43 protein-coding genes and 2 CRISPR repeat arrays are annotated in these 47,435 nt (G+C 30.3%); of the genes, 36 read left to right on the forward strand and 7 right to left on the reverse strand.

Translation table 11 applies throughout. The features are described 5' to 3' along the window. The first annotated feature begins 124 nt into the window (after positions 1 to 124). Entirely contained in the window at positions 125 to 457 is a 333-nt protein-coding gene (locus AC5LAX_RS02590; protein ID WP_206083230.1) for an EamA family transporter, read from the forward strand. Between the two features lie 37 nt (positions 458 to 494). Next, positions 495 to 1,253, forward strand: a complete 759-nt coding sequence (locus AC5LAX_RS02595) for a hypothetical protein (RefSeq protein ID WP_033405420.1) — start codon at positions 495 to 497, stop codon at positions 1,251 to 1,253. Between the two features lie 60 nt (positions 1,254 to 1,313). Here AC5LAX_RS02595 and AC5LAX_RS02600 read toward each other — a convergent pair whose 3' ends face one another. The 3 genes from AC5LAX_RS02600 to AC5LAX_RS02610 form a co-directional block, all read right to left on the reverse strand. Next, on the reverse strand, positions 1,314 to 2,999 hold the full coding sequence (locus tag AC5LAX_RS02600; RefSeq protein ID WP_288909482.1) for a phospholipid carrier-dependent glycosyltransferase: 1,686 nt from the start codon (positions 2,997 to 2,999) through the stop codon (positions 1,314 to 1,316). Positions 3,000 to 3,084: 85 nt separating this feature from the next. Beyond that, complete coding sequence (locus AC5LAX_RS02605) at positions 3,085 to 4,374, reverse strand: sensor histidine kinase (RefSeq protein WP_224169342.1); 1,290 nt, start codon at positions 4,372 to 4,374, stop codon at positions 3,085 to 3,087. A 1-nt stretch (position 4,375) separates the two neighbouring features. Continuing rightward, positions 4,376 to 5,053 carry a response regulator transcription factor gene (locus AC5LAX_RS02610; RefSeq protein WP_288909481.1) on the reverse strand — a complete coding sequence of 226 codons (678 nt, stop codon included), beginning with the start codon at positions 5,051 to 5,053 and terminating at the stop codon, positions 4,376 to 4,378. 307 nt (positions 5,054 to 5,360) lie between these two features. Between AC5LAX_RS02610 and AC5LAX_RS02615 the strand changes: the two genes are divergently transcribed. The 4 genes from AC5LAX_RS02615 to AC5LAX_RS02630 all read left to right on the forward strand — a co-directional run bounded on the left by AC5LAX_RS02615 (position 5,361) and on the right by AC5LAX_RS02630 (position 11,221). Beyond that, complete coding sequence (locus tag AC5LAX_RS02615; protein ID WP_288909480.1) at positions 5,361 to 6,623, forward strand: S-layer homology domain-containing protein; 1,263 nt, start codon at positions 5,361 to 5,363, stop codon at positions 6,621 to 6,623. Positions 6,624 to 6,673: 50 nt separating this feature from the next. Further along, complete coding sequence (locus AC5LAX_RS02620; protein ID WP_115152262.1) at positions 6,674 to 8,236, forward strand: purple acid phosphatase family protein; 1,563 nt, start codon at positions 6,674 to 6,676, stop codon at positions 8,234 to 8,236. Between the two features lie 219 nt (positions 8,237 to 8,455). After that, positions 8,456 to 9,985 (forward strand): purple acid phosphatase family protein, encoded by a 1,530-nt coding sequence (locus AC5LAX_RS02625; protein ID WP_015561829.1) that lies wholly within the window; start codon positions 8,456 to 8,458, stop codon positions 9,983 to 9,985. A 102-nt stretch (positions 9,986 to 10,087) separates the two neighbouring features. Then, a complete protein-coding gene (locus tag AC5LAX_RS02630) occupies positions 10,088 to 11,221 on the forward strand; it encodes a YibE/F family protein (RefSeq protein ID WP_008539486.1) in 1,134 nt (377 codons plus the stop codon). Between the two features lie 81 nt (positions 11,222 to 11,302). On the opposite strand, the gene AC5LAX_RS02635 is transcribed toward AC5LAX_RS02630, so the two are convergent. Next, positions 11,303 to 12,163: an NAD(P)-dependent oxidoreductase gene (locus AC5LAX_RS02635; RefSeq protein WP_288795334.1), complete on the reverse strand. Its 861-nt coding sequence runs from the start codon at positions 12,161 to 12,163 to the stop codon at positions 11,303 to 11,305. A gap of 124 nt (positions 12,164 to 12,287) precedes the next feature. Here AC5LAX_RS02635 and AC5LAX_RS02640 point away from each other — a divergent pair, with 124 nt between their 5' ends. Beyond that, positions 12,288 to 12,992 (forward strand): tetratricopeptide repeat protein, encoded by a 705-nt coding sequence (locus AC5LAX_RS02640; RefSeq protein WP_008539481.1) that lies wholly within the window; start codon positions 12,288 to 12,290, stop codon positions 12,990 to 12,992. 105 nt (positions 12,993 to 13,097) lie between these two features. Beyond that, positions 13,098 to 14,384, forward strand: a complete 1,287-nt coding sequence (locus AC5LAX_RS02645) for an MFS transporter (RefSeq protein WP_115152259.1) — start codon at positions 13,098 to 13,100, stop codon at positions 14,382 to 14,384. Positions 14,385 to 14,419: 35 nt separating this feature from the next. On the opposite strand, the gene AC5LAX_RS02650 is transcribed toward AC5LAX_RS02645, so the two are convergent. Further along, positions 14,420 to 15,136 carry an HAD family hydrolase gene (locus AC5LAX_RS02650; RefSeq protein WP_288909479.1) on the reverse strand — a complete coding sequence of 239 codons (717 nt, stop codon included), beginning with the start codon at positions 15,134 to 15,136 and terminating at the stop codon, positions 14,420 to 14,422. A 230-nt stretch (positions 15,137 to 15,366) separates the two neighbouring features. On the opposite strand from AC5LAX_RS02650, the gene rpsO reads away from it, so the two are divergent. The 5 genes from rpsO (at position 15,367) to AC5LAX_RS02675 (ending at position 19,948) form a co-directional block, all read left to right on the forward strand. Beyond that, on the forward strand, positions 15,367 to 15,633 hold the full coding sequence (rpsO, locus tag AC5LAX_RS02655; RefSeq protein ID WP_008539476.1) for a 30S ribosomal protein S15: 267 nt from the start codon (positions 15,367 to 15,369) through the stop codon (positions 15,631 to 15,633). Positions 15,634 to 15,751: 118 nt separating this feature from the next. Continuing rightward, entirely contained in the window at positions 15,752 to 17,821 is a 2,070-nt protein-coding gene (locus AC5LAX_RS02660) for a polyribonucleotide nucleotidyltransferase (RefSeq protein WP_204922383.1), read from the forward strand. Positions 17,822 to 17,839: 18 nt separating this feature from the next. Then, positions 17,840 to 18,322, forward strand: a complete 483-nt coding sequence (trmL, locus tag AC5LAX_RS02665; RefSeq protein WP_008539473.1) for a tRNA (uridine(34)/cytosine(34)/5-carboxymethylaminomethyluridine(34)-2'-O)-methyltransferase TrmL — start codon at positions 17,840 to 17,842, stop codon at positions 18,320 to 18,322. Positions 18,323 to 18,336: 14 nt separating this feature from the next. Further along, positions 18,337 to 19,254, forward strand: a complete 918-nt coding sequence (murB, locus tag AC5LAX_RS02670) for a UDP-N-acetylmuramate dehydrogenase (RefSeq protein WP_008539472.1) — start codon at positions 18,337 to 18,339, stop codon at positions 19,252 to 19,254. A gap of 91 nt (positions 19,255 to 19,345) precedes the next feature. Continuing rightward, complete coding sequence (locus AC5LAX_RS02675; RefSeq protein ID WP_288909478.1) at positions 19,346 to 19,948, forward strand: DUF1847 domain-containing protein; 603 nt, start codon at positions 19,346 to 19,348, stop codon at positions 19,946 to 19,948. Between the two features lie 389 nt (positions 19,949 to 20,337). Here AC5LAX_RS02675 and AC5LAX_RS02680 read toward each other — a convergent pair whose 3' ends face one another. Both AC5LAX_RS02680 and AC5LAX_RS02685 read right to left on the reverse strand, forming a co-directional pair. Next, positions 20,338 to 21,552: a dicarboxylate/amino acid:cation symporter gene (locus AC5LAX_RS02680; RefSeq protein WP_008539469.1), complete on the reverse strand. Its 1,215-nt coding sequence runs from the start codon at positions 21,550 to 21,552 to the stop codon at positions 20,338 to 20,340. A gap of 162 nt (positions 21,553 to 21,714) precedes the next feature. Further along, the gene (locus tag AC5LAX_RS02685) at positions 21,715 to 22,314 is read right to left on the reverse strand and encodes a TetR/AcrR family transcriptional regulator (RefSeq protein ID WP_018998852.1); all 600 of its coding nucleotides are present in this window, start codon (positions 22,312 to 22,314) and stop codon (positions 21,715 to 21,717) included. Positions 22,315 to 22,501: 187 nt separating this feature from the next. On the opposite strand from AC5LAX_RS02685, the gene AC5LAX_RS02690 reads away from it, so the two are divergent. From AC5LAX_RS02690 to AC5LAX_RS02800, 23 genes are all read left to right on the forward strand, one after another. Further along, positions 22,502 to 22,963: an HPP family protein gene (locus tag AC5LAX_RS02690; RefSeq protein WP_015561817.1), complete on the forward strand. Its 462-nt coding sequence runs from the start codon at positions 22,502 to 22,504 to the stop codon at positions 22,961 to 22,963. A gap of 20 nt (positions 22,964 to 22,983) precedes the next feature. Then, positions 22,984 to 23,439, forward strand: a complete 456-nt coding sequence (locus AC5LAX_RS02695; protein ID WP_018998851.1) for a metal-dependent hydrolase — start codon at positions 22,984 to 22,986, stop codon at positions 23,437 to 23,439. A 20-nt stretch (positions 23,440 to 23,459) separates the two neighbouring features. Continuing rightward, the gene (locus AC5LAX_RS02700) at positions 23,460 to 24,344 is read left to right on the forward strand and encodes an NAD(P)-dependent oxidoreductase (protein ID WP_288909477.1); all 885 of its coding nucleotides are present in this window, start codon (positions 23,460 to 23,462) and stop codon (positions 24,342 to 24,344) included. Continuing rightward, the gene (gene recQ, locus AC5LAX_RS02705) at positions 24,334 to 26,100 is read left to right on the forward strand and encodes a DNA helicase RecQ (RefSeq protein ID WP_288909476.1); all 1,767 of its coding nucleotides are present in this window, start codon (positions 24,334 to 24,336) and stop codon (positions 26,098 to 26,100) included. Before AC5LAX_RS02700 ends, recQ begins: the two co-directional genes overlap by 11 nt. Before the next feature lie 40 nt (positions 26,101 to 26,140). Further along, positions 26,141 to 27,655 (forward strand): phosphohexomutase domain-containing protein, encoded by a 1,515-nt coding sequence (locus tag AC5LAX_RS02710; protein WP_270638788.1) that lies wholly within the window; start codon positions 26,141 to 26,143, stop codon positions 27,653 to 27,655. A 207-nt stretch (positions 27,656 to 27,862) separates the two neighbouring features. Further along, positions 27,863 to 29,092, forward strand: a complete 1,230-nt coding sequence (locus AC5LAX_RS02715; protein ID WP_288909475.1) for an ATP-binding protein — start codon at positions 27,863 to 27,865, stop codon at positions 29,090 to 29,092. Positions 29,093 to 29,270: 178 nt separating this feature from the next. Further along, the gene (gene pdxR, locus AC5LAX_RS02720; protein ID WP_288909474.1) at positions 29,271 to 30,710 is read left to right on the forward strand and encodes a MocR-like pyridoxine biosynthesis transcription factor PdxR; all 1,440 of its coding nucleotides are present in this window, start codon (positions 29,271 to 29,273) and stop codon (positions 30,708 to 30,710) included. Positions 30,711 to 30,723: 13 nt separating this feature from the next. Continuing rightward, complete coding sequence (locus AC5LAX_RS02725; RefSeq protein WP_288909473.1) at positions 30,724 to 31,701, forward strand: Gfo/Idh/MocA family protein; 978 nt, start codon at positions 30,724 to 30,726, stop codon at positions 31,699 to 31,701. A 310-nt stretch (positions 31,702 to 32,011) separates the two neighbouring features. Continuing rightward, positions 32,012 to 32,335, forward strand: a complete 324-nt coding sequence (locus AC5LAX_RS02730) for a hypothetical protein (protein ID WP_278547417.1) — start codon at positions 32,012 to 32,014, stop codon at positions 32,333 to 32,335. 79 nt (positions 32,336 to 32,414) lie between these two features. Further along, positions 32,415 to 33,038, forward strand: coding sequence for a TM1812 family CRISPR-associated protein (locus tag AC5LAX_RS02735; protein ID WP_278547416.1), 624 nt, complete (start codon positions 32,415 to 32,417; stop codon positions 33,036 to 33,038). 42 nt (positions 33,039 to 33,080) lie between these two features. Further along, a complete protein-coding gene (locus AC5LAX_RS02740; RefSeq protein ID WP_278547415.1) occupies positions 33,081 to 34,304 on the forward strand; it encodes a hypothetical protein in 1,224 nt (407 codons plus the stop codon). 36 nt (positions 34,305 to 34,340) lie between these two features. Further along, positions 34,341 to 36,074 (forward strand): TM1812 family CRISPR-associated protein, encoded by a 1,734-nt coding sequence (locus AC5LAX_RS02745; protein ID WP_278547414.1) that lies wholly within the window; start codon positions 34,341 to 34,343, stop codon positions 36,072 to 36,074. An 89-nt stretch (positions 36,075 to 36,163) separates the two neighbouring features. Further along, positions 36,164 to 37,273 (forward strand): hypothetical protein, encoded by a 1,110-nt coding sequence (locus AC5LAX_RS02750; RefSeq protein ID WP_288909472.1) that lies wholly within the window; start codon positions 36,164 to 36,166, stop codon positions 37,271 to 37,273. Positions 37,274 to 37,429: 156 nt separating this feature from the next. Then, a CRISPR array of direct repeats spans positions 37,430 to 37,983; the repeat unit is 29 nt; unit sequence GTTAAGCATTAACATTGTACGGTCTCACC. 328 nt (positions 37,984 to 38,311) lie between these two features. After that, positions 38,312 to 38,500, forward strand: coding sequence for a hypothetical protein (locus tag AC5LAX_RS02755; RefSeq protein WP_288909471.1), 189 nt, complete (start codon positions 38,312 to 38,314; stop codon positions 38,498 to 38,500). Positions 38,501 to 39,704: 1,204 nt separating this feature from the next. Next, positions 39,705 to 40,124, forward strand: coding sequence for a hypothetical protein (locus AC5LAX_RS02760; protein WP_288909470.1), 420 nt, complete (start codon positions 39,705 to 39,707; stop codon positions 40,122 to 40,124). A gap of 888 nt (positions 40,125 to 41,012) precedes the next feature. Next, positions 41,013 to 41,201 (forward strand): hypothetical protein, encoded by a 189-nt coding sequence (locus AC5LAX_RS02765; RefSeq protein ID WP_018998833.1) that lies wholly within the window; start codon positions 41,013 to 41,015, stop codon positions 41,199 to 41,201. Between the two features lie 149 nt (positions 41,202 to 41,350). After that, entirely contained in the window at positions 41,351 to 42,235 is an 885-nt protein-coding gene (locus AC5LAX_RS02770) for a CsgG/HfaB family protein (protein ID WP_193526127.1), read from the forward strand. Positions 42,236 to 42,437: 202 nt separating this feature from the next. Beyond that, positions 42,438 to 42,632, forward strand: a complete 195-nt coding sequence (locus AC5LAX_RS02775) for a DUF295 domain-containing protein (RefSeq protein ID WP_018998831.1) — start codon at positions 42,438 to 42,440, stop codon at positions 42,630 to 42,632. A 133-nt stretch (positions 42,633 to 42,765) separates the two neighbouring features. Then, on the forward strand, positions 42,766 to 43,287 hold the full coding sequence (locus AC5LAX_RS02780; protein ID WP_117585450.1) for a hypothetical protein: 522 nt from the start codon (positions 42,766 to 42,768) through the stop codon (positions 43,285 to 43,287). A 108-nt stretch (positions 43,288 to 43,395) separates the two neighbouring features. Next, complete coding sequence (locus tag AC5LAX_RS02785; protein ID WP_018998829.1) at positions 43,396 to 44,277, forward strand: LPP20 family lipoprotein; 882 nt, start codon at positions 43,396 to 43,398, stop codon at positions 44,275 to 44,277. A 443-nt stretch (positions 44,278 to 44,720) separates the two neighbouring features. Beyond that, positions 44,721 to 45,185: direct repeats of the CRISPR family, unit length 26 nt; unit sequence GTTAAGCATTAACATTGTACGGTCTC. A 277-nt stretch (positions 45,186 to 45,462) separates the two neighbouring features. Then, positions 45,463 to 45,972, forward strand: coding sequence for a hypothetical protein (locus AC5LAX_RS02790; protein ID WP_288909469.1), 510 nt, complete (start codon positions 45,463 to 45,465; stop codon positions 45,970 to 45,972). A 68-nt stretch (positions 45,973 to 46,040) separates the two neighbouring features. After that, on the forward strand, positions 46,041 to 46,544 hold the full coding sequence (locus AC5LAX_RS02795; RefSeq protein WP_193526124.1) for a CAP domain-containing protein: 504 nt from the start codon (positions 46,041 to 46,043) through the stop codon (positions 46,542 to 46,544). A gap of 119 nt (positions 46,545 to 46,663) precedes the next feature. Continuing rightward, on the forward strand, positions 46,664 to 47,221 hold the full coding sequence (locus AC5LAX_RS02800) for a hypothetical protein (protein WP_027890297.1): 558 nt from the start codon (positions 46,664 to 46,666) through the stop codon (positions 47,219 to 47,221). The last annotated feature ends 214 nt before the right edge of the window (positions 47,222 to 47,435 follow it).

Here is a 47,435-nt window from a genome sequence, read left to right on the forward strand (position 1 = left end):
TCTTAAATAATATATACAAGAACCGTAGGAACTATGGGGATAGCTCGGAGATACTGTATTCGTTAGAATACTTGACCGAGAACCCTGCGACTTTAGTCGTGGGAGGTTCAGATTAACAGGTGTATTGTTAAATGCAGCTGCTCAATTAGTTTTAAAAAAAGGCATGTCGCAGATAGGAAGCATACAAGTAGATATTAATTCCATATTGACCATGGTTTTAAAAGCTAGCACAAATATTTATGTATGGTCTGGGCTTATTTTCTATGTGATAAGTTTTGTTGTTTGGCTTATGGTACTTTCACGAGTAGAAGTAAGTTATGCTTATCCATTTTTAAGCATAGGTTATATCATAGCTGCTTTTGTGGGTTATTTTTATTTTGGCGAGTCAATGACTTTGAATAAAATAGGTGGTATCATCATCATTTGTTTGGGAGTATTTTTATTATATCGTTCTTGATAAAATTATATTATTAATTTGAACATAGAAGGATTTTATGATGAAAGCTAAAAATTATGTAAAAGTAGGATTAGTAATATCTATCGTTTTGCATGTAGGGATTTTTGCTCTAGGTGGATATGTTATGAATAATATAACAAAAGAATTAAACGAAAAATCAATGCTACAATCCTCTGCTGATGAAGATATTACGTATGTAGATATTGGAATAACTCAAGAGGACGAGTCAAATGATATAGTAGTTGAAGAGGCAGAAGACATCAATGCTCAATCGGAAATAGTTGTTGATGAAGAAGAATTAGAAAAGCAAAAACCACCAATAGAAACAATTAATCCACCAGAAGAAAAAAAGCCAGAACCTGTAGTAAAAAAAGAACCTAGACATAAATTTCGCACATATAAAGATACAAAAATCGTAGTTAAAGAGATATCAAAAGAAAATCTTGTATTGAATTTTAGCGATGTAAAAGATTCTAAGGATTTAATGCCAACGTATAAACATAAAGAAAAACCTGTTTATGATTATAATTTAGTACCAGAAGGCGAAGCTATTATCATAGTAGTGGAATATATCATGGACGAGCAGGGCAAAATAATACAGGCTTATCCTGTGTTACCTGCTGAAAAATCTGATTTAGGTTTAAGTGAAGAAGAATATCAAGATTTAAATACAGCATGTATACAAGCTTTAGAAAAATATGAAATTATTCCACCTAAGGATAAAAGAGGAAATATTCCTCAACAGGAAAAATTTATCTTAACTCATGATGGTGCAGTAGAAAAATTTGAGTTTTAAATAAAAAATAGCATGTTAAAGGTTATGTTGAATTTCGTAATCTTTAACATGCTTTTTTATTTAGTTATGAGTGATGATTAAATATTTATTAGTTTCAAAGTAAATAACAGCATTTTCATCATTTAATTCAGCTAAACATTCTTGTTTATATTTTTGAGGAACGACTAATATCGCATGAGGATTTTGTTGCCATGTGGACAGAAATTCTTCTTTGTTAAAGAACCAGCCCTGTCCGCTATCGTGTTTAGAGCCAAATTCTAATTCACCTAGATAATCGTAGATGGCAATGCGTGATTTTGTATAAAATGGTAAATCTTGAAGATAATCTTTATAAGAGATTATCAGCGTATCTTTTGTCTTTAAAGTATTTACTACTTGAGCAATTTCTTTTCCTGTGCGATGTTGGGACACTTGTGTGATTACAGGTTGCAAAGAAAAGCTAAATAAAATAGAAGATATAGCATAAATTGCGATTATTTGTGAGAAATTTTTATATTTATACCAAGATATAAATATTATTAGATTAGAGATAAATAGTACTAAAATGATGAAACTGCCAGAAAAGATAAATTCATCTAAACTGATAAAATCGCTTTTAATAGCTGTTACGATTAAAGCAACAATGATGAGCAGGGAAATAAAAGCATTAATAAATAGAGCAATTTTTATTTTAGTTGTCTGATAAGAAATGTGATTTAAATGATGACTAATCAATATAGCCATAGGCATCAAACAAGGGACTATATAAGGTACAAGTTTAGAGTCTGACATGGAGTAAAAAACAAAAATTATACTAAACCATAGACATAAATAAATATATTTATGTCTATGAGGATTAGTTATAAATTTATACCATGTTCTTTTTGGTGATTTGGATAAGAAAGAAGATATAAAAAATCCAGTCCATGGGAAAATCCCTAAAATGATACAAGGTATGAAGAAATAAAAAGGTTGATAACGGTCATGAACTTTAGTTAAATAGCGTAAAAAATGTTCATGGATAAAAAAGAAATAGAAGAAGTCTGGATTATCTTTGCAAACTAAATAAAACCATGGTATACAAATCACGAGAAAAATTAATATACCGATAAGAGAAATACTTTTCAATAGTAGTTTTAAATTTTTAGTGAGCAAACAATAACAAAATATAATAGCAAAGGTTAAAACAATAGCAATTAGACCTTTTGTCAGAGTACCAAAAGCCATAGAAGCGTAAAATATATATAGATATTTTGATTTTAATGTAGTGCTAAATTGATAATAACTCACCATAGATAGGGTGATGAAAAAAGATATTGCCATATCTAAGATATTTAAAGAGCCTATAATTAAATAAAGAAAGGAACTGCCAATTATAATGCTAGCTAGAAAACCTGTTTGGCGATTAAACATCTTAGTAGCTAAATATCCTGTTAAATATATACCCCCTAAAGCACATAGAGCAGGAAATAAACGCACGGAAAATTCATTTTCGCCAAATATATACATAAAAAAAGCTGTAATCCAGTATTGAAGGGCTGGTTTTTCAAAATACTCTACGCCATTTAAATATGGAGTAATGAAATTTTTATTAGCAAGCATTTCGCGAGGAATTTCAGCATATCTGCCTTCGTCAGGGTTTATCAAGGGGTATAGACCGAGATGCCAGAGGTATAAAATTATGAAGATTATAGCTATAGTAAAAATAGAAGTTTTGTCGAGATTTTTAAAGTCGAATAATTGAGATGAAGTTTGCTGCGATTTCATAAAAATAACTCCTTTATGATTAATTTAAGAAAATCATAAAGGAGCATTCTGAAAAAAAGCTGAAGTGAAAATAAAAAGTACAATATTAATTTTTAGAGATTATTAAAGTAAAACAAGAACCTTTTTCTTTATTATTTTCAACGAGAATATTACTGTGATTTTTTTGAGCGAGTATTTGAGCTATTGATAAACCAAGACCATTACCATAATAAGTGCGAGTATTATTAGCACGATAAAATGGCTTAAATATATGTGGTAAATCTTCAATTGATATGCCAGGGCCACTATCTTTGATTGCAATTTTTATACATTGTTTATCTTCTGATATGGTGATAAAAATAGAACTATTTTCATCACTGTATTTAATAGCATTATCCACTAAGATGGCTAATATTTGTTCTATATGAGACATATCAGCCGTTATAAAAATATCCGGAGGGTTAGAAATTTTGAGGGTGATTTGTTTATTTTTAGCTAATAAAGAAAATTTAGTGTAGATTTTATTGATGAGATTGTTGAGGTTAAATTTAGTGCTATGCACAGTTAATGTATTATTAGTATTTCTTGCAGATAATAATAAATTGTCAATGAGTTTTTTCATTTTTAAGCTTTCATCATTAATATCATCAATAGTATCTATGGAAAATTTAGAGAGATTATTTTCATCATCTGTTTTTAATACAGTTAATCCAGACATTATAATGCTTAAAGGTGTTCGTAATTCATGAGAGGCATTGGCAATAAACTGTTTTTGTTGTTCAAAGGATTGAACGACAGGTTGCATAGCTTTATTTGCCATTTTATAAGCGACATAGCGTACAAAAAATAAGGATAGAGAAATAATTATTAATAAAATGAAGAATATGCGAATTTGTTCACGCACCCAATGAGTTATTTCTATGCCAACATAGACTTCACCTAAAAATACATTATTTTCTAAGAGCGGATAGCGCATATAAATTAAATATTTCAGATGGCGATTATCAACTAAATTAAAATCAAAATATACCTTATGAAAAGAAAGTGAATTATCATTAATAATTTTAGTGATAGATTTTTCAGACCATTCCATATTATTATGTTCAAATACTAATTGATGGTCTTTAGTATATCCATAGATGAAAATTTTATTGAAATAATTATCTTCTTCAGGCGAGTTATCATCATCTTTAGGAAAATTTTTTAAATCCTTAGTGTTGATTTTATAAAATAAGTCTTCGCTTTCTTCAATAGCGAGCATTTTTATATGAGATAATTGGCTTTTATATGATATAGAAAAACCTACAATATATAAAGAAAATGATACAAATAATAATAGTAATACAGTAAGATAGCAATAATCTTTAACGATTTTTTCTTTGAATTTTGTAAACATATTATATATCCATTTCAAATTTATAACCGATACCACGAATGGTATGGATACAATCACTTAATGATAATTTAGTTAATTTTTGACGTAGAGATTTTATTGTTACATCTAAAGTATTGGAATTTATATTAGTATCGTATCCCCAGATTTTATCAATAATTTGTTCACGAGGTAGAATTTGATGTGTATTTCTAATTAATAATTCCATGAGTTGATTTTCTCTAGGGCTTAAAGATACTTCTATTTGTTTATAAGTCAAAATGGCATTACAACAATTTAATTTTAGATTGCTATATTCAATGATATCATTATAAAATGTTTTGTTGATGCGACGAGATAGAGCTCTTATTCTAGCTAGTAGCTCTGGAAATTCAAATGGTTTGGCTAAATAATCATCGGCTCCACTATCTAAACCATCGATTTTATCTTCAAGAGAATCCCTAGCTGTCAGCATTAAAATAGCAGTTTGATTATTTTTTGCTCGCAGATATCTACATACTTCGATACCGGATTTTAAAGGCATCATCCAATCTAAAATAATGATATCATAGTCCGATAAATTAGCATAATCAATAGCATCTTGTCCATTATATACACAATCTACAATGTAATTTTCTTTTTTTAGAAGAAAATCAATCATTTTAGATAGTCTTTTATCATCTTCAGCAAATAATATTCGCATAGAAACACCTACTTTTCTAATTTAATATTATGAAGTATATGATATTTAATATTTTATAGTATTGGCATATAAAAATAAATATGGCGTGAAATTTTACTTTTATTTTATTTAAATATATTTTGTTACATATTTTTTACATATCTTTAATATAGTTTTTACAAACTATTGATTTTGATTTTAAAAAATCTTTTTATAATAGTAACCGTTTTGAAATATTTCTCTGAAAAATTAATCGGAGTTATTTTGAGCAAATTTGTTTTTACTTTTTTTAGGTAGAGTGTATTAATCATTTTTGGAGGAATATTTAATGTTTAAGAAAAAGCTTATTACAAGTGCAATCACCGCAAGTTTAATGATGGGAATAGCAAGTACATCTTTTGCAGCAACTAATCCATTTAGTGATGTGCCAGCTGATAGTTGGGCATATGATGCAGTTACTACACTTGCTAATGATGGCGTGATTGATGGCTATCCAGATGGTACATATCAAGGTCAAAATACTATGACTCGTTATGAAATGGCACAGATTGTAGCACGAGCAATGGCAAGAACTGATCTTGAAAAAGCAGACAAAGCAATTGTTGATAAATTGGCTGTTGAATTTGCTGATGAATTGGATAATTTAGGTGTGCGCGTTGCAGATTTAGAGAAAAAATCCGACAATATGAAATGGAAAGGCGAATTAAAATATAAATATTCGCAGGAAAATCATGATGAAGGAAAAGATAAACGCTCTAATAAATTAGAATTTAAATTTGAACCAAAAGCTTATATTGGTGATAGTGATTGGACTGCTAATGCTAAAATTGAATACACTATGTATCCTGAAGTAGACTCCAATGCTGAATTAGAAGTGAGCAAAGCTTATGTAGAAGGTCCTTTATTTGGTGCAACAGTAACAGCTGGTAGAACTTCTTTAGATATTTGTCAGGGTATGATTTTTGATGATGAAATTTCTGGTATGACAGCAAATTTTGGTAGTGATGTATTTAATACAAATATAGCTATTGGTCGCTACAGTGAAAACGATCATGATGGTGAAATCCCTGATGGTAAAACAGCAAAAGATATCACTGCTGATTACTATGGTGTACAGTTTGATTACACACCAAATGACAATTTAGCACTCAATGCAGGTTATATTTTATTGAGTGGATTAGATAAAGATGTTGAATTAGATTTAGACGTTGATGATAATAAAGCTAATTTATGGTATGTCGGCGGTAAATATAATTTTGATAAAAATGTTGCATTAGCTGGACAGTATTTACAAAATACTGATGCTAATAGCTATGATAAAGCAGGTAGTGTAGAAATACAGTATAAAGGCGCAAGTGCGAAAGATGCAGGTTCTTGGGGAGCATATATAGGATATCGTCATCTTGGAGAAAATGTAACTATTGAGACTGCTTATGATGATGCTGCAGAAGGTCAAAAAGGTCTTGTAGCTGGTGTAGAATATGCTTTTGCTGAAAATATTCTAGGCGAACTTCTTTATTTTGATGGTAAAGATATGGATACAGATAAAGATGCTGATACAGTATATACTAGTCTTAAATTTAAATTTTAATAAATAAGTCCATAAATTAAATTTAAATATAAACTAAGAGGCGATAGTGAATGTTTCATTTTAGAAAAACTAAAAAACAGATGATAGCACTTTGTTTAAGTGCAGCACTTAGTGCAGGTTCTTTAACTGCTTATGCGGCAACAGAATATTGGAATGATGCTTCTACAAAACCAATGGTAGAAACTAAAACACCTATTTCTGATAATACTAATTGGGAACAGTGGAAAGCTGGCTGGGATAATTTAAAAACGAATTATGAACAGGTAGCACTTACACCAGGCGCTGATTTTTCTAAATTAAATTTTGGTTGGTATTCTAAAGAAAAAACAGATAAAGCAATGGTACGTATTGCTGATAATAAAGAAATGAAAAATGCCAAAGAATTTAAAGGTACTTGCACAGAAGGTACTGTAATCAATGGTGTGCAGTATTATAGCAATAAAGTAACAGCTGATGGTTTTAAACCAAATAGCACATATTATTATCAAGTAAAATTAAATGGTGAATGGCAACAAGCTCAAGAATATAAAACAGGTGATCCAGACAATTTCAGCTTTATGTTTGTAGGTGACCCACAGATTGGTTCTTCATATAAACAAAAAAATGCAGAATCTAATGGTAAAAAATTAGGTAATGATTTAGCTGCTAGAAATGATTCTTATAACTGGAATGTAACTTTAAATAAAGCAATGGAACAACATCCAGAAATAGACTTTTTAGTATCTCCTGGTGACCAGGTAAGTGTAAAAGGTAATGAAGACGCAAAAGATTTAAAAGAACAAGAAGACCAATATTCTGGATATCTTTCAGCCTCCGTACTTCGCAATTTACCACAGGCAGTAGCTATTGGTAACCATGATTGTAGCTCCGCAAGCTATCAAAATCACTTCAATAATCCAAACCCATTCCTTGAAGAATCTACACCAACACCTGCTGGTAACGGATATTTTTATAGTTATGGTAACGCTTTATTCATTGTTATTAATGCTAATAACTATAATGCAGCAGACCATAAAGCTTTGATTGAAAAAGCTATCAAAGAAAATCCAAATGCAAAATGGCGTATTGTTGTAATGCACCAAGATATTTATGGTTCAGGTTTAGACCATTCAGATTCTGATGGCATTATCTTGCGTACACAATTGACACCAATTTTTGATGCAAATGATATTGATGTAGTATTACAAGGTCATGATCATAGCTATGCACGTACTTATCAGCTTACAAGTGATGGACAGGCACATGATGAGTTCTTAGAATACAAACAAGATCAAGGTGGATTTAACCACGATAATTTTGATGAACGCTTTGAAAAAGATGGCGTATTTAGAGCATATTATAAATCTCAAAATCTTTGCTACAATATAGCAGATAAATCACAAGGTACAGTTGTAAATCCAGAAGGTGTATTTTATTTGACTTCTAACTCTGCAACTGGTTCTAAATTCTATAATTTAATTCCAGAACAACAAGATTATGTAGCAGCTCGTAGTCAAAATTGGAGACCATCTTATTCTGTAATCAACATTACAAAAGATAGTTTCACTGTTAATACTTATGATGTAGAAACAGGCGAAGCAATAGATAGCTCCTATACAATTGTAAAAAAATAAATGATGATTTGATATAAAAGTGATAAGAATTTTTCTTATCACTTTTATTTTACAGTTATTTTTGTATATATTTATTTAAATTTTACGTTACGTTTACAGTATTTTTAAAAATAAAATATAGAATAAATATATCTACAAAAGATATAGAAATTATCTTACTTTTGATTAGAACTAAGGAGAGTGACTTTTGTGTTTTATTTGAAAAAAAATAAAAAAAGAATGTTAGCTTTATGCTTAAGTGCAGCACTTAGTGTAGGCTCTTTAACTGTTTATGCGGCAACAGAACAATGGAATGATGCTTCTTTAACACCAGCTTTTACTACTAAAACAGCTGTATCAGAACATACAGATTGGGCAGATTGGAAAGCTAACTGGGATAAAATTAAAACAAATTATGAACAAGTTGCTTTAATTCCAGGCTCCGATTTTTCTAAATTAAATTTTGGTTGGTATTCTAAAGAAAAAGCAAATGAAGCTGTAGTGCGTATTGCTGATAATAAAGATATGAAAAACGCTAAAGAATTTAAAGGTACTTGTACAGAAGGTACTGTAATCAATGGTGTGCAGTATTATAGCAATAAAGTAACAGCTGATGGCTTTGAACCAAATACTACATATTATTATCAGGTAAAATTAAATGGTAAATGGCAACAAGCTCATGAATATAAAACAGGCGATCCACATAATTTCTCATTTATGTATGTAGGTGACCCACAGATTGGTGCTTCTAAAGGTCAAGTTCCAAATGAAAGTGCTGTAGAACAAAGTGAAGATGTTGCAGCTAGAAATGATGCTTATAACTGGAATAAAACATTAAATAGTGCTTTAGCACAACATCCAGAAATTAACTTCTTAGTATCTCCTGGTGACCAAATTAATGAACCAGCTGGTAATAACGCTGAAAAACATTTATTACAGGAATATGAATACTCCGGATATTTATCTGCAACAGCTTTCCGCAATTTACCACAAGCAGTAGCTATTGGTAACCATGATTGCTTGACTACTAGCTATCAAAATCACTTCAATGTGCCAAATCCATTTACAGCAGAAACTAATTCTACAGTTGCAGGTCATGGATATTATTATACTTATGGCAGTGCTTTATTCATTGTCATCAATGCTAATAACTATAATGCAGCTGACCATAAAGCTTTAGTAGAAAAAGCAGTAAAAGAAAATCCAAATGCAAAATGGCGTATTGTTGTAATGCACCAAGATATCTACGGTTCAGGTTTAGACCACTCTGACTCTGATGGTATTATTTTACGTAACCAATTAACACCTATTTTTGATGCAAATGATATCGACGTAGTATTACAAGGTCATGACCATACTTATGCTCGTACTTATCAGCTTACAAGTGATGGTAAACAATATGATGATTTTGCAGAATATAAAGTAGGTCAACATGGACAAGACCATAAAGTACTTGATAATAAATTAAAATCTGACAGTGCATTCAAAGAATACTATACTTCTCAAAATCGTTGCTACACTATTGCTGATATGAAACAAGGCACTTTAGTAAATCCAGAAGGTGTATTCTACATGACTTCTAACTCTGCAACTGGTTCTAAATTCTATAATTTAATTGAACAGCAACAAGATTATGTAGCTGCTCGTAGCCAGACTTGGAGACCAACATATTCTGTAATCAATATTACTGATGATAAATTTACTATTAACACATATGATGCTCAAACAGGCACACCAATCGATGAAGCTTATAGCATTATTAAGAGATAATAAGTAAGATTTAATTTTTCTCTAACTGCGGTAAAGTATATGCTTTACCGCAGTTTTTACATTAAAAAAACTAATATAATGATAATAAGAGAGGAATTTTTTATGAATTTGTTAAAAAATATTTGGGTTCGTGGGATTATAATTATTTGTATATTAATAGGTGGTTTTTTCTTTTTACAATCGTATAATCAAGTAGAAAAACCAACTTTGGTAAATACACAAGGGCGCGCTTTTGAAAAAGCAACAGTAGTGGAAGTTTTAAAAGATAATATACAAGAAGATGGTTCTCGTGTGGGCGACCAAGTTGTATTATTACAGATGGAAACTGGACCACAAAAAGGGCAGATTTTGGAGGCAAATAGTCCTAATGGATTATTGTTTGGAACAGCATGTAAGCCAGGTTTAGAAGTAATCACTATTTCTAGTGTAGTGGGGCAATTACATGTTACTACTGTATATAATGTAGACCGTTCTATGCCAATATATATTTTTATAGCTATTTTCTTGATTTCACTTTGTATTATTGGTGGGAAAAAAGGTGTAAAATCGGCTATTGCACTTATTTTTAGTTTCATTTGTTTTGTATTTGTATTTTTCCCTATGATAATGAAGGGAACTTCTCCATCTTTAGCTGCTATTTTTACAGCGACAATTGTTACAGCTATGACTATTTGCTTGATTAATGGTTTTACGATAAAAGCTTTATCTGCTATTTTGGCAACTTTTTTTGGTTTATTGATTGCAGGTTTGACAGCAGATATTTTTGGCTATTTCACATCACTTTCAGGTTATAATGTATCCAATATTGAAGCATTATTATTTATTGGACAGAATACTTTAATTGATGTAGGTCAATTACTTTTTGCTGGTGTTTTATTTGCAAGTTTAGGTGCTGTAATGGATATAGCGATGGATGTATCTTCAGCAGTGCAAGAATTGCATGTTAAAAATCCAGCATTAACACCTAAAGAATTATTTAAAAGCGGTATGAATGTTGGACGAGATATTATGGGTACAATGTCAACAACACTTATTTTAGCTTTCTTTGGTGGCTCTCTTGGTGTATGGGTATTAGATTATGTATATGATTTACCATATTTGCAATTAATAAATTCAAATTCTATTGGTATAGAAATCATGCAAGGGATATCTGGTAGCTTTGGCGTTATTTTAACAGTGCCAATAGTAGCATTATTTTCTGCATGGCTTCCTCATTATTTAGAAAACAAAAAATAATAATTTATATTGTTTTGAGAATAAAAAAGAGATTATGGTTTGGATAATAAACCATAATCTCTTTTAGTTTTTAGAATTATTTTATTCAAGGACTTTATAAATAGCACAACAATCTTCTGCACCATAACCTTGTTCAGAAGCTTTTTGATAAAGTTCACGGGATTTTTGACTAAATATAGGAGTATAATTAAAATCTTTAGCCATATTACAACCAAGAGTTAAATCTTTTAAAGTTAAATCAACAGCAAAGCGATTGCTAAAATCATTGTTAGCTATGGCTGGACCTCTGCGACTTAATTGATTAGAATCTCCTCCTGTTTGTGCTAATAATGTTAAAAATTGTTCAATATCTATATTAGCTTTTTGTGCTAGATGAATACCTTCAGCAAGTATTGCAAGATTAGTCATACCAATCATGTTACTGATTATTTTGAAAGCATAAGCCTGAACTACACCACCTAAGTAATGAACAGGAGAACCAATTAAGTTTAAAATAGGCATTATTTTTGTAAATATTTCTTTATTGCCACCAACAAATAATGGTTCAGAAGCTGTTTCAGCTTGTGCAGGACCTAATCCTAAAGTACAAGCTATATAATGGACATTATGATGAATAGCATATTGTTCTATTTCTGTAGCAGTACTAGGGTCGATAGTACTAGTATCAATATAGATAGAGCCAGGTTTTAATTGACTGAGTAAGCCATTATTTTCTATCATGATTGATTTTACTGTTTGTGGAAGTGGCAAACATGTAAAAATAATATCGCAAATAGCTAAATCGTTAATATTTTTTACAGCTTTTCCTGTAGTGCCAGCACTTAATACTTTATTTATATGTTGTTGATTTCTGCCATAAATATAAACTTCTTTGCCGGCACGAATAAGATTTCTAGCTAAAGGACCACCCATTAAACCAATACCAATAAAACCTATTTTCATGAAAAAAACCTCTCTTTTGCCTTATAAGTAATATATGATAAAATATATCTAATATATTCAACATATATTAGATTATATATAAAGTCAATATTGAGAAATAGGATGAATATTAGGAGGTTTTTACATGAACAGTCATGAGTTTCATGAACTTACACATTATGTAATGGATTCACCTGCGAGTCCACCTGCTAGTTTATTTGCTGGCGGTTTTGATGATTGGAGAAGTAGAGCACGTCTAGCTCATTTTTTGGCAATGCCAGAGTTAAAAAAACATGATGAAGCAATAGAGTTGTTTCGTTCTGTTGTTGAAGTAGAAATAGATGAAGAAAATCCTGAACAGGTAGAAGAAAAAGTTTATGCTTTGCAAAGATTATCTTCTTGCCTTCGTGAAGATAAAAAATATGATGATGCTCTCCACTATATAAATCTAGCTGTACAATTAGTAGAGTCTACAGATTATTTATATAAATATATTCTACGTGGAGAAGTTTGGGCTGACCGCTGGAATTTATTATATAATAAGCAAGATATTGAAACAGCTGAAAACGAAATCGATGAAAAAATTCGCGTATTTGAGAATTTAGACGTGAAACATAATAGTTATTTATATTATGGTTATCGTTTTAAAGCTCAATTAATGGCTACCGGTCTGATGAAAGAGGAAGCTTTAAATTATATGAGAAAGGCTTTATCTTTTATGGATATTCCTGAAAAATATAAGCCTGCTATAGAAAAAGCTTTTAGTGCTACTCATAATAATGTCGCATGGATTTTAAATACGATTGACCATGCTTGTCCTTCACCAGAAAAAATTCATTGGGATATTTAAGTTTGCAAAAAATACATATATGACATTAAGTATTAGTTATATATGTATTTTTGTACATATATATATTTGGACAAAGATAGTATAGATAATAAGAGGAGGATTTTTATGGCGAAGGAAAAACATGTAGAAGGAGAAGCAGACCATTATATTAAGACATTAATAGGTGCTGTATTAGGATATGCAGCTGATGGTCTGGATATGTTTTTATTATCATTTATTTTAGTTTTTATTATTAAAGATTTTGGACTTACTACAGCAGAAGCTGGGAATTTAACTTTAGCAACAACGATTGGTATGTGGATTGGTTCATATATTTTTGGATTGTTAGCAGATAAATATGGACGTACAAAGATATTATCTTTTTCGATAATTTTATTTGCGGTAGCCACATTCTTGATGTATTTTGTTGATAATTATACAGTGTTACTTGTTTTACGTTTTATCATTGGTCTTGGTATCGGTGGTGAATTTGGTATTGGTATGGCGATTGTTACTGAAACATGGGCACCTGATATGCGAGCAAGAGCTACTTCATGGGTAGCACTTGGTTGGCAAGGCGGTGTATTATTAGCAGCAGTTATACCGGCTATAATTGTGCCAATGTTTGGCTGGCGTGCAGTATTTCTTGTAGGTTTAGTCCCTGCACTCATCGCAATTTATGTACGTATGCATCTTAAAGAACCGATTTTGTGGCAACGTAAAAAACAGCGTCAGCAAGAATTGATTGTTAAAAAAGAAAATGGAACTATCACTGAAAAAGAACAAAAAGAATATTATTATTTGGCTGGTATGCCACTTAAAAAATTATTCACTACAAAGAGAATAACAGCGACAACAATAGGGCTTACAGTGATGTGTTTAGTGCAAAACTTTGGTTATTATGCGATATTTAGTTGGATGCCAACAATTTTATCTCAAAAATATGGCTATAGTTTAGCGCAGACAAGTGGTTGGATGGTAATATCTATTGCTGGTATGGTTTTAGGTATAATCTTATTTGGTATCTTGGCTGATAAAATTGGACGTAAAAAAACTTTTGCACTTTGGTATATTGGTGGAACAATTTACTGTGTAATTTATTTCTTTTTCTTTACAAGTCAAGCAAGTTTATTATGGGGAAGTTTCTTATTAGGCTTCACTGTAAATGGTATGATGGGTGGTTATGGTGCGGTTATTGCTGAAAATTATCCATCTGAAGCACGTTCTACTGCAGAAAATATAATTTTTGGTACAGGTCGTGGTCTATCTGGTTTTGGCCCTGCTATAATTGGTTATTTGGCAACAGGTGGAAGCTTGATAGGAGCAATGAGTCTTGTATTTGTTATTTATCCAATAGCACTTATTTTTATGTGGTTCACTGTTCCAGAAACAAAAGGTATAGAAATCGATTAATAAAAAAGGTTATGCTTTTGCATAACCTTTTTTGTTTATAATTCATCAATAGAGGATAGAAGCTCTGTATAATTGTGGAGATAAAAATCAGCTTGTGCTTTTATTGCCTCTGTATCAGCATCAGAATATTTGTCATAAATAGCAATGGTTTCAATACCAGCTTTTTTAGCAGCTTCAATACCGATTAATGAATCTTCAAAGACGATACATTCTTCTGGTTTGGCATTAAATTTTTGCATAGCTTTTTGATAAACTTCAGGGTCTGGTTTGATTTTGCTGACATCTTCACGTGTGTAGATTAAATCAAAATATTCATCAAGTGGAGCTTTGGCGTTGATATTTTTATTTAAAGTGCGATATATATCCATATTTGTGCGTTTTGTAGTTGTTGTTATAGCAAGCGTAAAATTCTTTGCTTTTAATTTTTTGATGACTAAATCGGCTTGTGGTTTATAATCGATTATATTTTGGAGAAAATCTTGAGCTATTTCATAACGCAATTTGATGATTTTTTCAGCTGAAATTTGAGCTGAATATTTATCCTTGAGATATTGGCAATAACATAAATAAGGATTTGGTTGTGCATTGAATTTTTTTAATTGTGTATCACGGTCGTTTTGCACAGTTGTTTCATCAATTGTTTTATTGGCTAATTTTTCAATGAGTTTTTGGTCGATTTCATTCCAGATGCCAACAGAGTCAATTAAAGTGCCGTCCATATCAAAAAAAGCAAATTTTTTATTTTTTAGCATGACAAAATTCCTTTCTGACAATAAAATGGTTTAGGTATATTGTAACAATTATCTAAAAAAGTTGAAATATATATTTATCCTTAAAATAAAAGCATTAATCTTTTTCTTTACAGTGATATTTATTTATGATATATTAATTTTTGTATGCAAAAGACATTCCCATTCTAGGGTAAGCGAAACTCCAACGCTGTCGTGGATTCGGGAGAAATAAAATTTAGGAGGATATTTTAATGTTAACTCAAGAACAAAAATTACAAATCATTCAAGATAACGCTACTCATGAAGGTGACACTGGATCTCCAGAAGTACAGGTTGCTTTATTAACTGCACGTATCGCATATCTTACTGAACATCTTAAAAACAATAAAAAAGACCATCATTCCCGTCGTGGCTTATTAAAAATGGTTGGTCATCGTAGAAGACTTTTAAGCTATTTATATGATATCGATGTAGAACGTTATCGTGCTCTTATTGCAAAATTAAATTTACGTAAATAATTAATTGAAAAAGCGGGAGCCTTTCCCGCTTTTTCTTTTAGTTTGCTTGATTTTAAGTTAAAATAGATATAGACACAAAGATTAAAATATTGATAAATACATAAATAGGAGGTAAGTTATGTATACTTTTGAAACAACACTTGGCGGTCGCAGTTTTGTTGTAGAAACAGGCAAAATGGCGAAACAAGCAAATGGCGCTGTATTAGTTAGATATGGTGAAACTGTAGTTTTAGTAACAGCAACAGCTTCTGCTGAGCCACGTGAGGGAGTAGATTTTTTCCCTTTAACAGTTGATTATGAAGAAAAAATGTACGCTGTTGGTAAAATACCTGGCGGTTTTATAAAAAGAGAAGGTCGTCCTGCTGAATCTGCTATCTTAAATAGCCGTTTAATCGACAGACCTATTCGTCCATTATTCCCAGAAGGTTATAGAAATGATGTTCAGATTGTAGCTACAGTTTTATCTGTAGAACAAGATAATGCTCCAGAAATCGCTGGTATGATTGGTGCATCTTGTGCACTTTCTATTTCTGATATTCCATTTTTAGGGCCAATCGCTGGTGTTCGTGTTGGTCGTATTGATGGCGAATTTGTTATCAATCCAACAGTTGAACAGCGTGAAAAATCTGATTTAAACTTGACTGTAGCAGGTTCTTATGATGCTGTAATGATGGTTGAAGCTGGTGCAAATGAATTATCCGAAGAAGTAGTTCTTGATGCTATTTTATTTGGTCATGAAGAAATCAAACGCTTAGTAAAATTCCAGCAAGAAATGATGGAAAAATGCGGTAAAGAAAAACATCAGCCAAAATTATTTACTGTTCCAGAAGAACTTGTAAATGCTATTCATGAATACACTTATGATAAATTTGATGCTGCTGTTCGTGATGCTGATAAACTTCGCCGTGATGAACATGTAGCAGAAGTAAAAGCTGAAGCAAAAGAACATTTCTTAGAACTTTACCCAGAAATGGATATGGAAATAGATTATGTGCTCTACAAAACTTTAAAAGGCATTGTACGTCATATGATCACTCATGAAAAAATTCGTCCAGATGGTCGTGGCTTAGAAGAAGTTCGTCCTATTAGCTGTGAAGTAGGTATTTTACCTCGTACACATGGTAGTGCACTTTTCACTCGTGGACAGACTCAGATTTTAAATGTTACTACACTTGGCGCTTTAGGTGATGAACAAGTAATTGATGGTATCGGTGATGATACATCTAAACGTTATATCCATCATTATAATTTCCCAGGTTATTCCGTTGGTGAAGCTCGTCCAATGCGTAGCCCAGGTCGTCGTGAAATCGGTCATGGTGCGCTTGCAGAACGTGCATTAGTGCCAGTTATTCCTTCTGTAGAAGAATTCCCTTATACACTTCGCCTTGTATCTGAAGTTTTAGAATCCAATGGTTCTAGTTCCATGGGTAGTGTATGCGGTAGTACACTTTCCTTAATGCACGCTGGTGTGCCTATTAAAAAACCAGTATCTGGTTGTGCAATGGGCTTAGTAAAAGATGGCGATGCTTACACAATTTTAACAGATATCCAAGGTATGGAAGATGCTCTTGGTGATATGGACTTCAAAGTAGCAGGTACTCCAGATGGTATCACAGCTATTCAAATGGATATCAAAGTAGATGGTCTTAGCAGAGAAATTTTAGCAGCTGCTCTTGCTCAAGCAAAACGTGGCCGTGAATTTATCTTAAGCAAAATGCTTGAATGTATCAGTGAACCAAATAAAGAATTATCTCCATACGCTCCACGCGTAAATAGTATGAAAATCCCTACTGATAAAATTCGCGATGTAATTGGACCAGGCGGAAAAACAATTAAAAAAATAATTGATGAAACTGGTGTACAAATCGATATTCATGATGATGGTAATGTATTTATCACAGCAGTAGGTGCTGAATCTGCACAGAAAGCTCAAGATATGATCAATGCTTTAACTGCTGAAGTTGAAGTTGGTGCAGTTTATAAAGGTAAAGTTACACGCATTATGAATTTCGGTGCATTTGTAGAAATCTTACCAGGTAAAGAAGGCTTGTGCCATATTTCTCAATTAGCAAAAGAACGCGTAGGAAAAGTAGAAGATGTTTTAAATATTGGCGATGAATTAGAAGTAAAAGTTACAGAAATTGACCGTCAAGGTAGAGTAAATCTTTCTCATAAAGTGCTTCTTTAATAAGGCTGGTGAAAATAAGTGCATATTGTTTTGATTGAACCTGAAATTCCAGCAAATACTGGTAATATTGCACGTCTTTGTGCAAATACAGGTATTGAACTTCATTTAGTAAAACCACTTGGTTTTTCTACTGATGATAAATATTTAAAAAGAGCAGGTCTTGATTATTGGCATTTAGTAAAAGTGCATTATCATGAAAACTTTGATGAAGTTTTAGAAAAATATAAAGGTCATAAATTTCATTATGCTACAACAAAAGCCAATCATGTACACAGTGATGTAACTTATGGCATGGATGATATGCTTGTTTTTGGTAAAGAAACAGCAGGTATTCCTGAAAGTATTTTAAAAGAACATTGGGACGATTGCATTCGCATACCGATGATAAGTGAATCACGTTCTTTAAATTTATCTAATTCTGTGGCTGTAATTGCCTATGAGGCTATGCGACAACTTGATTATGCAAATTTAAAACAAGTTGGTTTTGATCATTTAGATTGATAGGAGCATAAATAATGCAAAAATTAAATGAATGTATAGCTAAATTAAAACAAATTTTGCCAGAAGATAGTGTGTTAATAGATGAGCCAATGTCTAAACATACTACATTTCAAATTGGTGGTCCAGCTGATTGCTTTGTAATGCCTTCAACAGTTGAAGAAGCTATCGCTGTTATAAAAATAGTAAAAGAATATGATGTACCACTTACAATGCTTGGCAATGGCTCTAATTTGTTAGTCATGGATAAAGGCATTCGTGGTATTGTTGTAAATTTAAATGAACGTTTTGCTAAAATTACAAGAGATGGTAATTTCATTAAAGCTCAATGTGGTGCTTTAATGGTTGATGTTTCTAAATTTGCAGGTGAAGCTTCACTTACAGGTCTTGAATTTGCAGTGGGTATTCCAGGTAGTATCGGTGGTTGTATCTTCATGAATGCTGGTGCTTATGATGGTGAAATAAAAAATGTAGTTCATCGCGTTAGTGCTATTGATAAAGAAGGAAACCTCGTATACTATACAAATGAAGAAGCTCAATTTTCTTATCGTCATAGTATTTTCCAAGATAATGATAATTTGATTTTAGAAGTTGAATTAGAATTACAAGAAGGAAATCAAGATGAGATTTTAGCTAAAATGGCAGATTTGACTAATCGTAGAGAAACAAAACAACCACTTGAATATCCAAGTGCAGGTAGTACTTTTAAACGCCCACCTGGATATTTTGCAGGGACTTTAATTGACCAAACAGGTTTAAAAGGTCTCACAGTTGGTGGTGCGCAAGTTTCTAAAAAACATGCTGGTTTTGTAGTTAATATCGGCGGAGCAACAGCTCAAGATGTACTTGATTTAATCAAAGAAGTACAAGATAGAGTTTATAAAGCTCATGGCGTGAAACTTTATCCAGAAGTAAAGATGATTGGTGAACAATAAAAATAGATGAAAATGAAACCCTAAGAGAGACATTTCTCTTAGGGTTTTGTTGTATAATAAAATAAATATATACTTATTTGGAGGTGTTAATATGATTGGTGATTGTGCAAATTGTAAAAGTCATATTTGTGCAGGCAGAGGTATTAGTTGCAAAAAAATAAATCAAGATGAAGTAATTGATTTATATACTGATGAAGAGAAAAAAATTATGAAAGCAGCAGCTTTTGTGGAAGCCACATATTATAGTGAGCTTACACGTTTAGAAGAAACTGTAGAATTTGCCAAACAAATGGGCTATAAAAAATTAGGTCTAGCTTTTTGTATCGGTTTAAATAAAGAAGCTTATTTGATTAATAAATTTTTAGCACGTGAATTTGAAGTAGTATCTATTTGCTGCAAAAATTGTGCGATAGCAAAAGATAAATTAGGTTTGAAAAAAATAAATCCCCAAAGTACAACAGAAAGTATGTGTAATCCTAAATATCAAGCTGAATTTTTAAATCAAGCAGGTTGTGATTTATTTATTTCCTGTGGTTTATGTGTAGGTCATGATGCGATATTTAACAAAAATTGTAATGGCCCTGTAACTACATTAGTTGCAAAAGATAGAGTACTTGCTCATAATCCATTAGGTGCGATTTATTCACGTTATTGGCGAAAAAAACTAAAATTAATGGAAGAAAATGAAATATAAATAAAAAGGGACAATATTTTGATATATATCAAAATATTGTCCCTTTTTTTCTAAGTGTTTATCACTAAAATTTTATAATGCGGAAAAACAAGATTACCGAATATTATTATTTGAGTAAATTATAAAATGATTGATGATGAATATAATTTATTGTTGATTTTAATAATAACAAATATTTTCCGCATTTTAGCATCTTTTTATGGTAGCCGTAGGCTATTGGTAAAGAGAAAATTGTGGCTACGGTTTTAGTTTACCTGTTTGAGCGTAGCGAGTTTAAACGTTGTAGACATGATTTTCTCTTTGCCAAAATAAAAAGTGTGGTAGCGGAAGGGGTTTTCTTTTTGGTTCGTTTTTCTTTATACCGGTAAAGAAAAATGAACAAGAACGATTTATTCTCTAAATCTATCAACGATAGTTGCACAAGCAGCATCGCCTGTGATATTTACAGCAGTACGAAGCATATCGAAAATACGGTCAACACCGAATAAAATTGGAAGTGCTTCGATTGGAATATTAGCAGACATGAGAACGGCTACTACTAAAAGTGTAGGGCCAGGAACACCGGCTTGACCTACAGCACCAACTGTAGAAGTAAAGATAATGGCTATATATTGTGTAATAGTGAGTTCGATACCAAACATTTGAGCAAAGAAGATAGCAGCCATAGCATAATAAGCAGCATTACCATTCATATTGATAGTGGCACCAAGAGGAAGTGCAAAAGAAGTAGTTTCTTTAGAAACATGCAATTCTTCAATAGTTGTTTTCATATTAAGTGGTAATGTAGCCATGGAAGACGCAGTAGTGAATGCGAATAATTGAACTTTGTACATGGATTTAAAGAATTGTTTAAATGTAGTACATTTAGAAAACATAGCAACACTACCGCCAATAACACCATAATTAACGATGAGGAGAACGATAATATATAATACTACAAGATAAGCTAGTTTTACTAAAATTTCTGAGCCAAATTTACCAATAGAACCTGCCATTAAACCGAATACACCAAGAGGTGCAATACACATAATAGCAGTCATGATATTTACAGTAACTTCAGTCATATAATTGAAGAATTTAAGTAAGAATTCTTTTTTTTCACCGCTTAAGTTAGCGATAGCAAAACCGATAAATAAGCTAAATACAATGATTTGTAAAATATTACCAGAAACGAGAGCTTCAAAAGGATTTGCAGGAACAAAACCGATTAAAGTTTCCCAAAATCCAGGAATACCGCCCTTATCAGCATATTCACTAGAAGCTTGAACTCCTAAACTAGCTAAACTAATTCCTTCACCTGGTTTAAATACTACACTGAAAATAAGACCTATAACAGTAGCAATGATAGTAGTAATTGTATAATAAATAAATGTTAAAAGACCGATTTTCCCAGCAGAACTAGAATTTCCTAGTGAAGCCGCACCACCAATTAATGAGAATAAAACCATAGGTACTACGACCATTTTGATTAATTGCATAAATAAGTCGCCGATTGGAGCAAAGATTTGTGCTGTTTCACCTAAAGCCAAACCAACAGCAATGCCTAAAATCATGGCAATGAGAATAAGCGTACCGAGCTTATTAATGATCATTTTTGCTGTCATTATAAAAGACCTCCTAAAGATATATTTGTATATTATATAAAAATAACATAACGAAATTATACTCTTTTTGGAGTGAATTTACAACTATACTGTAGCTTTTAGAAAAAATACGCACAAAATATCTTTTAAAATGTTTATTTGTTTTTTGTATACGTACAAATTTTATTTTAAAATAATACCTGAAAGCACTAAATTTAATTTATAGCGAATGTTTTCTTGATATTTGAGTGGTAGGCTACTAAAAGAAGCAGATTGAAATAGAGAATGAAACATTTCTGTAATAATTTCAGCTGGAATATCACTGCGAAATTCCCCATTATCTTGACCAGTTTTGATGATTTCATCAAAAATATCTTTGAATGGAAGTGGCTTTTTTATCGAAACATGTGGCTGTATAGTTAATGCACTTCTATCTACAGCGCGCATAAATAATGGCAAAATAAAACGATTTTGGTCTAGTAGATTAGCAGTATATAAAACGAGTCCTTCTAATACTTGAGCTTGAGTTTTTTCTTTATTTATAGATTCAAGATAATGTTGACGAATATCCATAGCTAATTGAATGAGCAGACTACGGAGTAAATCATCTTTAGATTGAAAATAATTATAAAATGTGCCAATACCTAAATTAGCTTTTTGCATGATATCAGCAATAGAAGTATCTTTCAAACCTTTTTGAGCAAATAATACGATAGCGGATTGAATGATGGTTTTTTTTGATTTTATTTTTTTTGCTTCACGTTTACTAAGTGTATGTTCCAAAATAATCACCTGTTTATTTATATTTTATAAAAATGAATGCGGTTCGTTTTCTTTAAAATATATTATAATGGCATTTATCTTTTTTCTCAAACCGTAATAGTTTTTCAATAGTATGCTATAAATTAATGTTATTTTTTGATATAATTGCAATTAGATTTAAGGAAAAAATATAAAGGATTTCAATTTTATGAAAAAAGATGAAATACTATCAGCTATTGGTATTTTTTTCGGCATTGGTATTGTAGCTTTAGTATCTAAATCTATTGATAATAATTTATTATTAGCACCATTTGGAGCGACAAGTATAATCGCTTTTTTACTATATGACAGTGAATATGCTCAGCCGAGAAATATTATTTTAGGTTATATTATTACAAGTATCGTAGGTATTTTAATGGCTTATATTTTAGGGCATAATTGGATTGTTTATGCTTTAGGAGTAGCTATAGCTATGTTAGTGAAATCGTGGTTTAAAGCAATTCACCCACCATCTGCTGCTATGCCGATTATATTATTAAAAGCGAATGAACAAGGTATTATCAATTATTTTTTATTTGATGTAATACCAGGAATTTGTTTATTAGTTTTTATTGCTATAGTCTATAATAGATTTATTTTACATAGAGATTATCCTTTATGGCATAGATAATAATTTTAAGGAGAATTTTTGTGAAGTGGGCTAATCATAAATTAGTAACGACTGTAGTTGTATTTGCAGGAACAGGAAATTTTTTATATGCAGCATATAGTTTTTTTGGCAGTGTATTGCCAGATAGATTGGAAGGTAAACCACCAAAAGAAAGTAAAGCTTATTGGAAATGGCGTTCAAAGCATCGCCAAAATACACATTGGACAGTGCCTTATTTAGCGATAATCGCTATTTTATTTTATTTACATGAAGTTGGTGTATTAAAAGACTTATTTTGGGAAATAGCACAAGTTCCGATATTTGTCTGTGTAGGTGCTTTACTTCATATTATTGAAGATGGAATTTGTGGCAAAGTGCCACTTATCTGGCGAAAGCGAAAAATAGGTATAAAATTATTTCGCGTGGGCAGTTCATGGGAATATTTTATAAGTTATACGATTTGTGTAGCTGCTTTATATTATAAATTTATGTTGTAATAAGTTTCAGGTAAAAGAAAGTGGTGAAATATATGCAAAAACTAAAAATTGGTTTTATTGGCATTGGTGTAATGGGAAAATCCATGGCAGATAATCTCTTAAAAGCTGGATATGAAGTCATGGTTTATACACGTACAAAGCAAAAAGCTGAAAGTTTATTAGATAAAGGTGCAAAATGGTTTGATAGTGCTAAAGCTTTAGCCCAAAATGTAGATGTAATCATCTCTATGGTGGGTTATCCTCAAGATGTAGCAGAAATCTATTTAGGTGAAAACGGCGTAATTAAAAATTTGAAACCACAAAGCATAATTATAGATATGACTACTTCTAGTCCAAAACTGGCTCAAGAGATTTATCAAGAAGCTCAAAAATATGAAATAAAATCTTTAGATGCACCAGTATCTGGTGGTGATGTGGGTGCCAAAAATGGTACACTTGCCATTATGGTAGGTGGCGATAAAGAAGTTTATGAAGAAGTCTTGCCGATTTTTGAAGCTATGGGAAAAACTATTTGCTATTTTGGTAAAGCAGGTTCTGGTCAATATGCAAAAATGAGCAATCAAATAGCTATTGCCTCTAATATGATGGGGGTTTGTGAAGCTATTGCTTATGCAAAAAAATGTGGATTAAATCCTCAGGATTTATTAGATGTAATCTCTACAGGAGCAGCAGGTTCATGGTCGCTTAGCAATTTAGCACCAAGAATGTTAAACGGTGATTTTGCACCAGGATTTTTCATTAAACATTTTATTAAAGATATGAAAATAGCTATAGAGTCAGCTGATGAAATGAATTTAGATTTACCAGGATTGAAATTGGCAAAATCTTTATATGAAAAATTAGCCAAAGAAGGTTATGAAAATAATGGCACTCAAGCCTTATTGAAATATTATGATGCTGAATAAAGCAAGACAAATACTACAAAAATTTTATGGATATGAAGACTTTCGACCAGGGCAGAAAAAAGTAGTTGAAAGTTTATTAAATAGAAATGATACAGTGGCGATTATGCCTACAGGTGCGGGAAAATCTATTTGTTTTCAAATCCCTGCATTATTATTTGAAGGGGTAACACTTGTTATATCGCCACTTATTTCTTTGATGAAAGACCAAGTTGATAGTTTGCGCCAGCTAGGGATAGCGGCAGTATATATTAATAGTTCTGTCAGTAAGGCTCAATTATATAAGGATTTACAAGATATATCTGCTGGTTTTTATAAAATTATTTATATAGCACCAGAGCGATTAACATCTGAATATTTACCGAATAGTTTTGAAAATTTAAATATTAGTATGGTAGCAGTTGATGAAGCACATTGTTTATCGCAATGGGGACATGATTTTCGTCCTAGTTATCGCAATATCTTAAATTTTACTAATTCATTGCGTATTAAGCCGATTATCAGTGCTTTTACAGCAACAGCTACACCAGAAGTAAAAACAGATATTATAAATTTATTAGGGCTTAAACAACCTAATGTATTTGTAACTGGTTTTGATAGACCAAATTTATATTTTTCCGTATTAAGAGGAGAAGTAAAAGATAAATTTGTCATAGATTATGTAAAAAAACATCAAGATGAAGCTGGAATTATCTATGTAGGCACTAGAAAAGATGTAGATGCTTTGCAAGTTTTATTGGAAATAAAGGGCATTAAAGCAGGCAGATACCATGCCGGTATGACAGATGAGGAAAGAAATCAAATGCAAGAAGATTTTCTCTATGATAATCTTTCTGTCATGGTGGCGACAAATGCTTTTGGTATGGGCATAGATAAGCCAAATGTTCGCTATGTTATTCATTATAATATGCCCAAAAATATGGAAGCGTATTATCAAGAAGCAGGTAGAGCAGGTCGTGATGGACTTTCAGGAAATTGTATTTTATTGTATAGTCCGCAAGATACACAGCTTCAAAAGTTTTTGATAAGTAAATCTACAGAAAGTGAAATTCGCCAACAATTAGAATATAAAAGATTGCAGTCTATGGTGGATTATTGTCATACACCGCAATGTTTAAGAGCATTTATTTTGCATTATTTTGGTGAATTTGATGTGGAAGAACATTGTGATAATTGTAGTAATTGCAAATTAGAAGGCGAATTAATAGATATTACAATTGACGCACAAAAGGTTTTATCGTGTGTCTATCGTATGCATGAACGCTTTGGCGTAAAAATGATAGCTGAGGTTTTGAAAGGTTCAAAAAGTGCAAAGGTAAAACAATTTAATTTTGAGCGTTTATCTACGTATGGCTTGATGAAAGAGCGAAAGCTAAAAGATATCAGTGATTTAATTTTGAGACTCAGTGCTATGCAATACTTAGATATCACAGAAAGCCAATATCCCGTGGTTACTTTAAATGAATTGTCATGGCAAGTGCTTCGTGGTCAAAAAAAGGTTTGGCAAAAGATGGTAATTGTTAAAAAAGCCAAGGCTAAAGGTGAATTATTTGAAGCTTTGCGCAGTTTGCGTAAAGAATTAGCGACAAAAGAAAAATTACCACCATATATGATTTTTTCTGATGCTACACTTACACAGATGGCAACAGATAAACCGACTGATTTAGAATTGATGAAAAATATTCGCGGTGTAGGTGAATTTAAATTACAAAAATATGGTGAGGAATTTTTAACAGTGATAAAGAGCTACATATCGTAAAGATATTTAGTATAGATTAAGAGAAAAAGGGGTAGATTTTATGGATCCAATTTTAAAATTACAAAACGGCAGTGATGTCAGAGGGGTAGCAGTTGAAGGTGTAGCTGATGAACCTGTTACTTTGACACCAGAATATGCTAATCGCATTGTGCAAGCTTTCGTTTTATGGCTCAGCAAAAAAAGTGGCAAAAAAGCAAGTGAATTAAAAATTGCAGTAGGTCATGATTCTCGTATTTCTGCACCAATGTTAAAACAACAAGCTTTAATGGCGATTGTAGCTCAAGGAGCAACAGCTGTTGATTGCTCTATGGCTACAACTCCAGCAATGTTTATGTCTTTAGTATATGAAGAAACAAAATATGATGGTTCTATGATGATTACTGCAAGCCATCTTCCATTTAATCGCAATGGTATTAAATTCTTTGAACCAGAAAATGGCGGTATGGAAAAGAAAGACCTCACTGATATGCTCAAAATCGCTTGCGAATTGACTGAACAAACAGTGGATATTAGTAATGTAGAAAAATTTGATTTAGTTTCTCTTTATGCTGAAAATCTTTGCACAAAAATCCGTGAAGGTATCAACAGCAAAGACAATTATGATAAACCACTTACAGGCAATCATATCGTAGTAGATGCAGGTAATGGTGCTGGCGGATTTTTTGCACAAAAAGTTTTAGCTCAGTTAGGTGCAGATACTACAGGTAGCTTATACTTAGATCCAGATGGACATTTCCCAAATCACATTCCAAATCCAGAAAATAAAGAAGCTATGGATGCTATTCGCGGTGCAGTGCTTAATAATAAAGCTGATTTAGGCTTGATTTTTGACACTGATGTAGATAGAATGTCTGCTGTATTTAGCGATGGTCAAGAAGTAAATCGTGATGCACTTATTGCTATGATGGCTGCTATCTTAGTGAAAGATTATCCAAATTCCACTATCGTTACGGACTCTGTAACTTCTGATAAATTGACTGCATTTTTAGAAGGTGAATTACATTTAAAACATCATCGTTTCCAACGTGGTTATAAAAATGTAATCAATGAATGCAAACGCTTAAATGAAGAAGGCGTAGTATCTCCACTTGCTATTGAAACAAGTGGTCATGGTGCACTTAAAGAAAATTATTATCTTGATGATGGTGCATATATGGCAGTTAAACTCTTGATTGCTGCAGCTAAAACTAAAGCAGAAGGTAAAACTTTAAATAGCTTGATTGAAAAACTTGAACCACAATTTGAAACAGCAGAATATCGCTTAAAATTAAAAGGTGAAGATTTCAAAGCTTATGGAGCAAAAGTTTTAGAAGCATTTACTGCTCGTGCAAAAGAAAAAGGCTATCATATTGTAACACCAAATTATGAAGGTGTACGCATTAGCTTTAAAGGTGAAGCAAATGGTTGGGCATTGCTTCGTCAATCTTTGCATGATCCTAATATGCCACTTAATGTAGAAGGTAATGGTGAAGGCGATTGTGCAAAAATCACAGCAATGATGAAAGAATTATTAAGCGGTTTTGACCAATTAGATATCTCTGTATTTGACAAATAATAATATAACGGAAAATAACAGAAGTTTATATTATTAATAATAAAAACCTCGAGAAAGGTAGTTTTATGTTTCTCGAGGTTTTTATTTTATATTTGTTTTTTCCATGGATACTTTTGCGTAATTTATAAAATAATTTTTGCTGGTGTGTTTAATTTTTTATTGAAATGTTGTAAACTATAAGGAAACGCATTTGAAAGGAGTATTTTTATGGATTTACATAATTTATTGGTATTTCAAGATTTATTCAATGATGATGTTTTTAGAGATATCGAGAAAACTATTTCTCGAGAAAATTTAAATAAAGGGGCTGTTGCTGCTAAGTTGATTAATAAAGCGGAGCAGTTGGGTTTATCTGGAAATATTATACGTTCATATATGATTTATACTGTGGCTCATCAAAGTAATTGTGTGTCTTATGCAGTGGAAAAATCTGGTGGTAAAATTGGTAAAAGTTTGTATCAAGCTTTTTGTCATGATATTGAATTAATAGAAAAATTATTGCTTTTAAAACCTAGTTTACTTTTGGATTGCGATTTATTAGATGATTATGAACCAACAAATATTAATCAATCTACAGCGTTCAATTTATTAGTAGAAAATCTAGATAAAGCACAGACTAGCAAGGATAAGGCAGATGTTTTTATTAATTATTATAGAACATTTGGCAGTGGAGATATGGCAGATTATCGAGCTTTCCGTTGGGATAGTGATGAGGATAGTTTAGTTGGTATTAAACATTTTGAAACGATGAAGCTTCAAGATTTAATCGGCTATGAATATCAAAAACAAGAATTATTAGCCAATACGAAAGCCTTTGTAGAAGATAAGCCAGCAAATAATGTTTTACTTGTAGGGGCAAGAGGTACAGGAAAATCTTCAGGTGTAAAAGCAGTGGTGAATTCTTTCTTTGATAAGGGTTTGCGTTTAGTTCAATTAACTAAAGAGCAATTAATAGATTTACCTGTTATTATGGAGCGTTTGCGAGATTTTAGCAGTAAGAAATTCATCATTTTCTTAGATGATTTATCTTTTGAAGAATTTGAAGTGGAATATAAATATTTAAAATCAGCAATTGAAGGTGGTGCTTCGGCAAAACCTGAAAATGTACTTATTTATGCTACATCAAATCGCCGTCATTTGATTAAAGAAAGCTATAAAGATAGAGGGGCAAATGATGATGATATGCACCGCAGTGATACATTGAATGAAACTATTTCACTTTCTGATAGATTTGGTTTAATCATCTATTATATGGCACCAAACCAACAAGAATATTTAGATATTGTAGATGGTTTATTAAAACAGCATGACATAGAATTATCTAAAGAAGAATTGCGCGTAAAAGCTGGGGCATGGGAAAAAGAACATTCTGGACGTTCCGGCAGAATAGCACAACAGTTTGTAACACATTATTTAGGGCAAGTTTATAATAAATAATATAAAAAGCACTACACATTATAATTTTTATAATTTGTGTAGTGCTTTTATTGTATAGAGAAAGTATGTAGTGAAAAATTTTGTTTGAGTTTAAGTTAAATGATAGAATTAAATTGATAGAATGTTAAATTTTAAAATAAACTTTATTAAGTATAAATAAAAGGCGGAATTTTTAATAATGAATACAAAGTTAATGGATTTTGTATCAATAAAATTAGATAAAAATGCAAAAAATCCTTTATATGTACAATTATATGAGCAAATAAAATTAATGATAAAACAGCACTTATTATCACCAGGGTATAAGTTACCAGCTGTAAGAAATCTAGCTCAAAATTTGCAAGTAAATCCAAGTACAGTGGTTAATGCTTATAAAGAATTAGAAAAAAATGGTTTTATCTTTAGTAAGCGTGGCAGTGGAAGTTATGTGGCTGAACAAGTGATTAATACTATCGATGAATTAGAAGAGAATAATCACATTCCCATTGATTTAACTGATGACTTAAAAATTTTGCAAGGTCAAAAAAATGTGATAAATATGAGTACGATATCCTTAAATCCGGATATGATTTCTATAGAGTCTTTTAAACAAGTGGTAAATAAAATTTTAGAAAGAGATAAAGGATATGCATTTACATATCAAGACAGTCAAGGCTATTTGCCACTTCGCCAATCAATCACTCAAGAATTGGCGAAAAAAAGAATAAATACAACGCCAGAATATATTCAGATTATTTCAGGTGCACAACAAGGCATAGATATAGTGGCACGTGCTATTTTAAAACATGGAGATATTGTATTTGTAGAAAATCCAACTTATCCAGGTGCGATAGCGGCTTTTCGCTCTTGTGGGGCGAAAATTATAGATATTAAATTGACAAAAGAAGGTATTGACTTAGTTGACCTCGAAAATAAATTAAGGAAATTTAGACCTAAATTGATATATGTGATGCCTAATATTCAAAATCCTACAGGTATATCTTATACAAAAGCTAATTGTCGTCGTTTAATGGGATTGGCTCGTTTTTATAATGCTTATATTTTGGAAGATGATTATATAAGCGGTCTTTGTTATCAAGAAAAATCTCCTATCCCTTTAAAAGCGTATGATACAGATGATCGAGTGATATATATTCGCAGTTTATCAAAGATTTTCATGCCAGGATTAAGACTTGCTTATTTAATCATGCCCCAAGTATTGGCACAGACTTTATTAAATGTAAAACATATTTCAGATATAGCAACTTCTGGACTTACACAGAGAGTTTTTGATTATTATTTGCGTGAAGGATTATGGCAAGAACATTTAAATTCTATTCGCAGTGTGTATAAAACACAATTTGAATTTGCTCTTAGAATGGCAAAAAAATATTTGCCTAAAGATATAGATTATTTAAAACCACAAGGGGGATTATCTTTGTGGCTAAATTTGCCGGATAGATTAAATGCAAGTGAGATAATTGAAAAAGCTAGAAATGAAGGGGTAATAATTTGCGATGGTGCACCATTTTTTGTGCGCAATGCTCCTAATAAACAGATACGTTTGAGTTTTGCCACTTTGTCTTTAGCAGAAATAAATACAGGGATAAAAATAATTCAAAATATAACTAAATCTTAAAGGGGGAATACTTATGAAAATAGGTATTGCTGGAAACGGCAAAATTGTGCATGAAATGATAGGAGCTACAAAAAATATTCAAGATTTAGAAATTGTAGCTATATGTAGTCGACCACAGAGTAGACAAAAAGCAGAAGCAATAGCAAATGAATTTAATATCGCTAAAATATATACAGATTATAATCAAATGCTGGAAGATGGCGAAATAGATTTTATTTATGTAGCTGTAGCTAATAATGTGCATTATGAATATACAAAAAAAGCATTAGAAGCAGGGAAAAACGTCATTTGTGAAAAACCTTTTACCATCACAGCAAAACAGACACAAGAATTAATAGATTTAGCTAAAGCTAAAAATCTATTTTTATTTGAAGCTATAACTATTTTATATGCGCCAAATTATCAATATATAAAAGAAAATTTAGAGCAAATTGGTCAATTGCGTTATGTTCATGCTAATTATGCACAATATTCTAGCCGTTATGATAGATATTTAAATAAAGATGTAGCTCCAGCATTTAGCCCTGAACATGCAGGGGGTGCTTTATATGATTTAAACATTTATAATTTACATTTTGTTATGGGCGTATTAGGCATACCAAAAGAAGTTATTTATCGACCAAACTTAGGTTTTAATGGTATAGATATTTCAGGAACAGCATTATTAGATTATGATAATTACACAGTAGTATGTAGTGCAGCTAAAGATTCTGAAAGTATTAGTGGAATTGTATTTCAGGGTGAAAAAGGTTATATAGAATTAGTAGGTGCACCAAATGAATGTGCATTAATAAGAGTTCATAAAAAGGGCGAAGAAGTAGTATTAATAAATAAAGAAAAATACAATCATCGCATGGTCAATGAATTTGTAGCCTTCACAGAAATATTTAAACAACAAGATTTAGCTACTTGTTATAAAACATTAGAACATAGTTTAAATGTCATGAAAGTATTAGAACAAGCTAGAATAAGTGGCAAAGTAGAATTTTAAGCAAAAAAGCTTCCATTAAATTGTATTGGAAGCTTTTTATATTATATTGTATATTTTACCAGATGTTGACATCCATGATATAGGAATATTTTTAGTTTGTTATTAATAATTAAAAGTAACTTTTTGCTGCATTTATGTAGGTAAGTATAGAAATTGTAATGTAACTCTTTTATATTTTGATGAATATATATAGATTATCAAGGTTTTTATTAAAATTTTATTAAAAAATTTATAATCATGCCAGATTTTTAAAATTGTAAAGGATATACATATATAGAGATAAGTTTTTATAAAGAAAGGTTGATTTCTTATGGGTAAAGTATATATTAAAAATAACGTTTATGTTGTTGCGAAAGTTTCAAGCAAGTATAAAAACAAACTAGATTATTATTTGATTATTCCAGGGAGAGGATATGAATATGCTTTTACAAAAAAATATAAAAAAAGTTGTTATATTTTTTGTAAGTCTCCAATTTTACTTAATAAAGTATTGTATAATAGAAGTCATAATACACCTTTAATGATTTTAAAGAAGTATTTTCATCATAATATGTCATATCTCGTTGATTGTTTGGAGTTGGATGATTTTGTTTTGAAACGAGGTACAAAAAATAAGTATTATAAAGCAGCCTAGATTTTTATAAAATTAATAGAAATTATATAATGCTTGTTTTATCAAGTATCATATAAAAAGTAATAAAGGAGATAAAATTATGAGAAAAGTGTTTTTATCAAATATTGTATTAGTTAGTTTAGTACCAACAAAATATTTTAGTGATGATTTAAATTTAAATGGTAAAAATTATAAATTTCCTCTTAGTTATTTGATAAATAGTGAAGTTAAGGCTAAAGATGAAGTGGTTATTATAACTGGTGTGGAAAAAAGTGTAAATGGAAAAAACAGAGCTGAAGAATATTATGCTTTATATAAGAACGAAATTGAAGAAATTTTAAAAGAACGAGATGTAAATATAAAATTTATTGAAATATGGCAAAAAAATAAATTTGATTCTTTAACATTTAATGAATTTTTTAAGGAAATAGCAGATAATATACATGATGATGACATTTTATATGCTGATATTACTTTTGGGATGAAACCATATACTATTAGTTTGTTTGTGGCTTTGTCGTATATTACAAAAGCTGCTGTTAATGTAGATTTGGATACAATTATTTATGCTGGCAGATACAATGGAACAGATGAAATTAAAGATATAAATTGTTCACAAATTTACGATTTGACAGGATTGTTTTATCTTAATGCATTATCAGGAAGGGCTGTACAAGGACAGAGAGAAGAGTTAGATAATTTATTAAAATTTATTATTGAGTGATATTTGAATATTTATTAATAGTGTAAAATAGGAGAGATAAATATGCCAGAATATCAATCTGTATCAGATATAGAAAATATTGTAAGAACTTTAAAATTTGATTTTAAAGATAATAAAAATTTTAATAGGGTTAAGTTAAAAGCAAAATTAATAGCTAAATTAAAAGATTTAGTAAAATTAATGAAATTAATGAGCTTTAATGAAAATAATGAAAAAAGTTATGATGCTAAATTGTTTAATTGTGCTTTTCAAAAAGCTTTTGAACGATATGGAGAAAAGGGAAAAAATGGAAAAATAATATCATTTTGGTTATTATTTCAAGATGAACAAATAAATAAAATAGCAGATGATTTAAAATTTGGTTATTTTGGCTGTATTGAAGAACTAAAATTTTTAGAAAATAGATTGATTAATTTTTTATTAATACGTAAAAATTTTAAAATGTTTAGCTCTCTATATATAAGTGAGAAAGGAACAATGAAAGATTTTAAAAATAATAGTAGATATAGTGGTGAAATATTTGCTAAAACATATAAGGATTGTTTAAGAAAATATGGTGAAGAATATGAAATAGATGGAAAGATAAAGCCATTTATGAAATTGTTTAATGAATGTTATAATACGAAAAATCAGGAATTAAAGGCAGAAAAATTCGAAGATGAATGCGGACTAGAAAAAGAAATGAAAAAAGCAAATTTAGATGGCATTTTAAAGGATTTTCAGAAAAAAATAGGTAGTAAAATAAAAAAGAAGAATTATAAATATGATAATTATAAAAGATTTTTTGAAAAAAATAATGCAAATGAAAAAGAATTAAAATCTTTGGAAAAAGCTTTTAGTGATAAATATATTACGGAAGAGAGTAATTATATAGAAACAAATAAAAAAAATAATAAGATGAAATATTCATTGGCAGATAAACTCTCTATAAGAAAAATAGAGGAAAAAAATAATATTTTGAAGGAATTGATATTTTTATTAGATAAAGCGGATATTAAATTAAGAAAAAATAAAGGTTTATATAAATATTTTAGATGTTATGTTAGCATAAAAATTATAGAAGAAGAAGGTTATGATATGGCGCTTAATTCATATATATATGTAAATTTTATACGATATTATTATAATAACAAATCTAAATATTTAAATGAAAAATTGAAATTAAATGAAGATGAACTAATAGGTAGCTATTTAAATAAAAAGCCAGAGACTATACGTAAAATTTATAGAAAAAAATTAGAAAGTATATTGTTAAAATTGATATAAGATTTTGTTGTTAAATTTAAATAAGGCGGTGTAATTATGGTTAAAAACATAGTTTTATTTATAATGAGTTTATATCGTGATGATAGTGTTGAGAAAGAATACACAGATGATAGTAATTTATTTAAGGCTAATTGTAAACACACTAATGAAACAGCATTGAAGTATATAGCATGGAAATTAAGTCAAGAACAGCAACAGATAGATGAGATATATGCTTTTATTTCTGAACAAGTGCGAGAAACATCTTTAGATAAATTTAAAGAACTCATACAAGATGAATATTATAAAGATAAGATAATTGATGTACCGCTTTATAACAATGGAGAAATGAAAGGCTCTTTTAAAAGCATATCTGAAATGTTTGATAAATTGCAGGCTTATAAAGAAAAGAATCCTGATGATACAGTAGTTATCCATGTAGATATGACTGGTGGTTTAAGACATGCTTCAATGTTGATGTTGGCATTGATTAGAATGTTAAAATATATAGGTATGGAACTTGGTTTGGTTTTGTATGTGAATTTTAATACTGCAAAGATAGAAAATGCTAGTGATATCATGGATATGTTTACATTACTAGGTGGAGCAGAAGAATTTAATTCATTTGGCAGTGTAAATCAAATTCAAAATTATTTTGATAAGTTAAATAGTAAAAAACTAAGAACAAGTTCATCAGCACTTGAATTATTATTAGAAGAGATGAGAGATTTTTCAGAGGCAATAAAAGTTTGCACAAACTATAAAGATATGACAAATGTATTATCTTTATTAGGAGAAGCTTTAAGTATTTATAAAAGAATAATAAAGCTAAAGGCTAATAGATTGAGTGAACAAGAATTGTTTTTTGCTAAATTAATATTAGTAATAGAGAAAACATACGCAGATATATTGCCTAAAGATAATAAGCCTAGTAGTGTACCTGCTATTATAAAATGGTGTGCTAAAAGAGATTTTTTACAAGCAGCAATAACTTTTTATACAGAATGGATACCAGTATATTTAATTGAAAATAAATTAGTAATAATAAAAGATGCTTCTATTGAAGAAGAATGTAGAAAAAATAAAGCTTGGTCAAACTGGCAAGTTAATTTTTTTAAAAACTATAGAAAAGAAGAAATACAAACAAATACGGAGAATATAGAAATAAATGAGTTAACTTATAATACAATTAGAATATTGATTGATAGAGGATTATCAGCTACAAAAATTTTAGGAAAAATAAAAGGAAAGAATAAAATTTTTGATAAATTTTTAGAAGAAATAGTAAAATTTATTAAACAATTTGATAAAGCCTCAGAAAAACTTCGTTTTAATAAAAAGGTTGATAGCCTAGCAAAAGATAATGTAATAAAGTATATTTTAAAAGAGAGTATGCCTAAGAACCATTTAGGTGATTTTAAATCATATTTGGCAAAAAGAGTCAGTCGTGAAGATGGTAATTTAGAAGCAGTTATTTTAAATGCTGTTAAAAATGTTGATAAAGATAAAATAATAGCATATTTTGGGTTAAAAGAGGATAAGAAATTAACTACTGGAGAAAAATCAAAAGAGCGAAAAGAAGTATTCAAGGAGATGTTAGAAAAAAATATTATAGAGACAAGATTGCCTAAAGAACGATTATTACAATTTGTAGAAGAGTATTCTAATTATGTTAATGATTGGCGTAATCAAGTTAGTCATGCTAATAGTTTGGCAGCTAGTAGAGAAAGTAATTTTGATATAGCACAGGCAATAATCAATAGTGTTAATTTAATAGATGAAAAATTTTAATAAAAAAAAACGGCATGATATCATTTTTCATGCCGTTTTTTAGTAAAAATAGGTGATAGATATAATATAACAATGATGAGGTGATATTTATGAAAAAATATGTAATGATAATAGTATGCCTTTTGTGTAGTTTATGGTGGGCAGTAGCATCAGCACAATCAGTAAATGTATCTGGTCATGGTATGAATTATGATGAAGCAGAAAGAGATGCACTTAGAAATGCAATAGAGCAAGCAGTTGGTACTATGGTAGATTCGACTACATTAGTCAAAAATGGCATGTTACTTAATGATGAGATTTATAAATTTTCTAAAGGTTATATCACTAATTATCAAGTGATAAATAAAAGATGGCTTGAAGATGGTTTGTATGAAGTTAATATTTTAGCTGATGTGGATACAAATCCTAATTCGAAATTGATGAATGAGCTTACAAGACTGGGTATAATTAATCGTCAACTTCGTGACCCAAAGATTGCGGTTATAATTCCTGAATATCATATCAGAGCAAAAATTCCTGACCCTGCTGGTGAAACGGCTGTAATCAATAAATTGATAGAAGCTGGATTTAGTAGAATAGTGTATGCAGAAGGTATGAGAGATACTATTGGCAAGTTAGATTATTTGACAAATCAAGATATGCAAAATATCGCTAATAATTTAAATGTAGATATATTAGTAGTAGGTGAAGCTTTTAGTGAAGGTGTTGGTGATGTAAGTAAGTTTATTGGTAATGGCAGAGGAAGAAATACAGGGATTTTATCATGCAATGCTCGTTTAGAAGCTAAAATCTTTATAGCAAAAACGGGACAAATAATTTCTGCTAATGGCACTTATGGCAAAGCTGCTGATGTAACAGAATTTATAGCAGGGAAAAAAGCATTGAATAATGCTGGTGAAAAAATGGGAGATTATATTGTAGAAAAGCTTTTAAATTATGGTAGTGGAAATACACAAAATATAGAACTAAAAGTTATAACCACTGATTATAATAAAGTGAATATGGTAAATAACGCTTTACAGAATATTCGAGGAGTAAATTCAGCAAGGGTAAATAGTTATAATGAAGGTACAGCAACTATTGATATAAAATATTCAGGAACACCACAGAATATTTATAATCAGTTAATTCAAAATATAAATTGCAATCTTAAACTGCAACAAATTACGTATAATACTTTAACGATAGTAGTATATTAAGTTTTATTTACCAGCCGAAAAAGTAAAAAACCTATAATATCAAGCATTAAAAAAAATAGGCAGAAAACTGAAATCGGCTGGTAAGATTTCTATGAAAGATTGAAAAATAAGGATATATAGGCTATAATGAAGGAAAAGAATATTGATTTTACTGTGGTTAAGCATTAACATTGTACGGTCTCACCTAAGGAGTAGGTGCAACTATATTTATCCATGCTCCTGTTAAGCATTAACATTGTACGGTCTCACCGCCAATCTCTCCGGGAGACGCACCAAACATTAATGGTTGTTAAGCATTAACATTGTACGGTCTCACCGACAAATGGACTACAGTTTTATACTTTAGTAGATACCGGTTAAGCATTAACATTGTACGGTCTCACCGTAATAAGGGAATACTTTTCCAAGCAAAACATTACTAGTTAAGCATTAACATTGTACGGTCTCACCTCATATATCTATGGTAAGAAACCTATCGGTGCAAAAGTTAAGCATTAACATTGTACGGTCTCACCACAAGAATGCCATTTTGTAATTTACCATTACCACGTTAAGCATTAACATTGTACGGTCTCACCGCAAAAAAATGTCTGAGGGTTCTGTTATCGGCGCTGGGTTAAGCATTAACATTGTACGGTCTCACCGAAAATTGCTCGCTACCAGCAATAAAGTAATCATATGTTAAGCATTAACATTGTACGGTCTCGTTATTGATTCATTATGTTCCTGCCAATCTTTGGTAATTGGGTTAAGCATTAACAATGTATAATGTAATTTAGGTTGTAGGATTGTGCTAAATGTATTTATGATGAATTATTGATTAATATTAACAAGTGATGCTTAGTAGTAAAATGAAAGAAAGACATAACTTAGATTAAAAGTTATGTCTTTTTTTATAAAAATTTTTAAAAACCGTGCCGAATTTTGGAAAAAGTAGGTGATATATAAAATAGATATTAAAGAGGGTGATGAAAAAATAAATGAATATTAAATTTAAAGGTAAACTAAAAATTTTTGATTAAGATTGGAGTTAGTATTATGAAAAACAAAGCAAATGAAATTAAAACAAAAATTTGTATTCCGAAAGGGTTTTTTGGCGGAAATTGTTCAGGTTGTCGGTATTGGGAAGAATATAATAGAGACTCAAGCGGTAGAGCATTTTGTAGTTATTATGATAATTGGTATTATCCATCAGAAAGACGAGGTTGCTTTGCTCGGAAGGAATAAAAGAAGATGAGTTTTTGCCAGCCGAAAAAGTAAAAAACCTATGAAATTAAGCATTAAAAAGGATAGGCAGAAAACTGAAATCGGCTGGTAAGATTTATATTAAAGATTGAAAAATAAGGATATATAAGATATAATGAAGAAAAAGAATATTGATTTTATTGCGGTTAAGCATTAACATTGTACGGTCCCGGTAAATATCTGTCTTCAACACATACTTATAAATAGCTTCGTTAAGCATTAACATTGTACGGTCCCGGTCCCATGTATTGAGCAACATCTGTGTTAAGTATTAATATTGTATAATGTGATTTAGATTGTAGTGTTGTGTTAAATGAATTTATGGTGAATCTTTGATTAATATTAACAAGTGATGCTTGGCAATAAAATGAAAGAAAGACATAACTTAGATTAAAGTTATGTCTTTTTTTTTATAAAAATTTTTAAAAACTGTGCTAGATTTTAGAAAAAGTAGAAGATATATATAGTAAAGATTAAAAAGGGTGATTAAAAAAATGAGTTTTTATCAATCGAAAAAGTAAAAAGCCTATAAAATCAAGCATTAAGAAGGATAGGCAGAAAACTGAAATCGGCTGGTAAAATTTCTATGAAAGATTGAAAAATAAAGATATATAAGCTATAATGAAGGAAAAGAATATTGATTTTACTGTTGTTAAGCATTAACATTGTACGGTCTCCTGTTGTCAGTCGTAACAGTTACATCAAGTGTACTGTTAGTTAAGCATTAACATTGTACGGTCTCCAGTGACCATATAAATACTCAAGTTGATGATACTGATGTGTTAAGTATTAACATTGTACAATGTGATTTAGATTGTAGAATTATGCTAAATGTATTTATGATGAATTATTGATTAATATTAACAAGTGATGCTTAGCAGTAAAATGAAAGAAAGACATAACTTAGATTAAAGTTATGTCTTTTTTTATAAAAATTTTTAAAAAGAATGCCAGATTTTAGAAAAAGTAGAGGATATATATAATAGAAAGCAATAAAAATGTAAATAAGAACACTCCTTTTGATTTTCGGTATAGGTTATTTGATAGCTTATACCGAAAACTTTTTTTAATAAATAATGCCGAATTTTAAATTTGCTAGGTAATATATACAGTAGAGATTAAAGATGATATTGAAAAAATAAATATAAAAATAAAATAAAGTTTTATAGATAAGATGGGAGATTTTATGATGAAAATAAAAACAAGTATCTTTAAAGAAATTATAGAAAGTCCTGCACCGCCCCCAGAAGTTGGAGGTATAATCGGTGGCAAAGAAGATATTATTACTTGTTACTTTGCAGATGAAGGCAGTAAGGAAAATTGCTATGATTCATATTATCCAAGTACAGATTTATTAAATAAACAGATAGAGAAGTGGCAAGATGAGAAAATAGATTTTTATGGAATTTATCATACACATTTTGCTGGTGATGATGGTTTATCTAGCAGTGACCGTAGATACATTGTCAATATAATGCAAGCAATGCCATCACAAATACAGTATTTATATTTTCCTATAGTATTTAAAAATAATATGCTTATATATAAAGCTATACGTGAAAATAATATAGTGAAGATAGTTCAAGAAGATATTGAAATAATTTAAAAAAATTTACCAGCCGAAAAAGTAAAAAGCCTATAATATCAAGCATTAAAAAAATAGGCAGAAAACTGAAATTGGCTGGTAAAATTTCTATGAAAGATTGAAAAATAAGGATATATAAGCTATAATGAAGGAAAAGAATATTGATTTTACTGCGATTAAGCATTAACATTGTACGGTCTCCTTTTTGATTTATCTTGTAATAAGGTGCTGTCATCTATTGTTAAGCATTAACATTGTACGGTCTCCTTAAGAAGTCCCGCCAGATGAAGAAATACCATTTTGATTGTTAAGCATTAACATTGTACAATGTGATTTAGATTGTAGTGTTGTGCTAAATGTATTTATGGTGAATTATTGATTAATATTAACAAGTGATGCTTATCAGTAAAATGAAAGAAGACATAACTTAGATTAAAGTTATGTCTTTTTTTTATAAAAATTTTTAAAAACTGTGCCGAATTTTAGAAAAAGTAGAGGATATATAAAATAGAAAGCAATAAAAATGTAAATAGAAACACTCCTTTTGATTTTCGGTATAGGTTATTTGATAGCTTATACCGAAAACTTTTTTTAATAAATAATGCCGATTTTTAAATTTGATAGGGGATATATAGAGTAGAGGTTAAAGATGATAATAGAAAATAAATAGGGAATAGAAAAGAAAGAGATAATATAGATTAAAAGTTAGTTTTTATAAAAAATTTTTTAAAAACAATGCCAGATTTTGGAAAAAGCAGAGGATATATAAAGTAGAGATTAAAGATGATAATAAAAAATAAATAGGAAATAGAAAAAAAGATATAACATAGATAAAAAATTTTAAAAACAATGCCAGATTTTAGAAAAAATGGAAGATATATATATTAGAGAATTGATGAGGTGGTAATCATGAAAACTTGGATGAAAAATTTAATTTTATCAATATTGGCTATAATAGCAGTAATTATTTTTCATGAACAAATATGGCAGGGTATATTATATGTTTTAAGTTTTTTTCTAGGTTTAATAATAGATTTTGTCAGTCTTTTAGTCGTAATTGGTGTCGGTATGTATATTATCTTAGATTTACTTAGTTAGATAAAATTAAAAATTTTTATAAAAATTTTAGAAACTTAATGCCGAATTTTAGAAAAATAAGAGTATATATATAATGAAAGGAGGTGATAAGGAAAAAATTTAATGGTTAATGGTTAATTTTTATTGATTTTTTTTATGGAGGTCTTATTATGAAAAAGTATTTTGTACAATTTATCAGCTTAGCAGTATTTGTCATGATTTTAGGTACAAGTCTTGTAAGTGAAGCGGCAATGAAAACTGTAGCAGTAGGTAATTTCATTGACGGTACAAGCAGTAGGTATGGCAAGATGATTTGCGAACAATTACAATCAAGTATTCAAAATGGATTAGTGCAAAATAAGAATTATACAGTAGTAGAACGTAGTAATCTTGACCAAATTTTTAAAGAATTAGGTTTACAAAATTCGGGTGTAGTGGATAGTTCCTCCGCTATAGAAATCGGTAATTTATCTGGAGCTGATTACACCTTGATGGGCAAGGTTGTTGAAGCAGAAATAAATCCATACAATAACTTAGCTTATGAGGGATTAAAAGCAAAGGTAGCAGTTTCGGTGCAGATTGTAGATAACACAACTGGACGCATAATAAGTTCTGATATGATATCTGATACTGATAGCAGTGCTACTAAAAATAACTTAAAGAGTTTTATCAAAAGTGATTTAGTGCCAGGTCATATGAGTGTAAATCGCGATAGCCTTATCTACAACGCAGCAGAAAAAGTAGCTAATAAAGTCTTAGAAAGAATGAATGATATGAATCCTTTAGTAGGCATGGTAGTCGCAGTTAACACAGATGAAGATACTGTAACTTTTGATTTAGGATATGATGATGGAGTAAAGGAAGGAGATATTTATACGATTTATACTGAAACAGAACCAATAGTTCATCCAGTAACAGGAGAAATCCTTGGCGTTGATGAAAAATATGTAGGTACTGTTAAAGTTGAAGAAGTAAGAAATAATCTTTCAATAGCTAAAATAAAAGATTGTGATGTAATTCCAATGAAAAAAGACAAAATAAGAAGAGGGGAATAAATAAGCTCCTCTGAAATTTCGGTATAGGTTATATTTCATAGCTTATACCGAAATTTTTTAAAGTTTGAGTAGAATAATATGCCGAATTTTAGATTTGCTAGGTAATATATACAGTAGAAATTAAAGAGGGTGATTAAAAAATAAACAAATATAAAACTTAAAAATAAACTAAAATTTTTTGATTAAGATTGGAGTAATCATTATGAAAAACAAAGTAAACGAAATCAAAACTAAAATTTGTATTCCTAAAGGATTTTTTGGTGGAAATTGTTCAGATTGTATTCATTGGGAAGAATATAATAGAGCTTCAGATGGTAGGGCATATTGCAGTTATTATGATAATTGGTATTATCCATCTGAAAGACGAGGCTGTTTTGCTTATGAAAGAAATTGGTAAAAGTTAGTACTCCTTAATTGATTTTATATAGAGTTATTTGTATTTCATGAGCATAAGTTACATATAGTAGCTTATGCTCAAAATTCTTTTAGTTTTTTATTTAGATTAAAAGGTTAGAAAGGATGTATTTTTTATGAAAAAAACAATTATTACTTTTGTATTATTAGCTATGGTAGCATTAGTGCCTACAGTAAGTTTTGCTAGTGAAAATTCAAATAAAGCGATAGAAGAACTTAAAGATGTATCATGGGGTGAAAGTTATCATGAATTTTCCACAAAATATTCAACAACACCATTATTATCAGTATACGAAATAACCTTAGATAAGAAGATAAATTTATATGGTCAAGAAATGGATACAAAAGCTAGAGCATATTTTGGTGATGATAAATTATTTATAATGCAATATTGTTTTCCAGAAAAATTGACCGATGAAGAATTTGACAAAGTAACTGAGATTATGAATAAAGAACTTGGTGAAATAGTAGCAAAACAAGAAAATAATATATTAGGTGAAATGAGAGGTTGGAAAGATGATGATAAGCTTGTTGCATTAAGTAAAGAAGGTATTTATTATTTAGATTTCAATTTTCTGGATACAGATGAGCTTAGTTCATTGGAAAAAATAAAATCTTTAAATATTAATAATAAATAATAGGATTGTATGAAATCATGCACTTTAGAAATTTTTAGCGGTTTTTAGAGTGCATGATTTTTATGCATAAATGTTGTTTTAGTTGTAAATAGATCTGGAGGAATTCTTATGAAAAAAACATTAATAGTTTTAACTAGTGTTGCTTTATTTAGTTTTGGTGCTGGTATTTTACCAGTTAATACTTACTTTGCACCTATAAAGGCATCGGCACAATATCAAAATCCAGCTTATACGCAGACTGAAACAATAACAGCCGATGGCTATGGTGTATTACCGCAAAATAGACCATTTGGTCAAGCAAAATTAATGGCAAGAAGAGCAGCAGTTGTAGAAGCTCAACGTAATTTATTAGAAACAGTAAAAGATGTAGCTATTGATTCAGAAACAAATGTAGAAATGTCTATGACTTTAAATGATACTATACATTCAGAAATTAGTGGCGTTATCAGAGGTGCTAGAGTAATAGATGAAGAATATATCCCTGAAGATGGCATTTATCGAGTTACAATGTCTGTGCCAATGTATGGTGTGGGAAGTTTAGGTCAAGTGGTTTTTGATAATGTAATCGGTAATAATCAAAAAGTGCCTGTGCCAGCTCCTAGTCCAGCATATAATCCGTCTACTCAACTCAATGGCAATTATACCGGTCTTGTAATCAGAGCTAGAGGTGCAGGTCTTGTCAGAACTTTTTGCCCTGCTATTTATGATACTTCGGGTAGAGCTATTTATGGTGTATATAATGTAGATAAAAAATACGCAATAGATTATGGTGTTGTCGGTTATGCTCAAGGACCACAAGGTTGGGATAAAGTACGCATGGGAACTTCCCGTGCGGGCAGTAATCCTCTTGTAGTCGACATTGTAGAAGTTCGTCAACGTGTGGCTAATAAATGTGATGTAGTAATTTCCGTAGAAGATGCAGATAGAATATTAGCAGAAAATAGATATAGCCATTTTCTTGACAATTATGCTGTAATGTTCGAGATTTAAAAGATATTAAAATAAAAGAATAGCCGGATGAAATTTTCATTGGGCTATTCTTTTATCAAAAATAATATTTAATTTTTTATAAACTTAAAAAAATCATGCTGAATTTTAGAAGAAGGAAGAGATATATATAATAGAAAGAGATAAAGAAATATAGATTAGATTAAAAATAAGAAGGGAGAAATTATTATGGATAAGAGATTTAAGCGGTAGAGTACATTGCAGATATTATGATGATTGGTATTTATTCATTAGAAAGACGAGTTTTGCTCGAAGAGATTGAAACAAAATAAAAATTTACCAGCCGAAAAAGTAAAAAGCCTATAATATCAAGCATTAAAAAGGATAAGCAGAAAACTGAAATCGGCTGGTAAAATTTCTATGAAAGATTGAAAAATAAGGATATATAAGCTATAATGAAGAAAAAGAATATTGATTTTACTGCGGTTAAGCATTAACATTGTACGGTCTCATCTTCTGTAGCAAAATTTCTTTCAACTTTAGAATCATGTTAAGCATTAACATTGTACGGTCTCATCACTATTGCAATCAGATAATTTAAATGGAGAAACAAAGTTAAGCATTAACATTGTACGGTCTCATCAATGATACGTATAAACGGTTCTGTAGTTGGTGCTATGTTAAGCATTAACATTGTACGGTCTCGTAGTAAAAACCTCTTTACTCTAAAACATATTCTTTCGGTTAAGCATTAACATTGTACGGTCTCGTAGGTATTAGTGGCGCCACTGCAAATGTTAAAGCATTAACATTGTACGGTCTCGTAGGTGGTACACGCTATACAGAAATTTTAAGAGCACAGTTAAGCATTAACATTGTACGGTCTCGTTAACAAGATTTGATTTTTACTGGCCTGCACTTGCCGTTAAGCATTAACATTGTACGGTCTCGTCGCTGTATCCACGTGTCCAGTCATTATGTTTAAAGAATGGTTAAGCATTAACAATGTGTAATGTGATTTAGGTTGTAGAATTATGCTAAATGTATTTATGGTGAATTTTTGATTAATATTAACAAGTGATGCTTAGCAGTAAAATGAAAGAAAGACATAACTTAAATTAAAGTTATGTCTTTTTTTTATAAAAAATTAAAAAAAACATGCCGAATTTTGGAAAAAACAGGAGATATATATAATAAGATAATGATTTAAAAGAGAGGAAGATATTTATGAAAAAATTATTGATGGCTTGGGTTTTAGCGATTGTAATTTGTTTACAAAGTGGTGTTAGTATGGCTGCTACTGAAGATATGGCAAAAATAGATAGTATAGAAGTAAAAGAATTAGGATTAAATCTTATAAAAGTTGAAATGCCTTTAGAAAAAGGTTTTGAAAGTATTTATGGACAAGATTATGCACCACTTACAATTCTTGTTTACAATGATAAAGGCAAGATGATAGCAATAGATGAACCTTTTGCACATAAATTGACATCTGAAAAATACGATTATGTAAAAGAACAGATGATAAAAAAACTTGGTGAGCCAGATAAAATTGAGAAATTAGCAGATAATACAATAACTATTTGGTATACAGATGATAAAAAAAATATAGATATTGTTTTAAATTCAAAATCAATAACGCAGTTTTTTCGACAAGATGATGCAGATATATTAAAAAAATATAAATCATCTATGCAAATTAAAGATTTTATAAATTGTATTGTTAGTCAATACTAAAAAAATATATAATTTTGTTTTGATGGAAATGTCTATAAATAATACATTAAAAGAGAGGAAGGATTTTCATGAAAAGAATTTTTTTATTGATTGTTTCCTTATGTATGTTCAGCTCTGCGTGTATGGCAAGTCCAGTTTATTATTATAATTATTCCAATACATCTAATTATGTTTATGAACCTAATACGGATAAAAATTATGCTCAATCGGTTGTAGACCTTGTCAATCGAGAACGATTAAAAGCAGGGGTAAGACCATTGATATTAAATCCATATTTATGTAGCAGGTCGGATATAAGGGCTAATGAATTGGCGACAATTTTTGCTCATACTCGTCCTGATGGCAGTCAGTTTTATACGGTATTAGATAGAAGAAAATTCCATTATATGACAGCTGGTGAAAATGCAGCAGCTGGTGCTAGTTCGCCTCAAGAAGTAGTAGATATCTGGATGAATTCTTCAGGACATAGACAAAATATCTTAAATCCTAAATTTCGCTATATAGGTGTAGGTTATGCTTATGTGCCTAATAGTCAGTATAATAATTATTGGATACAGATATTTTCAGATTAATTTGCCTCCATTCTAATTAACATAAATGTTGCTCCTAGGCATAGGTTATAGTTTTATATAGCCTATGCCAAAAATTAAATATTTATTTCGTGATTGTATGTTTTGAAAGGAATTTTTTTATGAAAAAAGAAATGACACCTGTAATTACATCAATGATAAAGCGTATAAAATCTGCGGGTTATGAATTTAATATATATAATCAAATCGAATCATTCTGTATAGAAAGTATGATAAACAGTATGAAACTGGGTATTGCTAAAGAAAAATCATTAAAAAAGAGTTTTAGTGGTCAAGAGCTTATGCCTTTTGCTTTTAGGTTTTACAATTGTGATAGTGAGATGATAGTAATTCAGTTGCCATTTAAACATAAATTGATAGATGAACAATTTGAAAGTATAGAAAAAAATATTGGTAAACCCGATAAAATAAAAAAAAATAAGGAAGATACTATGGCGATTTGGTATTTTGTTGTTGATGAAAAAGAAAGGGCGTATATGCTAAATTCAAGTGCTTTTATTATTGTTGAAGTAGATAGTGTTATAAAAATTTTAGATTCATTTAATTTGCCAATGGAAATAGAGGATTTTGTAAATGTAGTTATTTCTTTAGATAAAGAAACACCAGAAGATTACGAAGATGAAAGGATTGCTCAAAACTTTGAATATATACTTTGCTAAAAGTCTCCGAAAGATTTTGGCTCTTTATATGATTAAGAGGCTGTACCGTATACATTAGCAATTAATGTGGAGGGCAGTGGAATGATAGCAATGGATATATCTTTTTTGACATACTCCCCATGCCTAAAGACAGGGGATTCTTGGATACAAACGATACTTGCCTACTAAAATAGCAGGTCTTACTATATCTCTCCAAAGAAGGTTGATGCCCCAA

Source organism: Megamonas sp., assembly GCF_986095205.1.

Coding starts and splice junctions, on each gene's coding strand:
- AC5LAX_RS02740 (WP_278547415.1), top strand. CDS start 33,081: ATGCCAGAATATCAATCTGTATCAGATATAGAAAATATTGTAAGAACT.
- rpsO (WP_008539476.1), top strand. CDS start 15,367: ATGTTAACTCAAGAACAAAAATTACAAATCATTCAAGATAACGCTACT.
- AC5LAX_RS02755 (WP_288909471.1), top strand. CDS start 38,312: ATGAAAAACAAAGCAAATGAAATTAAAACAAAAATTTGTATTCCGAAA.
- AC5LAX_RS02630 (WP_008539486.1), top strand. CDS start 10,088: ATGAATTTGTTAAAAAATATTTGGGTTCGTGGGATTATAATTATTTGT.
- AC5LAX_RS02785 (WP_018998829.1), top strand. CDS start 43,396: ATGAAAAAAACATTAATAGTTTTAACTAGTGTTGCTTTATTTAGTTTT.
- AC5LAX_RS02610 (WP_288909481.1), bottom strand. CDS start 5,053: ATGCGAATATTATTTGCTGAAGATGATAAAAGACTATCTAAAATGATT.
- AC5LAX_RS02710 (WP_270638788.1), top strand. CDS start 26,141: ATGGATCCAATTTTAAAATTACAAAACGGCAGTGATGTCAGAGGGGTA.
- AC5LAX_RS02765 (WP_018998833.1), top strand. CDS start 41,013: ATGAAAACTTGGATGAAAAATTTAATTTTATCAATATTGGCTATAATA.
- AC5LAX_RS02650 (WP_288909479.1), bottom strand. CDS start 15,136: ATGCTAAAAAATAAAAAATTTGCTTTTTTTGATATGGACGGCACTTTA.
- AC5LAX_RS02640 (WP_008539481.1), top strand. CDS start 12,288: ATGAACAGTCATGAGTTTCATGAACTTACACATTATGTAATGGATTCA.
- AC5LAX_RS02760 (WP_288909470.1), top strand. CDS start 39,705: ATGATGAAAATAAAAACAAGTATCTTTAAAGAAATTATAGAAAGTCCT.
- AC5LAX_RS02615 (WP_288909480.1), top strand. CDS start 5,361: ATGTTTAAGAAAAAGCTTATTACAAGTGCAATCACCGCAAGTTTAATG.
- AC5LAX_RS02770 (WP_193526127.1), top strand. CDS start 41,351: ATGAAAAAGTATTTTGTACAATTTATCAGCTTAGCAGTATTTGTCATG.
- AC5LAX_RS02680 (WP_008539469.1), bottom strand. CDS start 21,552: ATGACAGCAAAAATGATCATTAATAAGCTCGGTACGCTTATTCTCATT.
- AC5LAX_RS02730 (WP_278547417.1), top strand. CDS start 32,012: ATGGGTAAAGTATATATTAAAAATAACGTTTATGTTGTTGCGAAAGTT.
- AC5LAX_RS02745 (WP_278547414.1), top strand. CDS start 34,341: ATGGTTAAAAACATAGTTTTATTTATAATGAGTTTATATCGTGATGAT.
- AC5LAX_RS02690 (WP_015561817.1), top strand. CDS start 22,502: ATGAAAAAAGATGAAATACTATCAGCTATTGGTATTTTTTTCGGCATT.
- AC5LAX_RS02605 (WP_224169342.1), bottom strand. CDS start 4,374: ATGTTTACAAAATTCAAAGAAAAAATCGTTAAAGATTATTGCTATCTT.
- AC5LAX_RS02645 (WP_115152259.1), top strand. CDS start 13,098: ATGGCGAAGGAAAAACATGTAGAAGGAGAAGCAGACCATTATATTAAG.
- AC5LAX_RS02780 (WP_117585450.1), top strand. CDS start 42,766: ATGAAAAAAACAATTATTACTTTTGTATTATTAGCTATGGTAGCATTA.
- AC5LAX_RS02595 (WP_033405420.1), top strand. CDS start 495: ATGATGAAAGCTAAAAATTATGTAAAAGTAGGATTAGTAATATCTATC.
- AC5LAX_RS02750 (WP_288909472.1), top strand. CDS start 36,164: ATGAAAAAATATGTAATGATAATAGTATGCCTTTTGTGTAGTTTATGG.
- AC5LAX_RS02675 (WP_288909478.1), top strand. CDS start 19,346: ATGATTGGTGATTGTGCAAATTGTAAAAGTCATATTTGTGCAGGCAGA.
- murB (WP_008539472.1), top strand. CDS start 18,337: ATGCAAAAATTAAATGAATGTATAGCTAAATTAAAACAAATTTTGCCA.
- AC5LAX_RS02775 (WP_018998831.1), top strand. CDS start 42,438: ATGAAAAACAAAGTAAACGAAATCAAAACTAAAATTTGTATTCCTAAA.
- AC5LAX_RS02735 (WP_278547416.1), top strand. CDS start 32,415: ATGAGAAAAGTGTTTTTATCAAATATTGTATTAGTTAGTTTAGTACCA.
- recQ (WP_288909476.1), top strand. CDS start 24,334: ATGCTGAATAAAGCAAGACAAATACTACAAAAATTTTATGGATATGAA.
- AC5LAX_RS02715 (WP_288909475.1), top strand. CDS start 27,863: ATGGATTTACATAATTTATTGGTATTTCAAGATTTATTCAATGATGAT.
- AC5LAX_RS02635 (WP_288795334.1), bottom strand. CDS start 12,163: ATGAAAATAGGTTTTATTGGTATTGGTTTAATGGGTGGTCCTTTAGCT.
- AC5LAX_RS02790 (WP_288909469.1), top strand. CDS start 45,463: ATGAAAAAATTATTGATGGCTTGGGTTTTAGCGATTGTAATTTGTTTA.
- AC5LAX_RS02600 (WP_288909482.1), bottom strand. CDS start 2,999: ATGAAATCGCAGCAAACTTCATCTCAATTATTCGACTTTAAAAATCTC.
- AC5LAX_RS02795 (WP_193526124.1), top strand. CDS start 46,041: ATGAAAAGAATTTTTTTATTGATTGTTTCCTTATGTATGTTCAGCTCT.
- AC5LAX_RS02625 (WP_015561829.1), top strand. CDS start 8,456: ATGTTAGCTTTATGCTTAAGTGCAGCACTTAGTGTAGGCTCTTTAACT.
- AC5LAX_RS02725 (WP_288909473.1), top strand. CDS start 30,724: ATGAAAATAGGTATTGCTGGAAACGGCAAAATTGTGCATGAAATGATA.
- AC5LAX_RS02800 (WP_027890297.1), top strand. CDS start 46,664: ATGAAAAAAGAAATGACACCTGTAATTACATCAATGATAAAGCGTATA.
- AC5LAX_RS02620 (WP_115152262.1), top strand. CDS start 6,674: ATGTTTCATTTTAGAAAAACTAAAAAACAGATGATAGCACTTTGTTTA.
- AC5LAX_RS02660 (WP_204922383.1), top strand. CDS start 15,752: ATGTATACTTTTGAAACAACACTTGGCGGTCGCAGTTTTGTTGTAGAA.
- pdxR (WP_288909474.1), top strand. CDS start 29,271: ATGAATACAAAGTTAATGGATTTTGTATCAATAAAATTAGATAAAAAT.